The sequence below is a fragment of the Streptomyces sp. NPDC049040 genome, assembly GCF_043197715.1.
Classification (GTDB): Bacteria; Actinomycetota; Actinomycetes; order Streptomycetales; family Streptomycetaceae; genus Actinacidiphila.
Genome location: NZ_JBICTO010000008.1, coordinates 1 through 56,079, shown reverse-complemented (window position 1 = coordinate 56,079; position 56,079 = coordinate 1). Strand labels below are relative to the sequence as shown.

49 protein-coding genes (1 of these 49 only partly in view) are annotated in these 56,079 nt (G+C 73.5%); 21 read left to right on the top strand and 28 right to left on the bottom strand.

The features are described 5' to 3' along the window. Positions 1–330, top strand: the 3' end of a protein-coding gene (locus ACGFMP_RS21465; protein ID WP_393674367.1) for an ABC transporter ATP-binding protein. 549 nt of this gene lie to the left of the window's left edge; 330 of the gene's 879 nt are visible here — the last part of the coding sequence; the start codon falls outside the window, past its left edge; its stop codon occupies positions 328–330. Beyond that, entirely contained in the window at positions 330–1,976 is a 1,647-nt protein-coding gene (locus ACGFMP_RS21460) for a transporter (RefSeq protein ID WP_393674366.1), read from the top strand. The genes ACGFMP_RS21465 and ACGFMP_RS21460 overlap by 1 nt, the downstream gene beginning before the upstream one ends. 126 nt (positions 1,977–2,102) lie before the next feature. Here the strand turns inward: ACGFMP_RS21460 and ACGFMP_RS21455 are convergent, their stop codons facing one another. Then, positions 2,103–3,353, bottom strand: a complete 1,251-nt coding sequence (locus ACGFMP_RS21455) for an MFS transporter (RefSeq protein ID WP_393674365.1) — start codon at positions 3,351–3,353, stop codon at positions 2,103–2,105. Positions 3,354–3,479: 126 nt separating this feature from the next. Between ACGFMP_RS21455 and ACGFMP_RS21450 the strand changes: the two genes are divergently transcribed. Further along, complete coding sequence (locus ACGFMP_RS21450; RefSeq protein WP_393674364.1) at positions 3,480–4,067, top strand: CGNR zinc finger domain-containing protein; 588 nt, start codon at positions 3,480–3,482, stop codon at positions 4,065–4,067. 81 nt (positions 4,068–4,148) lie between these two features. Here ACGFMP_RS21450 and ACGFMP_RS21445 read toward each other — a convergent pair whose 3' ends face one another. From ACGFMP_RS21445 to ACGFMP_RS21400, 10 genes are all read right to left on the bottom strand, one after another. Further along, positions 4,149–7,100 carry a BTAD domain-containing putative transcriptional regulator gene (locus tag ACGFMP_RS21445; RefSeq protein ID WP_393674363.1) on the bottom strand — a complete coding sequence of 984 codons (2,952 nt, stop codon included), beginning with the start codon at positions 7,098–7,100 and terminating at the stop codon, positions 4,149–4,151. A gap of 137 nt (positions 7,101–7,237) precedes the next feature. Next, positions 7,238–7,702 (bottom strand): pilus assembly protein TadG-related protein, encoded by a 465-nt coding sequence (locus tag ACGFMP_RS21440; protein ID WP_393674362.1) that lies wholly within the window; start codon positions 7,700–7,702, stop codon positions 7,238–7,240. After that, positions 7,699–8,127, bottom strand: coding sequence for a TadE/TadG family type IV pilus assembly protein (locus ACGFMP_RS21435; RefSeq protein WP_393674361.1), 429 nt, complete (start codon positions 8,125–8,127; stop codon positions 7,699–7,701). Before ACGFMP_RS21435 ends, ACGFMP_RS21440 begins: the two co-directional genes overlap by 4 nt. Positions 8,128–8,260: 133 nt before the next feature. Beyond that, positions 8,261–8,728: a TadE/TadG family type IV pilus assembly protein gene (locus ACGFMP_RS21430; protein ID WP_393674360.1), complete on the bottom strand. Its 468-nt coding sequence runs from the start codon at positions 8,726–8,728 to the stop codon at positions 8,261–8,263. A gap of 51 nt (positions 8,729–8,779) precedes the next feature. Further along, on the bottom strand, positions 8,780–9,025 hold the full coding sequence (locus ACGFMP_RS21425; RefSeq protein ID WP_393674359.1) for a hypothetical protein: 246 nt from the start codon (positions 9,023–9,025) through the stop codon (positions 8,780–8,782). An 80-nt stretch (positions 9,026–9,105) separates the two neighbouring features. Beyond that, positions 9,106–10,011: a type II secretion system F family protein gene (locus tag ACGFMP_RS21420; protein WP_393674358.1), complete on the bottom strand. Its 906-nt coding sequence runs from the start codon at positions 10,009–10,011 to the stop codon at positions 9,106–9,108. Then, on the bottom strand, positions 10,008–10,913 hold the full coding sequence (locus ACGFMP_RS21415) for a type II secretion system F family protein (protein ID WP_393674625.1): 906 nt from the start codon (positions 10,911–10,913) through the stop codon (positions 10,008–10,010). Before ACGFMP_RS21415 ends, ACGFMP_RS21420 begins: the two co-directional genes overlap by 4 nt. Continuing rightward, positions 10,913–12,220 (bottom strand): CpaF family protein, encoded by a 1,308-nt coding sequence (locus ACGFMP_RS21410; RefSeq protein WP_393674357.1) that lies wholly within the window; start codon positions 12,218–12,220, stop codon positions 10,913–10,915. Before ACGFMP_RS21410 ends, ACGFMP_RS21415 begins: the two co-directional genes overlap by 1 nt. Further along, the gene (locus tag ACGFMP_RS21405) at positions 12,217–13,017 is read right to left on the bottom strand and encodes a hypothetical protein (protein WP_393674356.1); all 801 of its coding nucleotides are present in this window, start codon (positions 13,015–13,017) and stop codon (positions 12,217–12,219) included. Before ACGFMP_RS21405 ends, ACGFMP_RS21410 begins: the two co-directional genes overlap by 4 nt. A 20-nt stretch (positions 13,018–13,037) precedes the next feature. Beyond that, positions 13,038–13,733, bottom strand: a complete 696-nt coding sequence (locus tag ACGFMP_RS21400) for a hypothetical protein (protein ID WP_393674355.1) — start codon at positions 13,731–13,733, stop codon at positions 13,038–13,040. Between the two features lie 475 nt (positions 13,734–14,208). Here ACGFMP_RS21400 and ACGFMP_RS21395 point away from each other — a divergent pair, with 475 nt between their 5' ends. Further along, on the top strand, positions 14,209–18,741 hold the full coding sequence (locus ACGFMP_RS21395) for an FtsK/SpoIIIE domain-containing protein (protein WP_393674354.1): 4,533 nt from the start codon (positions 14,209–14,211) through the stop codon (positions 18,739–18,741). Positions 18,742–18,894: 153 nt separating this feature from the next. Here ACGFMP_RS21395 and ACGFMP_RS21390 read toward each other — a convergent pair whose 3' ends face one another. From ACGFMP_RS21390 to ACGFMP_RS21375, 4 genes are all read right to left on the bottom strand, one after another. Then, positions 18,895–19,161 (bottom strand): WXG100 family type VII secretion target, encoded by a 267-nt coding sequence (locus ACGFMP_RS21390; protein WP_393674353.1) that lies wholly within the window; start codon positions 19,159–19,161, stop codon positions 18,895–18,897. A gap of 179 nt (positions 19,162–19,340) precedes the next feature. Continuing rightward, positions 19,341–19,847, bottom strand: a complete 507-nt coding sequence (locus ACGFMP_RS21385; RefSeq protein ID WP_393674352.1) for a hypothetical protein — start codon at positions 19,845–19,847, stop codon at positions 19,341–19,343. A gap of 359 nt (positions 19,848–20,206) precedes the next feature. Beyond that, on the bottom strand, positions 20,207–21,145 hold the full coding sequence (locus ACGFMP_RS21380; protein ID WP_393674351.1) for an alpha/beta fold hydrolase: 939 nt from the start codon (positions 21,143–21,145) through the stop codon (positions 20,207–20,209). Positions 21,146–21,498: 353 nt separating this feature from the next. Continuing rightward, the gene (locus ACGFMP_RS21375; RefSeq protein ID WP_393674350.1) at positions 21,499–22,191 is read right to left on the bottom strand and encodes a metal-dependent transcriptional regulator; all 693 of its coding nucleotides are present in this window, start codon (positions 22,189–22,191) and stop codon (positions 21,499–21,501) included. Between the two features lie 419 nt (positions 22,192–22,610). Between ACGFMP_RS21375 and ACGFMP_RS21370 the strand changes: the two genes are divergently transcribed. Further along, complete coding sequence (locus ACGFMP_RS21370) at positions 22,611–23,372, top strand: SIS domain-containing protein (RefSeq protein ID WP_393674349.1); 762 nt, start codon at positions 22,611–22,613, stop codon at positions 23,370–23,372. 247 nt (positions 23,373–23,619) lie between these two features. On the opposite strand, the gene ACGFMP_RS21365 is transcribed toward ACGFMP_RS21370, so the two are convergent. Together ACGFMP_RS21365 and pdxH are read right to left on the bottom strand one after the other, a co-directional pair. Further along, positions 23,620–25,053 (bottom strand): PAS domain-containing protein, encoded by a 1,434-nt coding sequence (locus ACGFMP_RS21365; RefSeq protein ID WP_393674348.1) that lies wholly within the window; start codon positions 25,051–25,053, stop codon positions 23,620–23,622. Between the two features lie 373 nt (positions 25,054–25,426). Continuing rightward, a complete protein-coding gene (gene pdxH, locus ACGFMP_RS21360; RefSeq protein ID WP_393674623.1) occupies positions 25,427–26,062 on the bottom strand; it encodes a pyridoxamine 5'-phosphate oxidase in 636 nt (211 codons plus the stop codon). A 246-nt stretch (positions 26,063–26,308) separates the two neighbouring features. Between pdxH and ACGFMP_RS21355 the strand changes: the two genes are divergently transcribed. Beyond that, positions 26,309–27,409: a citrate synthase 2 gene (locus tag ACGFMP_RS21355; RefSeq protein ID WP_393674347.1), complete on the top strand. Its 1,101-nt coding sequence runs from the start codon at positions 26,309–26,311 to the stop codon at positions 27,407–27,409. 397 nt (positions 27,410–27,806) lie between these two features. Here the strand turns inward: ACGFMP_RS21355 and ACGFMP_RS21350 are convergent, their stop codons facing one another. Next, the gene (locus ACGFMP_RS21350; protein ID WP_393674346.1) at positions 27,807–30,872 is read right to left on the bottom strand and encodes an FAD-binding and (Fe-S)-binding domain-containing protein; all 3,066 of its coding nucleotides are present in this window, start codon (positions 30,870–30,872) and stop codon (positions 27,807–27,809) included. Positions 30,873–31,044: 172 nt separating this feature from the next. On the opposite strand from ACGFMP_RS21350, the gene serC reads away from it, so the two are divergent. Then, a complete protein-coding gene (gene serC, locus ACGFMP_RS21345) occupies positions 31,045–32,163 on the top strand; it encodes a phosphoserine transaminase (protein WP_393674344.1) in 1,119 nt (372 codons plus the stop codon). A gap of 42 nt (positions 32,164–32,205) precedes the next feature. Here serC and ACGFMP_RS21340 read toward each other — a convergent pair whose 3' ends face one another. Continuing rightward, complete coding sequence (locus ACGFMP_RS21340) at positions 32,206–33,252, bottom strand: hypothetical protein (RefSeq protein ID WP_393674343.1); 1,047 nt, start codon at positions 33,250–33,252, stop codon at positions 32,206–32,208. A 47-nt stretch (positions 33,253–33,299) separates the two neighbouring features. On the opposite strand from ACGFMP_RS21340, the gene ACGFMP_RS21335 reads away from it, so the two are divergent. Both ACGFMP_RS21335 and ACGFMP_RS21330 read left to right on the top strand, forming a co-directional pair. After that, on the top strand, positions 33,300–33,980 hold the full coding sequence (locus ACGFMP_RS21335) for a GDSL-type esterase/lipase family protein (RefSeq protein ID WP_393674341.1): 681 nt from the start codon (positions 33,300–33,302) through the stop codon (positions 33,978–33,980). A gap of 80 nt (positions 33,981–34,060) precedes the next feature. Continuing rightward, positions 34,061–35,056 carry an aldo/keto reductase gene (locus ACGFMP_RS21330; protein WP_393674339.1) on the top strand — a complete coding sequence of 332 codons (996 nt, stop codon included), beginning with the start codon at positions 34,061–34,063 and terminating at the stop codon, positions 35,054–35,056. Between the two features lie 269 nt (positions 35,057–35,325). Here the strand turns inward: ACGFMP_RS21330 and thpR are convergent, their stop codons facing one another. The 3 genes from thpR to ACGFMP_RS21315 are packed head-to-tail and all read right to left on the bottom strand — an operon-like array spanning position 35,326 to position 37,854. Beyond that, positions 35,326–35,940 carry an RNA 2',3'-cyclic phosphodiesterase gene (gene thpR, locus ACGFMP_RS21325; RefSeq protein WP_393674338.1) on the bottom strand — a complete coding sequence of 205 codons (615 nt, stop codon included), beginning with the start codon at positions 35,938–35,940 and terminating at the stop codon, positions 35,326–35,328. After that, positions 35,937–37,436, bottom strand: coding sequence for an MFS transporter (locus tag ACGFMP_RS21320; protein WP_393674337.1), 1,500 nt, complete (start codon positions 37,434–37,436; stop codon positions 35,937–35,939). Before ACGFMP_RS21320 ends, thpR begins: the two co-directional genes overlap by 4 nt. A gap of 40 nt (positions 37,437–37,476) precedes the next feature. Continuing rightward, the gene (locus ACGFMP_RS21315; RefSeq protein ID WP_393674621.1) at positions 37,477–37,854 is read right to left on the bottom strand and encodes a MarR family winged helix-turn-helix transcriptional regulator; all 378 of its coding nucleotides are present in this window, start codon (positions 37,852–37,854) and stop codon (positions 37,477–37,479) included. Positions 37,855–38,122: 268 nt separating this feature from the next. Here ACGFMP_RS21315 and ACGFMP_RS21310 point away from each other — a divergent pair, with 268 nt between their 5' ends. Further along, positions 38,123–38,359, top strand: coding sequence for a ribbon-helix-helix protein, CopG family (locus ACGFMP_RS21310; RefSeq protein ID WP_393674336.1), 237 nt, complete (start codon positions 38,123–38,125; stop codon positions 38,357–38,359). On the opposite strand, the gene ACGFMP_RS21305 is transcribed toward ACGFMP_RS21310, so the two are convergent. Beyond that, the gene (locus ACGFMP_RS21305) at positions 38,329–39,783 is read right to left on the bottom strand and encodes an NCS2 family permease (protein ID WP_393674335.1); all 1,455 of its coding nucleotides are present in this window, start codon (positions 39,781–39,783) and stop codon (positions 38,329–38,331) included. The two genes, ACGFMP_RS21310 and ACGFMP_RS21305, sit on opposite strands and share 31 nt — an antisense overlap. 179 nt (positions 39,784–39,962) lie before the next feature. Between ACGFMP_RS21305 and ACGFMP_RS21300 the strand changes: the two genes are divergently transcribed. Next, positions 39,963–40,244: a DUF2530 domain-containing protein gene (locus ACGFMP_RS21300; RefSeq protein WP_393674334.1), complete on the top strand. Its 282-nt coding sequence runs from the start codon at positions 39,963–39,965 to the stop codon at positions 40,242–40,244. A 102-nt stretch (positions 40,245–40,346) separates the two neighbouring features. Here ACGFMP_RS21300 and ACGFMP_RS21295 read toward each other — a convergent pair whose 3' ends face one another. Together ACGFMP_RS21295 and ACGFMP_RS21290 are read right to left on the bottom strand one after the other, a co-directional pair. Continuing rightward, positions 40,347–43,541 (bottom strand): sacsin N-terminal ATP-binding-like domain-containing protein, encoded by a 3,195-nt coding sequence (locus tag ACGFMP_RS21295; protein ID WP_393674332.1) that lies wholly within the window; start codon positions 43,539–43,541, stop codon positions 40,347–40,349. Between the two features lie 174 nt (positions 43,542–43,715). Next, positions 43,716–44,642, bottom strand: a complete 927-nt coding sequence (locus ACGFMP_RS21290) for a DUF3027 domain-containing protein (protein WP_393674330.1) — start codon at positions 44,640–44,642, stop codon at positions 43,716–43,718. 260 nt (positions 44,643–44,902) lie between these two features. On the opposite strand from ACGFMP_RS21290, the gene ACGFMP_RS21285 reads away from it, so the two are divergent. The 4 genes from ACGFMP_RS21285 (at position 44,903) to ACGFMP_RS21270 (ending at position 48,477) form a co-directional block, all read left to right on the top strand. Next, positions 44,903–46,279: an MFS transporter gene (locus tag ACGFMP_RS21285; protein ID WP_393674329.1), complete on the top strand. Its 1,377-nt coding sequence runs from the start codon at positions 44,903–44,905 to the stop codon at positions 46,277–46,279. Positions 46,280–46,405: 126 nt separating this feature from the next. Next, the gene (locus tag ACGFMP_RS21280; protein ID WP_393674328.1) at positions 46,406–46,897 is read left to right on the top strand and encodes a hypothetical protein; all 492 of its coding nucleotides are present in this window, start codon (positions 46,406–46,408) and stop codon (positions 46,895–46,897) included. 4 nt (positions 46,898–46,901) lie between these two features. After that, positions 46,902–47,597 carry a futalosine hydrolase gene (locus tag ACGFMP_RS21275; protein ID WP_393674326.1) on the top strand — a complete coding sequence of 232 codons (696 nt, stop codon included), beginning with the start codon at positions 46,902–46,904 and terminating at the stop codon, positions 47,595–47,597. Continuing rightward, complete coding sequence (locus ACGFMP_RS21270) at positions 47,584–48,477, top strand: 1,4-dihydroxy-6-naphthoate synthase (RefSeq protein ID WP_393674324.1); 894 nt, start codon at positions 47,584–47,586, stop codon at positions 48,475–48,477. The genes ACGFMP_RS21275 and ACGFMP_RS21270 overlap by 14 nt, the downstream gene beginning before the upstream one ends. An 87-nt stretch (positions 48,478–48,564) precedes the next feature. Here the strand turns inward: ACGFMP_RS21270 and ACGFMP_RS21265 are convergent, their stop codons facing one another. Next, the gene (locus ACGFMP_RS21265; protein WP_033173507.1) at positions 48,565–48,948 is read right to left on the bottom strand and encodes a cold-shock protein; all 384 of its coding nucleotides are present in this window, start codon (positions 48,946–48,948) and stop codon (positions 48,565–48,567) included. Between the two features lie 157 nt (positions 48,949–49,105). Here ACGFMP_RS21265 and ACGFMP_RS21260 point away from each other — a divergent pair, with 157 nt between their 5' ends. Next, positions 49,106–49,345: a hypothetical protein gene (locus ACGFMP_RS21260; protein ID WP_393674322.1), complete on the top strand. Its 240-nt coding sequence runs from the start codon at positions 49,106–49,108 to the stop codon at positions 49,343–49,345. Between the two features lie 9 nt (positions 49,346–49,354). Here ACGFMP_RS21260 and ACGFMP_RS21255 read toward each other — a convergent pair whose 3' ends face one another. Continuing rightward, positions 49,355–49,993 (bottom strand): HAD family hydrolase, encoded by a 639-nt coding sequence (locus tag ACGFMP_RS21255; protein ID WP_393674321.1) that lies wholly within the window; start codon positions 49,991–49,993, stop codon positions 49,355–49,357. 129 nt (positions 49,994–50,122) lie between these two features. On the opposite strand from ACGFMP_RS21255, the gene ACGFMP_RS21250 reads away from it, so the two are divergent. The 4 genes from ACGFMP_RS21250 to ACGFMP_RS21235 are packed head-to-tail and all read left to right on the top strand — an operon-like array spanning position 50,123 to position 54,171. Continuing rightward, positions 50,123–51,121 (top strand): FecCD family ABC transporter permease, encoded by a 999-nt coding sequence (locus tag ACGFMP_RS21250; RefSeq protein WP_393674319.1) that lies wholly within the window; start codon positions 50,123–50,125, stop codon positions 51,119–51,121. Beyond that, positions 51,118–52,203, top strand: coding sequence for a FecCD family ABC transporter permease (locus ACGFMP_RS21245; protein WP_393674317.1), 1,086 nt, complete (start codon positions 51,118–51,120; stop codon positions 52,201–52,203). The genes ACGFMP_RS21250 and ACGFMP_RS21245 overlap by 4 nt, the downstream gene beginning before the upstream one ends. Further along, complete coding sequence (locus ACGFMP_RS21240; protein WP_393674315.1) at positions 52,200–53,159, top strand: ABC transporter ATP-binding protein; 960 nt, start codon at positions 52,200–52,202, stop codon at positions 53,157–53,159. The genes ACGFMP_RS21245 and ACGFMP_RS21240 overlap by 4 nt, the downstream gene beginning before the upstream one ends. Positions 53,160–53,172: 13 nt before the next feature. Next, positions 53,173–54,171, top strand: a complete 999-nt coding sequence (locus ACGFMP_RS21235; RefSeq protein ID WP_393674313.1) for an ABC transporter substrate-binding protein — start codon at positions 53,173–53,175, stop codon at positions 54,169–54,171. 169 nt (positions 54,172–54,340) lie between these two features. Here the strand turns inward: ACGFMP_RS21235 and ACGFMP_RS21230 are convergent, their stop codons facing one another. After that, positions 54,341–55,306 (bottom strand): hypothetical protein, encoded by a 966-nt coding sequence (locus ACGFMP_RS21230; protein WP_393674312.1) that lies wholly within the window; start codon positions 55,304–55,306, stop codon positions 54,341–54,343. A 175-nt stretch (positions 55,307–55,481) separates the two neighbouring features. Between ACGFMP_RS21230 and ACGFMP_RS21225 the strand changes: the two genes are divergently transcribed. Then, a complete protein-coding gene (locus ACGFMP_RS21225; RefSeq protein WP_393674311.1) occupies positions 55,482–55,922 on the top strand; it encodes a hypothetical protein in 441 nt (146 codons plus the stop codon). Positions 55,923–56,079 lie beyond the last annotated feature (157 nt).

Genomic DNA, 56,079 nt, shown 5'->3' with positions numbered 1-56,079 from the left:
CTGGCGGCTGCGCTGCTGCACAATCCGGAAGTCCTCTTCCTCGACGAGCCGTTCGAGGGTGTCGACCCGGTGTCCGCGCAGGTCATCCGCGGTGTGCTGGAGCGCTATACCGCGGCGGGCGGCACGGTCGTCTTCTCCTCCCATGTGATGGAGCTGGTGGAGAGCCTGTGCGACTGGGTCGCGGTGATGGCAGGCGGCCGGATCGTGGCCCGCGGCCCGCTCGCCGAGGTCCGCGGTGACGCGCCCACCTTGCAGGACGCCTTCCTGTCCCTGGTCGGCGCCGACCGGCGCACCGGCCAGGACCTGGACTGGCTGGGCGGCGGCCGGTGATGACCGCTGCCGCACCGCCCGACACGCCGCCCGCGTCGCCGTCCGACGCGCGGGCCCCCTCCGTCACCGGCGTCTTCGTCCGGCTCAAGCTGTCGCTGCTGCGCAACGGGCTGCGGCAGTCCACCGGCCGCACCGTCGGCTGGTGCGTGGGCACCGGCGTTGCGCTGCTGTACGCGCTGGCGAACGGCGCGGGCCTGATCGCGCTGCGCCACAACCACTACGCTCCCGCGGTCTCGGTGACCACGGCGGTGGTGCTCGGCGTCGGCTGGGCGGTGATGCCGCTGTTCTTCTTCGGCGGCGACGACACCCTCGACCCGACCCGGCTGGCCATGCTGCCGCTGCGCCCGCGCCCGCTGCTGACCGCGCTGCTCACGTCGTCGCTGATCGGCGTCGGACCGCTCTTCACGCTGCTGCTCGCCACCGGTGCGGTGACCGCCGTGGCCGAAGGCCCGGCCGCGGTCGCTGTCGCGATCCTGGCCGTCGTCCTGCTGCTGGCGCTGTGCGTGGCCTTGTCCCGCGCCATGGCCGCGGCCAACACCCGGCTGCTGACCAGCCGCAAGGGGCGCGATCTGGCGCTGCTCAGCGGCCTGTTCGTCGCGGTCGGCGCCCAGCTGGTCAACCTCGGGCTCAGCTCGCTGTCCGGCACCGAGGGGCTGCACCGGGCCACGTCGGCGGCGGCCGTGCTGCGCTGGATACCCCCGGCCACCGCTGTGGACGCGGTGCGCTCCACCGGCCGGGGAGCGTACGGCCTGGCGGCCGTGCAGCTCGCCGTGACAGCCGCCGTGCTCGCCCTCGTCCTGCGCTGGTGGTATCGCAGCCTCGTCCGGCTGATGGTGTCGCCCGACGCGTCCACGATCGCCGCCGCGCCCGAGCAGTCGCGGCAGCGCGGTCCCGCGGGTGGCCGGGAGCCCTACCATCTGCTGCCCCCTGGCCGCACCGGCACGGTGATGCAGCGGCAGTTCCGCTACCTGTGGCGGGACCCGCGGGCCAAGGCGGCGCTCGCGACCGGGCTCGCGGTCGGGCTGATGCTGCCGCTGGTCGCGGTGGTCCAGCACGGCAGCGTCTACCAGTGCCTGTGGGCCGCCGGGTTGCTCGGCGTGCAGATGTACAACCAGTTCGGGCTCGACGGCTCCGCCTTCTGGACCGTGATGGCCACCATCTCCGACCGCCGCGACGCCGAGCTCGAACTGCGCGGGCGCGCGCTGACCATCGCGCTCATCGCCGTCCCGTACGTCACCGTGGTGACCGCCGGCGCGGCCGTACTGCTCGGGCGGGTGGACGCGCTGGCCGAGACGCTCGGCCTGTCCTTCGCCTTCACCGGCGCGCTGGTCGCCACCGGCGGGTTCGCCAGCGTGCGCTATCCGTACGCGGTGCCGCGGGACAATCCCTTCTCCAACGCGGCGCCCGGCCAGAGCGGGCTGGTCCTGCTCAACGTCTTCGGCGGCACGGCCGCCGGGCTGGCGCTGTGCCTGCCGGTGCTGGTCCCGGTCATCGCGCTCCACGTCACCGGCCACCACGGCCTGCTCTGGCTGGCTCTCCCCGTCGGGGCGATATACGGCGCCGCCATCGCCGCGGTCGCCCTGCGCTGGACGGCGCCCCGCCTCCTCGACCGCCTGCCGGAGATCCTGGCGACGGTCCGCGGCTGAGGGTCGCACTCGCGGGCGGCCTGGGGCGCTCACCCGCCCGGCGCGGTGCGCAGGACCGCCGCGCCGCCTGGGATGCGCGCCTTGCGGCTCGCCCCGGCCGGCGGCACCGCGCCGGAGGGGCTGGCGTCAGGTGCGGCGGGGGAAGGCGGCGGTCAGGGCCAGCAGCGGGAGGGCGGCGCCCAGCGCGGTCACCGCCGGCCAGCCGCCGAGGTGGTAGGCGGCGGAACCCGCCTGGGAGCCCACCGCGCCGCCGACGAAGAAGGTCGCCATGAAGGCGCTGTTGAGCCGCGCCCTGGCGCCGCTGTCGAGCTGGTAGACGACGTGCTGCCCGAGGATCAGCGTGGTCTGGACAGCCATGTCCAGCAGCACCGCGGCCGCGCCGAGCGCCAGCACGCTGTGCCGCCCGACCACCGCCACGCCGAAGGCGACCGCGGCGGCGGCAAGGGCGACCGCCGTCATCGGCCGGACCAGTCCGCGGTCCGCCCACCGCCCGGCCTGCGGGGCGATCAGCGCACCGCCCGCGCCCGCGAGCGCGAAGAGGCCCACCTGCCACTGGTGGTAGTGGAAGGGCGCCGAGGTGAGCACGAAGGAGATGGTCGTCCAGAAGACGCTGAACGCCCCGAACATCGCCGCCTGGTAGAGCGCCCGGCGGCGCAGCGCCGGATGGACCTTGAGCAGCCGGACCGTGGACTTCAGCAGCGCCCCGTACCGCAGTGCGGCGGCGGGCGGCCGCGCGGGGAGTGCCGAGCGCAGCACCAGCGTCAGTATGGTCATCAGCGCGGCGGAGCCGAGGTAGACCACCCGCCAGCTCGTCGCGCCCGCGACCACGCTGCCGACGGTGCGGGACAGCAGGATCCCGGTGAGCAGCCCGCTCATCACCTGCCCGACCACCCGGCCCCTGCTGGCGTCCGGTGCCAGGTCAGCGGCGAAGGGCACGAGGATCTGCGCGACGGTGAGGGTGCACCCGACGATCAGCGAGGCGACGAGCAGGACCGCGAAGTCGGGCGCCGCCCCGGCGAGGACGAGTGCCCCCACGGTGAGGGAGAGCAGCAGGGTGGCGAGCCGGCGCTTCTCGGTGACGTCGCCGAGCGGCACGAGGAGCAGCAGGCCGAGCGCGTAGCCGAGCTGGGTCGCCGTGACCAGGCTGCCGGCCGTGACGGCGCCGATGTGGAAGGAGCCCCGCAGCTCGCTGAGCAGCGGTTGGGCGTAGTAGAGGTTGGCGACGGTCAGGCCGCAGGAGACGGCGAGCAGGATGACCAGCCGCCGCGGCGGGCCGGCCTGCGGCGACTCGGGGGACGGCGGCAATGCCGCACCCTTGCCCGTCCCGGCGCCGGGGGCGGAATCGGCGAGGTCGGCGGGGCCGTTGGGCTGGGACATCGTCACCTCACTGCGCGGACGCGCGCCGAACTGCGCCGGCTTGCGCGGTCACGCACAAACGGGAACCGGTTAAAGTGGTGTACCGACCGTACCAGTCATACCGGTTCCGGCAGTACGCTGGTCCGCATGGAGGACACCGGCGCTCCCCCGCGTTTCCGGCAAGGCTCAGGCCGGTTGTGCCTGGATTACCTGCGGACCCTGCGCTACCGCGGGACCCCGCGCGTGACCGAGGAGCTGGCCGACCCCGCCGCGCTGCTCGCCTGGGTGCGGCAGTGCGGACCCGGGGTCGACGCTCCGCGCTCGGCGGCGCCGCCCACCGCTGACGACGTGCAGGCCGCGCGGGCGCTGCGGGAGGCGGCCTACGCGCTGATCACGGCGGTGATCGCCGCCGGCGGCCCCGCGGTCCCCGCCGCCGCGGCCAGGACCCGGCTCAACCGGGCGGCCGCCGAGACCGTGCCGGTGCCGTATCTCACGCCGGACGGCGAGCTGCGGCGGCGTGCCGACGACCCGGTGCGTGCCGTGCTCGCGCTGGTCGCCAGGGACGCACTCGAACTGGCCGCCGCACCTGCCCTGCTCCCCCGCCTGCACTCCTGCGCCTCGCCCGATTGCGGGGCGCTCTTCCTCGACGCTTCCCGCCCGGGGACTCGCCGCTGGTGCTCGATGGACATCTGCGGCAACCGCGCGAAGAAGTCCGCTTTCCGCTCCCGCGTCTGACCGGCGACGGGGACCACGCCCCCGGGCACGGTGGCCCAGGGGGCTCCGCCCCGGCCCGCAGGCCCTCCGTCCCCTGCGGGGTCAGTTGGCGACGCTGCCGCGCCAGGTGGGCAGGAGCTCGTCGAGAAGCGCCTCGACCCTCGGCGGCAGGCCGCGACCGGGACCGCCCAGGGTGTGCGCACGGGCGAGGAGGGAGACCGCGGCGGCCTCCACCCGGGCGGGGTCGCCGGTGGCGTGCGTGGCGCGGAGGAGTTCGAGCCAGAGCCGCTCGTCGTCCGGCGCCACGATCAGGCCCGTCTCCACCGCCGCGACGGCCGCCTTGGGCTTCGCGGCGTCGAGGTGCAGCGCGGAGAGGGCGAGAGCGATCTCCGCCACCAGCACCGGGTGCTGGGCGTCGACGATCTCGTGGGCGAGCCACCCGTAGCGCCCGATGGCGCGGTCTTCGAGCAGCCGCCCCCTGGCCAGCGACAGCGCGTCGGTGAGCAGCCGGCGGCGGGCGGCCGGATCGTCGGCCGCGGCGCCCCTGTCGGCCTCGTGGTGCAGTGTCTGAAGGACGTCCCAGTCGGAGACGACCGAGGTGGACAGGACGATGCGCCCGGTGTCGTCGAAGGACATGCGGGCCGAGCCGTCGGCGTCGGTGCCGAGCCAGTCGCGGAGCCGGTCGACGAGCGCGTCGCGCACGTCCTGCGTCACCCCGCGCGGCCACAGCGCGGCGGCCAGGACGCGCGGGTGGACCCCCTCGCGGTGCAGCAGGAGCAGCGCGAGTGCCTCGTGCAGCAGCGGGCTCCTTTCCGCGGCGGGCGCGTCCACGCCGATGAGTTCGAAGGTGCCGAGCAGCCTGGCGTAGACGCCGGGGCGGCCCTGGTCGCTGAGGTCGACGAGGAAGGGCGGTGCGCCGGGGCCGGGCTCCGGCCCGTCGTCCCCGCCGCCTGCTTCCGCGAACAGCCTGAGCAGGGCGGCGTAGTGGGCGGCGGGCAGTCGCTGCGCGACGAGGTCGAGTCCGAGCAGCGGCGCGGTGAGCCGGCCCTCGGCGCTGACGTGCAGCTCCCAGGCCGCGCCCGGCAGGGGGGCCGTGCCGCCGGCCACCAGGTAGCCGATGCCCAGCCGGCCCGCGTCCGCGGCGAGTTCGGCGAGCCGTTCGGCCTCCTCCTCGGTCGGCCGCCCGGCGATCAGCACCAGGTGCGGTGCCCACTGGGTGTGCTGGGCGCGGCCCGCCCTGCCGGTGAGGACGCTGTCCTGACCGGCGTTGCGGAGGGCGGCGAGGCGCTGCGTGGTCTCGGCCGCCATGATCTCGATGACCTCGGGCACGTCCGCGAGGTGGCGGACCCGGGCGGGCGCCAGCGCGGTCAGGTCCTCGGCGAACCCGACCAGCGTGACCGTCATCCGGTCCGACCAGCCGTTGGTGGCCAATTCCGCCGCCACCGAGGCGAGTACGGCCTCCCGGTCGGGCCTGGCGCCGCTCAGCGAGACGATGCCCGGCACGGCTTCGAGGTTGAGCAGCAGCCGCGCCTCGTCCAGGGTGCCGAGCACGGCGAGGCCCGGATAGGGCGCCGCGGCCGCGGTGTCGGCGTCGTCGGCCAGTGCGGCGCGGGCCAGCCGCCAGAAGGTCTCGTCCTGGCCGACCTGCCAGGGCGCGGGCGGCCGCCCCTCGGGCCAGGCCAGTTGGAGGTGCAGCTCGTCGGTGGTGAGCCAGGCGGCGTAGACGGTGGGGAGTTGGCGGCCCTCGGCGTCCAGCTTGGCGGACAGCGCGCGCAGGCCGCGGTCCAGGAAGGCGACGGTGTCGGGGTCGGCGCCGATCCGCAGCGCGTCGGCGGCGTCGGCCTGCGGCCCCGCGGGGGTGCGCGGGGTGCGCAGCACTCCGTCGGTGACCGACTGCCACAGTGCGGTGCGCCGCCTGCGGCCGAGCGCGGCGAGCAGTCCTGCGGCCAGCAGCGGGGCGGCGATCAGCGCCTCGGGCAGCGCGGAAAGTCCGCCGCCGTGCGCCCCGGCGCCGGTGTCGCCGGCGGTCGCGGTGGCCTGCGCCGGTGCGGGGGCGTGCACGGTGGCGTCGGCGGGGGCGGCCGGCGGGGTCCCGGCGTCGTGCCTTGCGGGGGCGGGCGCCGGGTCGGCGTGGGCTGCGGGGGCGCCCTCGGCCACCGTGTCCTTGGCGCCGCCGTGTTCCGCGTAGTGCTGGATGTCGTGGGCGACGTGGGGCGCGGGCATCTCGACGAGGTCGCCGCCGTGTGCGTCGGCCGGCATCTCCATGACCCAGCCGGGCCGGATCAGGCTGGCCTGCGACAGCCGTGAACCGTCGGGCTGCACACGGTCCTTGTTGAGTGCGTAGATCTCCTTGTAGCGGCGGCCGTCACCGAGGTGGCGTTGCGCGATGTCCCACAGCGAGTCGTGGTGGCGGCCCTCGGGCGGCTGGATCCGGTAGAACTTCGTCGCCCCCTGGGCGTGTTCGACGCTGCGTACGGCTCCCGCCCGGGCGCCGTCCTGCTGTGGCGCGACGACGGCGGTGGACTGCGCCTCGTGCGACGCACCGGGGTGCTGCTCGGCTGTCGCGGCGACGCCGGGTCTTGCCTGCTGGTGCGCCTGGTGGTGGGTGCCGATCTGCGCGAGTCCCGGGGTCAGCGTCGCGGCGCCGACGCCGAGCAGGAGCAGCGCGGCGACCAGCTGCCGGGCGAGCAGCTGGCTCGCGCCCGAGCCGGGGATGTGCTGCGGCAGGCCCACGCCTGACACCGCAGCCTTGCCCTCCACCAGGACGCACGCGGCGAACTGCGCCCAGGCCAGCCACACCACGACGGCGAGGGAGTTGACGAAGGTCTCGGTGGTGATCGGCTGCCGCAGCACGTCGGAGTCGAAGTGGTGCGGGAAGGGCGAGCCGATGAAGTACAGCAGCGATCCGGGTACGCCCACCACGAGCACGGCGAGCACCACGAACGCGGCCAGCGCGCGTACGACGTCGCCGAACGTGCGGCGCCTGCGCGGCGGGCGGCCCTGTGCCGGCCCCTGCTGCGGTTGGGTGCGTCCCGTGGCGGTCGTGCGTGCCATCGCTGCTGCCCTGCTTCCTGTGCTCCGGTGGCGTGCCTTCTCGGTCGTACGCTGTCGGTCGTACGCGGTCGGTCGTGGTCGTGGCGCGGTGCTGTCGGATGCGGCCGGTCGTGCGCGGGTCGGCCGATCGTGCGGGTTCAGCCGGTCAGTGACTGGGCGGAGGCGATCCCTTTGGCGTGCTGGTCGCCCTTGAGGAAGAAGCCGCTCATCATCGGCTCGTAGGTGAGCTGCACCTCGACGGTGACCTGGTCGGCGTCCGTCGGGGCCACGCAGTGCGAGGCGCCGACATCGTCCGTGTCGAGGCCTGCCGACACCAGGAAGGTGCGGATGTTCCGGTCGCAGTTCTGGTAGTTGATCGGTGCGGTCGGGCCGAGGTCCTTCGCGCCGCGCACCGCTTCCACGTTGATGTCCTGGGCGGCGGCGCGGGCGGCCTGTTCTGCGAGGTCCGCGGCGCGTTCGCGCTTGGCGAGGGTCATGCCGCCGTCCACCACGAAGGCGGCCAGTGCGATGAAGAGCAGCGCGAAGATGACGACCGCGATGGCGCCGGAGCCGCGGTCGCCCTCGCCGCGGGCGGCGGTGCAGCGGATCCGCAGGAGGTTCACTCGATCCTCCGGTAGTAGTCGAGCGGCGACGCGAACTGGCTGGTCATGGTGGTGGGGATGTTGAGCCCGACCACCGTGAGACCGCGCACCTTGCAGGACAGCTGGACGGCGTAACGGCCGCCGTCCGCGCTCCATACGGTGCCGGCGGTGGTCATCCGGACGGCACCGTCGCAGATCCCCTCGAGGTCGCTGGTCGCGGCGGCGAACGCGGCCCGGTCGGCGTCCTCGCGTTGGCTCTGGAGCGACCCGGCCCTGGCGGCGTCGCGTGCGGCGCCGTCCAGCGCCCCGCGCCCGTCGACCAGTTGGCCGAAGGCGACGAGGACCAGGATGAAGAGGATCAGCAGCGGTGCGAGGATCACGATCTCGACCGTCGAGATCCCGGTGTCCGCGCCGGTGCCCGCGGACGTCGGCGTTTTCGCGTTCACGGCCGCAACCGTGCCTGCGGCCACGTCCGTGTCGGCGTCCGCGCCCGCATCCGTGCACGTCGCCGCGCCCGTGCCCGTGCGAGCGGTCGGGTCCGCGTTCGTCTTCGTACCGGTCGCCTCCGCCATCCGCGTCTCAATCCCCCTGCACGAAGCGTTCGATCGGCCCCTGGGACCGTTCGTCCACGGTGATCCCGATGCCGAGGATCGACGGCACGTGCCCGACGACCTGGACGCTCACGTTGTCGCCGTCCCGCTGGACGTTGATGTCGTGCGAGGTCAGCAGGCTGCCGCCGAGCTGGTCGATGTAGCCGTTCGCCTTGAGGCGTGCCCGGTCCTCCCAGTCGTCCGGGTGCACGCTCGCCTGCGCGCGGGCTTCTCGCGCCCCGGCCCTCGCCGCGGCCTGCGCGACGTGCTCGGCGAAGTAGTACATGGCGAACTGCACGGTCAGGAAGATGATCCCGAAGACGATCGGCGTCAGGAAGACGAACTCGATCGCGGTCATGCCGCGGTCGTCCTTCCCGCGCCGGCCCACACCGCTGTCGCCTCGCGCGGCGGCCAGGCGGCCGCCCAGCGCGCGGCGGAACGCTTGCAAGCTGCTCATCCCCGTCAGCTCATCTCCTTTGAGGGCCGGGCCGGTGGTGTCCGGCCCGGATCAGCAGTCGGTGTCCTTGGATGCCTTGTCGATGCAGGTGGTGACGCTGTCGCTCTTGCTGTCCAGCGCCTTGCTGATGGCCACGCCGATACCGGCGACGAGCGCCGCCACGATGGCCGAGATGATCACCCATTCCACGGCCGAGGCGCCGACGGTGCGGCCCTCGGTCCTGGCCCAGGCGATACGGCGGCGTACGAAGGCGAGGACCGGTTCGGCCGCTCTGGCGAGGGGATTGGGACGGTTCATGGTCCTGGTCCTTTCTGGGTGCGACTACGACGGCGGGCGGGTGGCGCGCTTGCTGTGGTGCGGTTCCTGCGGTCGGGGGGTCAGGCCTGGAAGACGCGCATGGCGGCCGGGAAGATCAGGAAGACCAGGAAGCCGGCGGCAAGCATCAGCTGCGCCACGAGCATCGACTGCGAGTTCTCGCCGGCCGACCCCTCGATCTCGGCGAGTTCGCGGTGCCGCATGGTCTCCGCGCGGGAGGAGAGCGAGTCCCTGACCTTGGCCCCGTCATCGGCGACGAGGCCCAACGCGACAGACAGGTCCTGCAGTTCGTCGATGCCCAGGTCCGCGCCGAGCCTGCCGAGCGCCACCCACTGGCTGATGCCGGTGATCCGGGCGTCGGCCAGGCAGCTGCGGATACGGACCAGCGCCCAGCCGTCGCTGACCTCTGCGGCGGTCATCAGCGCCTCGGGCAGTCCGCGCCCGCCCGCCAGGTTCATCGCGACCAGGTCCAGATAGGCGCCGATCACCCGGCGCAGGTCCTTGCGCTTGTCCGCGGCGTCGCGGCGCACCTCGACGTCGGGCAGGAAGAAGAAGAGCGCGGCGCAGGCCAGGGCGAGCCAGACGGGCACGATCGGGCTGACGCCGAAGCCCAGTTGCCACACGATGGCGAACAGGAAGGGGCCGAAGACCAGCCCGGCGGCGGCGAGCAGGATCTTGGTGGCCAGGAATGCCTCCCAGCTGCGGTCGAGTACGGCCAGGTCGGCGCGCAGCGAGCGCATCTCCCAGCCCTGCTCGCGATAGAACGCGGCGAGCCGCTGCCCGAGCCGGCCGCGCACGTCGCCCGCCCGCGGGGCGGGCCCGGAGGCGGGTCCCGCGGCGCGCAGCGCGTCGATCTCGGCGATGGTGGCCGCGGCGCTGCGGCGGCGCGGTGCGAGTGCCCTGATCAGGGCGAAGACACCGAGTCCTGTGACCGCGCCGAGCAGTGCCGCGAGGGCTATGACGTTCATCGGTGGCCCACCTCCTGCCGCTGGTTGTACGGGTCGGGCGCGTGGACCAGGAAGCGGGCCGGCGTCTCGACCTTCGACAGGCTCCGCAGCCACCAGAAGCCGCCGGCGAAGAGCGCGCAGACGATGGCCAGTACGAGCTGCCCGACCAGCGTCCCGTACGGCTTGACGAAGCCGCGGTTGAAGATCGCCAGGGCGAGGACGACGACGACCGAGACGATGACGACGATCTGCACGCTGCGCCGGGTGCTGGCCCGCTGCGCCATCACCCGCTGCCGCATGTCCACCTCCTCGCGTGCCGACTTGGCCAGGGCACCCAGCACGTCGCGCAGACCCGGGCCGCGCAGCCGGGAGTTGAGGATCAGCGCGGCGATGATGATGTCGGCGGAGGCGTCGTTGATCTCGTCGGCGAGGTGCTGGAGCGCGTCCGGCAGCGGGGTGCGCGAGCGCAACCGGTCGACCAGCGACTCCAGGTGGGAGCGGAGGGCCGGTGCGGCGGCGCGGGCGGAGGCGGGGATGGCCTGTTCCAGGCCGACGGCTCCCGCGATGGTGTCGCGCAGGGACTCGGTCCAGGAGGCCAGCGCCTCGACGCGCTTCATCGCGGCGCGCTCCTCGGCGGCGCCGCCGAAGAGCTTGTCCCAGGTGAAGACCAGCAGCGCGGTGGCGACCCCGAGCACCGCCCAGCGGGTCAGGCCCAGTACGGCGATCCCGGCCACGGCGGCGACGGAGCCGCGCTGCGACAGGAAGCGCACGAGTTCGGAGGCGCGGTCGGCGGACGTCTGGCCCGCCACACCGGGTTTGGGCGCCCAGCCGCGGATCGCGACCACGAGAAGTGCGACACCGCCGCCGGCCAGCGCTCCGGCGAGAAGTCCGTACATCACGGACAAGGAGAAGACCCCGGTCATCACCGCCACACCCCCGTGGGCTGGTAGCCGCATGCGAGCAGTTCGTCGAGGCAGGAGAGCGGTGCGTGCGGGACCGCCGCGCCGTCCCTGCCTTCTGCGAAGACCTCGCTGGAAAGGACCCTGCCGTCCACGCCGTTGACCTCGCGGACCGAGGTGACGACGCGGCGCAGGGTGCCGCCGTGCTGGTAGTCGTTGCGGCGCTGGACGAAGACCACGAAGTCGATGGCGCCCGCGACCAGCATCTGCGAGGCCTCGACCGGCAGCCGCTCGCGGGCCTGGAGGGCGTAGGTGGAGATGCGGTTGAAGACCTCGGCCGAGCTGTTGGCGTGGATGGTGGACAGCGAGCCGTCGTTGCCCTGCGACATGGCGTTGAGCATGGTGACGATCTCGTCGCCGAGCACCTCGCCGACGATGACGCGGGAGGGGTTCATCCGCAGCGAGCGTCGGACCAGTTCGGCCATCGAGATGGTGCCCTGGCCCTCGGAGTTGGGCAGTCGCTCCTCGAACGCCACTACGTTGGGGTGCAGTTCGGGGAACTGGTCGAGGCCGAGCTCCAGGGCCCGTTCGACGGTGATCAGGCGTTCGTGCGACGGGATGACGTTGGCCAGCGCCCGCAGCAGCGTGGTCTTGCCCGCGTTGGTGGCGCCGGCGATCATCACGTTCTTGCGGGCCAGCACCGCGGCGGACAGGAAGCTGCCCAGCTCGGGGGTCAGCGTGTGGTTGCCGACCAGGTCGGCGAGGAAGACCTTGCCGAGCCTGGCGCGCCGGATGGACAGCGCGGGCCGCCGTGTCACGTCCATCACGGCGGAGAGCCGCGACCCGTCCGGCAGCCGCAGGTCGAGCTGCGGGTTCGCGGAGTCGAAGGGGCGCGACGACAGCCCGGAGTAGGCGCCGAGCACCTGGATCAGCTCGACGAGTTCCTCGTCGCTCTCGGCGACCGGTTCGACCTGGACCTCGCGGCCGTCGGCGTAACCGACGAAGACCTGGTCGCACCCGTTGATGTCGATGTTCTCCACTTCCGGGTCGTCCAGCAGCGGTTGCAGCCGGCCGACGCCGAAGAGCGCGGCGTGCACCGCTGCCGCGTAGGCCTCCTCGGCCAGTGCGTCGGGCGGGGTGCGGCCGACGGTGATCTCGGCGCGAGCGTAGTCCTCCAGGATCTGCGCGATGATCGCCCGCGCGAACTGCCGCTCGTCCTCGGCGGACATGGCGATCTCACCGGCCACCTGGTCCAGCCGGCGCTGCTCGGCGATGCGGTCGCCGGCGTCCTGCCGGAACCGCTTGACCAGCTGGTGGTCGATCTCGCTCATCGGAAGACTCCGTACCGCTGCGGTACGTCGGCGGCGACCTGCCGGGCGGAACGGATCAGCAGGGACTTGTCGAGCCGGCCTCGGCGGCGGCCGGCCAGCATCTCCGCGCCCGCCGGGTCGTGGGCGAGGGTGCCGACGACGCGGGCGGCGATGTGCGAGGCGACCAGCATCTCGTTGGCCTGCGCGGCGATCCTGGCGCTGTGCGCCGGCTCGGCGATCAGCACGATGCCGATCGGCGGGTAGCCGAGGGCGCCCGCGCCGCGCTGCGCGCCGTGCAGCTTCGCGGACAGCGCTCCTGCCCGGTCCCTGACCCGCGCCAGGTGCTCCGCCTCGGTCCTGGCCACCAGCAGCACCAGGGAGGCGTGCGCGAACAGCCCGAGTGCCGGTGTGTCGCCGCCGATCCGGCCGCAGTCGGCGATGACGTCGGCGGCGCCGTTGGGCGACTCGGCGAGGGTGGCGAAGGCCTCGCCGAGGATCGGCCACAGACCGGCCAGACCGGCGGCCTGTTCGGCGCTGCCGATGCCGACGATCACGTCGAGTCCGCCGCTGAGCGGCTGCGCGTGGTCCCACAACTGCTCTGCGGCCAGGCCGCGTCGGGCGGTCGCGGCGAGCGAGAGCAGTCCCGCGTTGGGGTCGAGGATGCCGCCGTGCGCGGCGCGCGAGCGGTAGACGAGGTCGCCGCCCGCGGGGTCGGTCTCGGCGAGCAGCGCTCGGCGCGGCCACACCGCGGCGAGCGCGAGCGCGGTCGTGGTGACGCCGGGCGACCCCTTGTCGGCGGCGAGGGCGATCAGTGCCATGACGTGGTCCGCCCGCTCGCTCAGTTACCGCCGGTGGGCGGTATGCGGACCAGGGCGACGTTGCTGGCGGAGGCGGCGATGGTCAGCGGGCCGACGTCCGCGGTGTCGGCGATCACGGTGACGTTGGTGTCGCCGCTGCCGAGGCCCGACGCGTCGGAGTCGATCGACTTGACGATCAGGTGGTTGCTGATGAGCGTGTTCTGCGGGGCGGTGCCGCCGGTGCTGCCGGAAGTCCCGGCGTCCGCGGTGCCGTTCTGGCTCTTCGCCGCGTCGTTGCCGACCACCCAGGCGGCCACGGTGTCGCCGACGCTGATGCCGCCCTTGGGGAACTGGCCGTCCTTCAGGGACAGTCCGACCAGCGACTTGCCCGCGGTGAGGACGTTGTCCTTCGTCGTGATCATCTTGTTCGTCAGGATCGAGCCGGGTACGAGCGTGACCGCGGCCCGGTAGTTCTTGACGAGGTCGCCGCGCTGCTGCCAGCGGATCAGTTCGAGCCCGGAGTCGTCGGAGAGCATGACCTCGCGTATCGCGGCCGCCGGTATCTGGTCGCCGGGCGCGATCGGCTGGGTGACCTCGACGTACGACACCTTGTTGCCCGCCCTGACGACCATCAGGGTCGCGCCGAGCGCTCCCAGCACGATCAGCAGGACGGCGAGGGCGGCCAGCGCGGGCTTGCGCTCCCGCGGTGCCACCGGCAGGCGCTCGCCACCTGGCACGCCGAGTGCCGGAGCGGGTACGCCCGCCGGGCGGCCGGCGCCACCGCCTCCGCTGGAACGATCCCTGGTCCTCACGTGACTGCCCCCGTCGGCCGGCTTCTTCGAAATCGCTGCGTCAGGGGTGGTGTTCGCCGCAAATGGCCTGCGGCGCCGCCCCGTTGCCGATGTCAAGTCACGGCACGCTATCAGCGGCGGATAAACCCCCTCAAGGAGTGTTGCGCGACAAGCCAGGCACAGAGCTGCAACAGTTCCGCACAGCCGCCGCTCCGGGAACCGCGCCGGCCGGCACCTCGGACTGCGACGGATGCGGACGGTTTCCCCGATTCGTTCACCGATTGCGCACACCGGCCCCGCCGCAAAGGGGGTTACGTGATGTTTCGGGGGGCGGATAGCCTCCAGGGACAGGTGCGCGGACTCGGGCAGGGCCGGGGTATGGGGCTCGGCGGACCGGCCGCGACGGGGGAGGGAACGTCCCATGCGGGTGACCGTGACGGTCGTACAGCAGGGTCTGGACGGGCAGGACGTCGTCATCACGGCCGACGAGGGCGCGGTGGCCGCCGATGTCGCCGCGGCACTGGCGCAGGCCACCGGCGGCGGACAGCAGCCGGACCCGCGGCAGGCGGGCGGCGGCACGGTGGTCGCCTTCCCCGGCGCGCGCGGACAGCGCGACGACGCACCGCGGTTGTGGGCCGACGGCGTCGGATGCGACCCGCAGGCACCCGCCGCCGCGGTGCTGCGCGACGGCATGCGCGTCACCGTCGACGACTCGATCGGGCCCTTCATGCGGGCCGGAGAACCCTCGGGGCGCTACGAGTTGCGAGTGTGCGCGGGTCCAGGCGCCGGCCGGGTGGCCAGGCTCGGCCTCGGTACGGCGACCGTCGGCTCGGGACAGCGCTGCACCGTCTCGGTGCCGGACGACGCGCTCGCCCCGCTGGCCGCCCGTGTCTCGGTGGGCGCGGACGGCAAGGTGACGCTGGCCGCGGAGCCCGGTTCCGAACTGACGCTGGAAGGCGTGCCGCTCGGCGGCCAGAAGCGCGAGTGGTCAACGGGCGCGCAGGTCAGGGCCGGTGACACCGTGCTGGTGCTGGACGTGCCGAGCGAGCCCGACGCGCATCTGTCGCCCATGGGCGAGGGCGGCCTGGCCTACAACCGGCCGCCGCGGCTCAGATCGCTGCCGCCGCGGCCGCGGCTGTATGTGCCGCAACCGCCGGGAAAGGGCGAGACGGCCAGATTCCAGATGATCGCCGCGCTGGTGCCCCTGTTTTTCGGCCTGGCGATGTATTTCATGGTGCACCAGGTGTACATGCTGCTCTTCTGCGTGATGAGTCCGGTGATGCTGCTCGGGCAGTGGATGAGCGAATCGCGTGAAGGAAAGAAGCGGAACCGGAATACCGCAAAGCAGTACAAGGCAGAACTCGCCGCCCATGAAATCGCCTTGGAGGGAGCCCGGTTGACCGACCGGGCGGAGCGGCGGGCCGCATTCCCCGACGCCGCGGAAATCCTGCTGTTCGCGACCGGGCCGCGCCGGCGGCTGTGGGAGCGCCGGATCACCGACCCCGACGCGCTGCGGTTGCGCATCGGCGTCGCGGACCTGCCCGCCGACATCGAGCTGCTGCCCGCGGGGCATCTGCCGGAGGGCGCGGCACAGCCCGTACCGCCGCAGGTCAACGACGTGCCGGTGCCGCTGCCGCTGCCCGAGCTCGGGGTGGTCGGCGTGGCGGGGGTACGCGACAGGGCGCTGGCCACCGCACGCTGGCTGGTCGCGCAGGCCGCCGTACTGCACAGCCCCCGCGACCTGTCGATGGTGCTGCTGTCGTCGGAGCACGACGCCGACCAGGCGTGGGGCTGGGCGCACTGGCTGCCGCACATGGCGCCGCAGCAGGGCCAGGACTGCGTCGCGCTGATCGGCACCGACGGCGAGGCGACCGGCCGCCGGATCACCGAACTGCTCCAGGAACTGGAGCGGCGCAAGGCCGACGCCCTCGCGGCGGGAGGCGGCGGCCGGATGCGGCCCGACCCCTACGTCCTGGTGGTCCTGGACGGTGCCCGGCTGCTGCGCCGCACCCCCGGGGTGCCGCAACTGCTCCAGGAGGGGCCGCGGTTCGGCATCTTCGCGCTGTGCCTCGACGAGGACGAACGGCTGCTGCCCGAGGAGGTGCGGGCGGCGGTGTGCTGGTCGCCGCAGGATCGCGGCCGGGTGCACCTGCGGGGTGCGGGCCTCGAAGCGCTCGGCGACGTCCTGGCCGACCAGGTCGGCGGTGACTGGTGCCAGCTGGTGGCGCGCTCGCTCGCACCCGTGCGCGATGTCAGCCGCGACGACGCGGACAGCGCGCTGCCCACCTCCGCCCGGCTGCTCGATCTGCTCGGGATGCCCGACCCGACCGGGCAGGACGTCGCCGCCGTCTGGCAGCGCGGCGGGTCCAGCACCGCCGCGCCCATCGGCATCGGCGCCGACGGCACCTTCGTCCTGGACATCCGCAGGGACGGCCCGCACGCGCTGGTCGCGGGCACCACAGGCGCGGGCAAGTCGGAACTCCTCCAGACGGTCATCACCTCGCTGGCCGTCGTCAACCGGCCCGACGCGCTGAACTTCGTGCTCATCGACTACAAGGGCGGCAGCGCCTTCCAGGACTGCGCACGGCTGCCCCACACCGTCGGGATGGTCTCCGACCTCGACGCGCACCTGACCGAGCGGGCCCTTGCCTCGCTGGCCGCAGAACTGCACCACCGCGAGACGATCCTGTTCTCCGCGAGCACCAAGGACATCGAGGACTACAGCGACGCGCGCCGGCTGCGTCCCGAACTCGAACCCATGCCGCGACTCGTCCTGATCATCGACGAGTTCGCCTCGCTGGTCGCGGAACTCCCCGACTTCGTCGCCGGGCTGGTCGACATCGCCCGCCGTGGCCGATCCCTGGGCGTGCACCTGGTGCTCGCCACGCAGCGGCCGGCCGGTGTGGTCAGCGCCGACATCCGCGCCAACACCAACCTGCGCATCGCGCTGCGGGTCACCGACGCCGACGAGTCGCGCGACGTCATCGACGCCCCCGACTCGGGCGCCATCGCCAAGTCCACACCGGGGCGCGCCTATGTGCGCTCCGGCGCCCAGTCACTGGTCGGCGTGCAATCGGCGCGGATCGGCGGGCGCCGGCCCGCGCGCGGGCAGCAGCGCGCCAAAGCCGGTGTGCAGGCGCTGCGCTGGTCGGCGCTGGGCCGCCCCATGCCGGCCGGAGCGGGCGAGGACGCGGACGACGGCACCATGGTCACCGACCTTGCGGTGCTGGTGGACGCGATACGGGACGCGGCCGGGCTGCTGGGGCTGCCGGCGCCGCGCAAGCCGTGGCTGGACCCGCTGCCCGAGCAGGTGACGGTGGACGAGCTGGTGGGGGCGGGTGCGGTCGGCTCGGGCGGTTCCGGGGGCGCGGGTGCCGGGGGCACGGGTGCCGGGGGCGCCGGCGGTGCGGGTTCCGGCGCGGGCTGGCGGGACGTGCCGCCGGTCGCGTACGGGCTCACCGACCTGCCCGCACGGCAGGCCAGGGCGCCGCTGGCGGTGGACGTGGTCCACGGCGAGCATGTGCTGATCGTCGGCGGCCCGCGCTCCGGCCGGTCCACCGCGCTGCGCACGTTCGCCGGTTCGCTGGCCCGCGACGCCTCGCCGCAGGACGTCCACCTCTACGGCATCGACTGCGGCGCCAACGCGCTGCTCCCGCTGGTGGGGCTGCCGCACTGCGGCGCCATCGTCACCCGGGACCAGCCGGAGCGGCTGTCGCGGCTGCTGGACCGGCTGTCGGGAGAGGTGTCCAGGCGGCAGCAACTCCTCGCCATGCGCGGGGCGTCCAGCGCCGCCGAGCAGCGGGCGATGGCGGCGACGCCGGAGGAGCGGCTGCCCTGGATGGTGCTGCTGCTCGACGGCTGGGAGGGCTACACCTCCACCTTCGAGGCCTACAACTACGGCAAGCTGATCGAAGGGGCGAACCGGCTGTTCCGGGAGGGCGCCGCCGCGGGTCTCAAGGTCGTGATGACCGCGGACCGCTCGGGATTCAACGGGCAGATCTCGTCGGTCTTCGCCGACAAGCTGATCCTGCGGATGGCCGACACCAACGACTACACGACCGGCGGTCTCGCGGCGCGCGAGGTGCCCAAGGCCATGCCGTCGGGGCGGGCGCTGCGGCCCACCGACCGCGGGGTGCAGGAGAGCCAGATCGCCCTGCTCGCCCCGGAACCCGCCGGCCAGGCGCAGGTGGAGGCGCTGCAACGGATCGGCCGCGAGGCCGCCGAGAGATACGGCCGGCTGCCGCGGCGGGCCAGGCCGATGCGGGTGGACCCGCTGCCGCCGCGCATCACGGTGTCCGAGGCGATGGCGCTGGAGCCGGACTTCGCACCGCCGTCCCCGCTGTGGGCGCTGCTGGGGGTGGGCGGCGACGAACTCCAGCCGCTGGGCGTGGACCTGCGCGAATCGGGTCCCGGCTTCGTGATCGCGGGCCCGCAGAAGTCGGGCCGGTCCACGACGCTGATCGCGGCGGCCCGCTCGATCACGGGCAACGGCGTGCCGGTGGTCTTGGTCACCCCGCGGCGCTCACCACTGCGTGATCTCGCCGGTGAGCCTGGGGTGTTGGGCATGCTGGGCGCCGACGCAGGCCAGGACGACCTCAAGGAGCTGACGGCCAAAGCGGCCGGCGGCCCGTACGTGGTCGTGGTCGACGACGGCGAGCTGATCTACGACACCCCGCTGGACGCCGCGCTCGAGGGCGTCGTGAAGTCCGGCCTCGACGGGGACCACGCGCTCATCGCCGCGGGGTCCGCCGACCAGATGGGCTCGCAGTACCGCGGCTTCCTGGTCGAGGCGCGGCGCTCGCGCAACGGCCTGCTGCTGGCCCCGCAGGGTGCGACGGAGGGCGACCTGTTCAACGTACGGCTGCCGCGCGATGTCGGCGGCGGCCCGACCGGCCGCGGACTGCTCGTGCGGGGCGGCGAGTTGGTGCAGATCCAGGCCGTGGGCCTGGACTGACCCGGGGCCGGCCCCGGTCATGTACCCGGACCACGCCGGAAGCCGGGGCCGGGCGCATGGCAGAGGGGCCGGAGCTCCGGGGGTGTTCCCGGGTCCGGCCCCTTGCCCACCCCACGCGCGTGGGCGGGCACATTGCCGCGAACGCAACGGCGCTCAGCGGGTGGCGGCCTCGATGTTGTCGGCGTTGGTGTTGGCCGACTTCTGCGCGTCGTGGAGAGTGGCGACGAACTTGTCGAAGGTGGGCTTCAGCTGCGCCCACTCGCTCCGGAATCGCTCCGCGGCCGGACCCTTCCAGTAGCTCTCGCTGCTGCTCGTCGCGGTCTGGAGGTGCCCGATCAGCGTGCCGAGATTGCCCGCCTCCGTGCTGAACTTGCCTGACAGGTCGCGCAGTTGCTGAATATCAGCACCATGGATGGACATATCTAGCCTCCCCGTTTTCTCAGGACTTCCGCGGACCCCTCGTCCGCCCGAGGGACGCTAGCGCACCCGCGCCGCGATTGCAGTAGTAGCTTCGCAAGCCCCGCCACCGCTACACACTTGTTGCGCGGCGATGACACGATCGGAACGCCCCGGGCCCGTTCGGCGCCACCCACACGGGGTCAGCTGCTGGGCAGTCCGGTGCGCGCGAAGACGTCGGTCGGGCCGTTGTCCCACCGCACCGTGAGCGTCTTCCCGTCGGCGGCGAGCACACCTCGGCCGACAGTGCGTTCGGTGTCGCCGTCCATACAGGTCAGGTTGAGCCCGACGCCGTCCTGGTCGGTGTAGCCCCCGCCGCACAGGTGCGTGCTCGTCAGAGCGGCCTTGCCCTGGCCGAGTACGAGCTGCACCTTGGTCGTGCCCTGGGTCGCGAGCCACACGCCTTCCACGGTCTGCGTCGGGTCGCTGCCCGCCGACTCCGCCGGCCCCGTCGTCGTGGCCGTGGGCTCCGGGGTCGCCGTGGCGGGCGGGGACGCGGACGGCGAGACCGGTTGCCCCGTCACGCTCGCGGTGCTGCTGACCGTCGGCTGCTTCTCCCCGTCCTTGTCGCCACTGCTGCAACTGCTCAGCGCCAGCACGGCGGCCACCGCCACCGCGGCGATTCCCGCTCTCGTGAACGCAAGACGCACTGTGCTCCCCCATGACGCGATACGAATCCAGCGACGGCAAGCTACCAGCAGGCCAGGACACCGCGTACGCGACGGCCGCGCCCACCTGCGGCGCGCCCCCTCACGGCACTCGCCCAGCCCCCGGGCCCCCGGCACGCTCGACGGTCCCTCGGCGCACGGGCGCCGCATCGCCAATGGGCGCCACCATTTATCACCGAGCCCTCACCGTACCCTCACGCCACTTCCGTACCTCCGCCGTCTCCGTCGACCCCCTCGCCCTCGCACCGCACCCGGCATCGCCGTCCGGCGTACGGTCATCCCGGCCTGACGTCACCCGGCCTGACGTCCCCGCCGTCGCCCGACCGCCGTCCGCCGTCGCGTCACGCGGGTGTCGCGCTCTGCGGCTCCCGCACCACCTCGCGCAGGAACCGCTCCACGGTGTCGCACCACGCATCGGGCTGGTCCCACGGGACCAGGTGGCCGGCGTCCGGTATCTCGGCGTAGTGGCCGCGGGGCAGCACCCGGACCATCTCCTGGGCTTCGGCCCGCCCCAGCTCCCCGCCGAGTCCGCGCACGACCAGGGTGGGGCAGCCGACGCCGGCCAGCTCGTCCCAGTGCGCGTCCCTTATCCAGGGGTCACGGGAACGCAGCAGGTGTCGCGGCGCGTACTGCGGGCGCCAGCCGTCGTCGCCCTCGGACATGACCTCGGCGAAGAAGTCGCCCCGCACCGGATTGGGCGGATCCGCCCAGGGGTCCTGCTCGCCGAACCAGCGGCGGGCGTCCCCGAGGGTGGCGAAGGGCAGCGGCCAGGACCGCGTCCAGTCCTCCCACTCGCGCTGTCCGGCCTCGCCGAGTGCCGCGGCCCGCATGTCGCAGATGACGACGGCGGCGACCAGATCGGGACGGTGGGCCGCCAACTGCCAGGCGGTGAGGGCGCCCATGGAGTGGCCGATCACGGTGACCGGGGCAAGACCCAGCTGCTCGACGGCGGCGACGGCGTCGGAGAGATACGCCTCGGTCGAATACGGCCCTTCCGGCCGCTCGCTCCTGCCGTGCCCGCGCTGGTCGAGTGCGAGCGCCCGATAGCGCGGAGCGAGCCGGCGCGCGGTCGCCGCCCAGTGCGAGGCGCGGCCGAGCAGTCCGTGCAGCAGCAGGACACCGGGCCGGTCGTCGCCCCCGGGGCCGCTGCCCCGCGGAGGCTCCGCCGCGGCGTCCGCGATGCCTGCCGCCGCAGCGTAGTCCCACGCCGCGAGGCGGATACCGCCCTCTCCCGTGACCCCGTATCGCCGGGTCGTGTGCTGGTCCACGTGCTGCTTCATGTGCCGCACCCCCTTCCTTCCGGTCGTCGTCCGCCCTGCTGGCTGCTCCTTGCGTCTTCTCGATCCACGCTATCGAACTTTTATTCGAACACGGGCCTCACGCCTCCAACACCGCTCGTTCGAGTGACAACGCTCAAGGATTGACGACCCGGGCCGAGGGGAGATTTTCAGCGGGGCGCGGCGCGAAGGGGAAGCGGGTCGCGGGGAGGTACCGGGAAGCTCGGGGTCCCGGCTCCTCCGTGGGGGTCCCCATGGGGAGGGACAAGGGGGAGGGGAAAGGCCGCCCCGGCGCCGTCGTCTCGGCGCCGGGGCGGCCCCTCGTCCACTGGGTGGCCGATCACCGGCCGGGGGTCCTACCGCCTGGCGACGAAGACGTGCGAAGCGACTTCCGCGTCGAGCTCGGCGGCCTCGCCACCGCTCCCGACCAGGACGCCCCCGGGTGAGGTGGTCACGCTCACGACGGCGCCCGGCTGCACACCGGCCCGGCGCAGGGTGTACATCACCTGGGCGTCGGTCTGGATCGGCTCGCCGATCCTGCGGACGACCACGCTGGCCGCGACCGCACCGGGCTTGAGGTCGCTGAGGCTGACCATGCCGTCCTCGAGGAAGGCGTCGACCTCCCCCTTCTCGCCCAGCTCTTCGAGACCCGGAATCGGATTGCCGTACGGCGACTCCGTGGGGTGCCGCAGCAGCTCGAGGACCTTCCGCTCCACCGCCTCGCTCATCACGTGCTCCCAGCGGCAGGCCTCGGCGTGCACCTGCTCCCACTCCAGGCCGATCACGTCGACCAGCAGGCACTCCGCGATGCGGTGCTTGCGCATCACGCGGGTGGCCGTGCGGCGGCCTTCGTCGCTCAATTCCAGATGGCGGTCGCCTGCCACGTGCAGCAGCCCGTCCCGCTCCATCCGCGCCACCGTCTGGGAGACAGTCGGGCCGCTCTGGTCCAGCCGCTCGGCGATTCGGGCGCGCATGGGGACCACACCCTCCTCCTCCAACTCCAGGATGGTGCGGAGATACATCTCCGTCGTGTCGATCAGTCCGGACATGCGCGCCCCTCGTTAACTCGTGCGTGGCCCTGAGGACAATTCTGACGCATAGCACCGACAACCGGCCCCGCCGTGAGTCCCCCACCCCTCGCGGATCCGCCGATCCAGCCCGCGAACGGGCAGGGAAAGCCGGAAAACAGGCCCTTTATCAACCCTGACGAGGCGCAAAGCCGCCGTATCCTGCGCCGGGCATCCCGGCAGCGACCTTCGTCACCAGCCACCCGTTGTCCACATCGCGGACGATCCGATGGCCCCGGGCCCGACCCTGACGACGGGCCCGACCACAAGCCCGCCCGTGAACCCCCATGTGGAACCGGACGTGAACCCGGCGATGGACCCGTGCGTGACGCAGCGCGAATACCGCCTCCCCCATGCCGGATTCTTGACACCGGCCGCGCCCTGGCCCCACGGTGATCCGCATGACTGAGCCCCCCGAGGACCTGGCCGACCGGTATTTCGACGCCGCGATCGGCTTGCTGCGCCGGGTGCGCGACGAGGAGGCGGCCGGCATCAAGGCGGCCGCGACCGCCGTCTCCGACGCCATCGCCTCCGGCGGGCGGGTCTTCGTCTTCGGCGCGGGCCACTCCTCGCTGCCGGCCCAGGACGTCGTCTACCGCGCGGGCGGACTCGCCCTGATCAACCTGCTGTCCGTGCCGGGTGTCGTCGGCGTGGACGTCATGCCGGCGACCCTGGGCAGCGCCCTCGAACGGGTGGACGGCCTCGCGGGCGTCGTCCTGGACACCAGCCCCGTCAAGCGCGACGACGTGCTGTTCGTGATCTCGCTGTCCGGCCGCAACGCCCTGCCGGTCGAGATGGCGCAGAACGCGCGTGCGCTCGGCCTGACCGTCATCGGAGTCACCTCGGTCGCCTACGCCGAGCAGACCAGCTCACGGCACGTGTCCGGCACCTTCCTGAAGGACCACTGCCACATCGTGCTCGACTCCAAGATCGCCGTCGGCGACGCCGAGCTGTCCGACGACGCCATCCCTGCGCCTTTCGGTCCGGCCTCCACCGTGGTCACCAGCGCCCTGATGCAGGCCGTCGTCGCCACCGCGGCCACCGACCTGGCGGAGCGCGGTATCACCCCGCCCATGCTGCGCTCGGGCAACGTGGACGGCGGCCACGACTGGAACGGCCGGATCTTCGAGCAGTACCGCGACCGGATCTTCTTCCGCCACTGAGCCGACGCTGAGCTGCACCGAGCCGCCACTGACCTGCCGCTGACCCGCCGCCGGTCCGGGGCTGGCCCGCCGCCGGTCCGGGGCTGGCCCGCCGCCGGTCCGGGGCTGGCCCGCCGCCGGTCCGGGGCTGGCCCGGCACGGGCCGGGAGCCGGCCCCGGAGCGGGCCTGCCGCCGACCCTCCACCGGCCCGGCATCAGGGCGGCCCCCGTCCCCACCCGCGCCGGCAGGCCGCCGTCCGCGGCCCGGTCAGCGCTCCCCGGCCAGACCTGCCAGGTCCAGCGCCATCGCGACCCGCGCGGCCACGTCCTCCGCGTAGGCCGCGTCGGGCCGGTCGAAGAGCCGGCGCCCCGAGCCGCGCAGGAAGGTCAGCGCCCCGACCGTACGGCCGCGGCTGCGCAGCACCGCGACCAGGCCGTGCACGGTGCCGGGCGGCCAGCGCCTGGCCGCGGCCCATTCGTCGACCCGCGCCTCCGCGGCACTTTCCGCCCCGGTCGGCGGCCCGAAACTGGTCCTCACGGTGCCGATCCGCTCCAGCGCCTGGAGCGCCGGGTGGGCGAGCGGGTAGCCCACCGGGATGCCGCTGTCGGCCGCGCCCGGCGTCAACTCGCACGGGCCGGGCTCACCCGTGGGGGTGGCCGCGATCCGTATCAGGCGTCCGGCGTCGTCGGCGAGGTCGAGCAGCGCGTGGTCGGCGAAGCCCGCCAGCGCGAAGTCCAGCTGCAGCGCCGCCGCTTCCAGCGCCGTGCCGCACTCGGCGGCGGCCCGGTCGGCGCGGTGGAGCTGCTGGTAGCGGAAGCGGACCTGCGCGCCGTCCGTTTCGGTCGCCTTCTGCCGGGTGATGTCGATGAACAGCCAGCCGACTCCGAGCGGCACCGGTTCCTCGCCCAGCGGTGAGCCGAGCCGGACGAATCCGCTGCGCCAGCAGCGGCGCCTGCTCTCCTGGTCCGCGCTCAGTGCCAGCCACAGGTCGGTGGTGGCCGGCGGGGCGCCTTCCGCGAGCACGTGCTGGAGCGCGTTCTCCAGCTCCTCCACGCCCTGGGTCAGCAGGTCGCCCAGCGGACGCCCCAGCACTTCCTCCCGGCCGGTCTGGAGCAGCCGGGAGGCCTTCGCGTTGACGACGGCCGGCCGCAGATCGGCGTCTATCAGCACCACGCCCCAGGAAGCGTCCGTGAACAGCGCCTCGCTGAGCGCGATGGAACGCTCCAGGTCGATCTGCACGTGCACCTCGGAAAAGGCGCAGTACACCCCGGCGGGCCTGCCGTCGGTGCCCTGCACCGCCGCTGACTGGGTACGCACCAGCACCCGGCGGCCGTCCTTCGTCAGCAGGGCGAATTCGTGCACCTGGCGGCCGGCGGAATCCATCGCCCCCAGCAGCCTTTCCTCCGCCTCGGCCGCGTCCGGGGAACGCGCGGCCCACCCGGCGAAGCCGCGCCGACCGACGGCGTCGTCCGCGGTCCAGCCGAGAATCCTGGTGGCCTCGGCATTCCAGTGGGTTATCACGCCGGTGCGGTCGAAAGCGCACAGGCCCGCCTCCATGCCGTCGAGCAGTGCCGCAAGCAGCTGCTCGTCGCCCTCGTGCCCCTCGGTGGCCGCCGGGGCCGTAAGCCCCGCAGAGCCGCCGGTGTCGTCATCGCCGCTGCCGTCGCCCAGCGGTTTCGGTTGCGCATCGAAAGGCTGCACGTCACCAGATTCAACCCCCGTGTGGGCTGCGTCACACACCTTTTACATAAATCGGTTGTGCGTCACGTCCGTGGCTTCCTACTCTTGCGGCACACACGAAGGGAGGTGGTCTGAAGCATGATTTGCAGTCGGACACGTGAGGTGACTGCGGGCTAGCTCCGCGCACTAGGCGTGCGCGATGCGCGCCAATCCCACGCAGTTACCCGACCCGCGGGCTCGTCGGACTTGTCCGGCCGGTGCCCGGAGCCGCAAGGCTCCGGGGGGCAGCCCGCGGGTCGTTCGCGTTCCCGGACCCCGGACGCGCGGCAATGTGCCGCGCCGCAGTCCGTGAAGCCCGGCTACGGCTACGGCTATCGCTGTGGCACCGGCACCGCTACGGTGCCAGCCGTTCGAGCGACCAGCCGCCGGCCCCGCGTACGTAGCGCAACCGGTCGTGCAGCCGGTTGTCCCGCCCCTGCCAGAATTCGACGGAGACCGCCTCGACCCGGAAACCGCCCCAGAAGGGCGGCACGGGCACCCGGGTGCCCTCGGGCCAGCGCGCGGCAAGTTCCGCGTAGCGCTCCTCCAGCACCTTGCGCGACCCGACGACGCTGGACTGCTCGCTCGACCACGCGCCGATCTGCGATCCGTACGGGCGGCTGTGGAAATAGGCGGCGGTCTCCTCCGGCGACACCTTGGTGACGTCTCCGCCGACGATGACCTGGCGGGCGATCGCGTGCCACGGGAACAGCAGCGAGGCCCGCGGGTTGGCGTCAAGCGCGCGGCCCTTGCGGGACTCATAATTGCTGAAAAAGACGAATCCGCGTGGGTCGTACCCCTTGAGCAGGACGGTACGCGAGCCGGGCAGACCCTCGGCGTCCGCGGTCGACAGCACCATGGCGTTGGGTTCGGCGATGGCGCCCGCCTCCGCGGCGGCAACGGCGTCGGCGAACCAGCGCGTGAACTGGGTGTACGGCTCGGCCGCCACGTCGTCCATGGTGATGCCCTGGGTGCGGTAGCGCTCGCGCATGGCGGCCGGGTCGGGCGCGTACGGCTGGTCGTCATGTGGTTCTGGCACCCGCACATCCTCGCAGTGCCGGGCGGGTGCGTGACGGCGCACTGGTCGCGGACGGTGTGCGCCATCTCACTCACCCTGTCATGTCCGCGTACCGCGAGAATGACTGGTCCGAATGGAGCAGGGTGCGCACTCCTGTGACGGGGCATGACCGGAGAGCCGTACCGCCACGAGCAACGACAGCATCAGAGGAGCCGCCTCATGTCCGACTTCGTACCCGGGCTCGAAGGAGTCGTCGCGTTCGAGACAGAGATCGCCGAACCCGACAGGGAGGGCGGCTCGCTGCGCTATCGCGGGGTCGACATCGAAGAGCTGGTCGGGCATGTGAGCTTCGGCAACGTGTGGGGCCTGCTGGTCGACGGGCGGTTCGACCCGGGACTGCCCCCCGCCGAGCCCTTCCCCATCCCCGTGCACTCCGGTGACATCCGGGTGGACGTGCAGTCCGCGCTGGCCATGCTCGCCCCGGTGTGGGGCCTGCGCCCGCTGCTGGACATCGACGTCGAGGAGGCCCGCGACGACCTCGCGCGTGCCGCGGTCATGGCGCTGTCGTACGTCGCCCAGTCCGCGCGCGGGCAGGGGCTGCCCATGGTGCCGCAGAAGGAGATCGACAAGGCGCAGTCCATTGCCGAGCGCTTCATGATCCGCTGGCGTGGGGAGCCGGACCCGCGCCATGTCGCCGCGGTGGACGCCTACTGGACGTCCGCGGCCGAGCACGGCATGAACGCCTCCACCTTCACCGCCCGCGTCATCGCCTCCACCGGCGCCGATGTGGCCGCCGCGCTTTCCGGCGCGGTCGGCGCCATGTCGGGGCCGCTGCACGGCGGAGCCCCGTCCCGCGTCCTCAGCATGATCGAGGAGATCGAGCGCACGGGCGACGCCGAGGCGTACGTGAAGGCCGCCCTCGACAGGGGCGAGCGCCTGATGGGCTTCGGGCACCGCGTCTACCGCGCCGAGGACCCGCGGGCCCGCGTCCTGCGCCGCACGGCCCGCGAGCTGGGCGCACCGCGCTTCGAGGTGGCGGAGGCGCTGGAGAAGGCGGCACTCGCCGAGCTGCACGCGCGGCGCCCCGACCGCGTCCTGGCCACGAACGTGGAGTTCTGGGCCGCGATCATGCTGGACTTCGCACAGGTGCCGGCACACATGTTCACCTCGATGTTCACCTGCGCCCGTACGGCCGGCTGGTCCGCGCACATCCTGGAGCAGAAGCGCACGGGCCGCCTGGTACGCCCCTCCGCCCGCTACATCGGCCCAGGCACCCGCAGCCTGCACGACATCGAGGGCGACCCGACGACCACGTCCTGACCCGCCCCCTCCCCTGCACGACCCGGCCCGGTCCCGGCGACCCCTCGCCGGCCCCGGGCCGCGGTGCGAGCCACCCGGTGCGACCTCGTCTCATACGCACGGGCCCCAGCACCGACCGGCCCCGCCCGCGCGGGCCACGCCGGGACGAGGGCCGGTGCGAGCCAGCCGGTGCGACCTCGTCACGTCCGTCACGGGCCCCAGCACCGACCGGCCCCGCCCGCGCGGGCCACGCGTCGTCCAGGGCGTCTTCGACGGCGCCTTGGCGCGACCGTCCCCGCCCGCGCGGGCCACGCCGGTGCGAGCGAGCCGGTGCGACCTCGTCTCGTATACCGCCGGCCCCCGATGCCGGACAGGCGTCATCCGCACGGGCCGCGCCCGGTGGCGCATCCGGCGCGGACTACCCGTTGGGGGCGGAGGCCACCGCATCGTCGTCCAGCGCGTCCGCGAGGACCTCCGCGAGATGCCGGGCGGGCGGCCCGTCGCCGAGATGGGCGATCTGCGTGCGGCAGGAGAAGCCGTCGGCCAGCACCGCCGCGTCGGGCCCGGCCGCGCGCAGTGCGGGCAGCAGCGCCTCCTGCGCGCAGGCCGCCGAGACCTCGTAGTGCCCGGCCTCGAAGCCGAAGTTGCCGGCGAGCCCGCAGCAGCCGCCGGTGAGCTCGCCGGTCAGGCCCGCGCGCTCGCGCAGCCGCCGGTCGGCGGCGTCGCCGAGCACCGCTTGCTGGTGGCAGTGGGTCTGGCCGACGGCCGTGCGGTCCAGCCGCGGCGGGTCCCAGCCGGGCGCGTATTCCTCCAGCGCCTCGGCGAAGGTCCTGACCGACGCGGCGAGTACGGCTGCCCGCGGGTCGCGGGGGCCGAGGAGTTCCGGGAGGTCGGTGCGCAGGGCCGCGGCGCAGCTCGGTTCGAGCACGACCAGCGGCAGGCCGGCGTCCAGGACCGGCGCGAGCCGGTCGAGGGTGCGCAGCATCACGGTCCTCGCGCGGTCGAGTTGGCCGGTGGACACCCAGGTCAGGCCGCAGCAGACCGCAGCGGGCGGGAGGGTGACGCGCAGTCCGGCCGCCCGCAGCACCCGCACCGCGGCCTTGCCGACCTCCGGCGAGAGGTGCTCGGTGAAGGTGTCGGGCCACAGAACGACCGTGCGGCCACCGACCTCTGAGGCGCCGTCGACTGCCGCGACGCCAGGTGAGGAAGCACCCGGTGACGCAACACCCGACGACCCGGCGCCCCTCGATCCGGCGCCCGACGACCCGGCGCCCGACGACCCGGCGCCCGACGACCCGGCGCCCCTCGATCCGGCACCCGACGACCCGGCGTCGCTCGATGCACCGACCGACACCCGGCTTCCCCCATTCGTGTCATCGGTGTCCCACCATCGAGTGAATGTCTCGGCTGCCAGTTCGGGCAATTCGCGCTGGTTGGCGATTCCGGCGATACGTTTCACCACCCAGGCGGTTGACCGGACTCGGCCAAGGAAATTGAGCGGCCGGGCGACCCGTTGGGCGATTTTCAGCCACACCGGGAGCCAGCCCATCGAGTAGTGCGCGCGCGGCCGCAGCCGCCTGCGGTAATGGTGGTGGAGGAATTCCGCCTTGTACGTCGCCATGTCCACCTCCACCGGGCAGTCCGACCGGCAGCCCTTGCAGGACAGGCACAGATCCAAGGCCTCCTTGACCTCCGGCGACCTCCAGCCGTCGGTGACGACCTCGCCTGCGAGCATCTCGTGCAGCAGTCTGGCCCGGCCCCGGGTGGAGTGCCGCTCTTCCCCGGTGACCCGGAAAGACGGGCACATGACAGCCGACCCACCGTCACCGACGGCCGCCGAGGTACGACATTTGGCCACTCCCACGCAGCGGCGGACGGCGGCAACGAAATCGCCGCCGTCACCCGGATAAGTGAATTCCACGTCGACCGGTCCGGAGCCGGCGGACGGCAGCGCGGCGAAGCGCAGGTTGCTATCAATGGAGTCGGGACGAACAAGCGTTCCCGGGTTCATCCGGCCGTCGGGATCCCAGAGGTCCTTGAAATCTGAAAAGAGTGCGATCACATCCGGGCCGTACATCTTCGGCAGCAGCTCGGCGCGCGCCCGGCCGTCGCCGTGCTCGCCGGAGAGCGAGCCGCCGTGCGACACCACCAGGTCCGCGGCGGCCTCGGAGAAGCGGCGGAAGCGTGCGACGCCGGCCGGGTCGACGAGGTCGAAGTCGATCCGGACATGCACGCAGCCGTCGCCGAAGTGGCCGTAGGGCGCGCCGCGCAGCCCGTGCCCGGCCAGCAGGGCCCGGAAATCCCGCAGGTAGGCGCCCAGTCGGGCGGGAGGGACCGCGCAGTCCTCCCAGCCCGGCCATGCCTCGGTGCCGTCGGGCATGCGGGTGGCGGTGCCGGCGGCGTCCTCCCGGATCCGCCACAGGGCACGCTGCCCCGCGGGGTCGGCGACGACGGCGTGACCGGTCACGCCGTCGGCCGTCCGGCAGATCTCCCGCGCCCGGGCCAGGGCCTCGGCGGGACCGTCGCCACCGGTCTCCACGAACAGCCAGGCCCCTCCGCGCGGCAGCCCGGCCGCCGCGGCCTCCCCCACCAGGTCGGCGGCCATCCCCTCCACCGTCAACGGCCGCCAGGGCAGCAGCAGGTGCGCGGCCTGCGCAGCCGCGCTCTCGTCGGCGTAGCCGAGGACCGCAAGCGCCCGCGCGGCCGGGGCCGGCACCAGTGCGACGGTCGCCTCGGTGAGCAGGCCGAGTGTCCCCTCGCTGCCGGTGAAGGCCCGCGCCACGTCCCTGCCGTGCTCGGGCAGCAGCCGGTCGAGGGCGTATCCGGAGATGCGGCGGGGCAGTTGCGGGAAGCCGGTGCGCAGCAGCGCCAGGTTGCCGTCCACCAGCCGGGCGAGCCCGTCCCGCAGCCGGTCGGGCATCGCAGGGGACGCGCCGGCGGGGCCGCCGAGCCTGACGGCCTCGCCCCGGTAGGTGAGCACGTCGAGTGCGCGTACGTTGTCGGCGGTGGTGCCCCAGGCCACCGAATGGGAGCCGCACGCGTTGTTGCCGATCATGCCGCCGAGGGTGCAGCGGCTGTGGGTGGAGGGGTCAGGTCCGAAGGTCAGGCCGTGCGGGGCGGCGGCCCGCCGCAGTTCGTCGAGTACGAGACCGGGCTGCACCCGGGCGGTCCGCGCTCCCGGGTCGATGTCCAGCAGGCGGTTCATGTGCCGGGTGAAGTCCATGACGACGCCGGTGCCGAGGGCCTGTCCGGCGATGGAGGTCCCGCCGCCCCGCGCGGTCACCGGCACACCGTTCTCGCGGCACACCTCCAATGCCGCCGCCACGTCCTCGGCGTCCAGCGGCGCCACCACCGCCCGCGGCACCGTGCGGTAGTTGGACGCGTCCATCGTCATCACCGCCCGCGCCCCCGCGTCCCACTCCACCTGGCCCCGCACGACCCCGCGCAGTGCCCGCTCCAGCTCGCCGACCCGACCACCCGTCATGCCCTCCACCTTGCCCGACCTCCCGCGTCGCGACAGGTCGAGGCGCCGCGTGCCGGAGGCGGCGCCGCGGTCGGCAACGCGGCCTCCAGCGCCCGGACCAGCACCGCGGACCGGCCGTCTCACCGGATGGAACGCCCGCGGAAACCGCCCCGTAACGGGCTACGCTGCGCTCGTGGCCGATATCCAGATTCCCGCTGACATCAAGCCCGCCGACGGTCGATTCGGGTCGGGCCCCTCCAAGGTGCGGACGCAGGCGCTCGACGCGCTGGCCGCCACCGGGACCTCCCTGCTCGGCACCTCCCACCGGCAGGCGCCGGTGAAGAACCTGGTGGGGCAGGTGCGCGACGGCGTCAAGCAGCTGTTCTCCCTTCCCGACGGCTACGAGGTGGTGCTCGGGAACGGCGGATCCACCGCGTTCTGGGACATCGCCACCCACGGCCTGATCGGCACCAAGTCCCAGCACCTGTCCTTCGGCGAGTTCTCGTCGAAGTTCGCGAAGGCGGCCCAGCTCGCCCCGTGGCTGGAAGAGCCGACGATCGTCAAGTCCGAGCCCGGCACCCACCCCGAGCCGGTCGCGGAAGCGGGCGTGGACGTCTACGGCCTGACGCACAACGAGACCTCGACGGGCGTCGCCGCACCGATCCGCCGGGTCGCGGGCGCGGACGCCGGCGCGCTGGTCCTGGTGGACGCCACCTCGGGTGCGGGCGGCCTGCCCGTCGACATCGCGGAGACGGACGTCTACTACTTCGCGCCGCAGAAGTCCTTCGCGGCCGACGGCGGCCTGTGGGTCGCCGTGTTCTCCCCGGCCGCCCTGGAGCGCGCCGCCACGATCGCCGCGTCCGGACGGCACATCCCGGCGTTCTTCGACCTGCCGACCGCGATCGACAACTCGCAGAAGAACCAGACGTACAACACGCCCGCGCTGTCCACCCTCTTCCTGCTCAAGGAGCAGCTGGAGTGGATCAACGGGCAGGGCGGCCTGAGCTGGGCCACCGAGCGCACCGCGGACTCGTCGTCGCGGCTGTACGGCTGGGCGGAGAAGGCGTCCTACGCGACGCCGTTCGTGACGGACCCGGCGCAGCGTTCGCAGGTCGTCGGCACCATCGACTTCGAGGACGGGATCGACGCCGCGGCCGTGGCGAAGGTGCTGCGGGCCAACGGCATCGTGGACACCGAGCCCTACCGCAAGCTGGGCCGCAACCAGCTGCGGGTGGCGATGTTCCCGGCCGTCGAACCGGCTGACGTCGAGGCACTGACCGCCTGCATCGACTACGTCATCGGTCAGCTCTGACCGGCTGACGCCATCGCGGTACCTCGCGTCCCGCCGCCGGGCTCAGGCCCGGCGGCGGCGCAGCGCCCGGCGCAGGCCGAGCCCCAGCGCGCCGACGGCGACCAGCACCCCGAGGCCCAGTGCCTTGTCACCGCTGCCTCCTGACGACTTCGGCGAGTCCTCGGCGGCCGCGTCCGTCCCGCCCTGGTCCGTGGCACGGTCGCCGGCGCCCCCGCCACCCTTCGTGGCGCCGGGTGAGCCCGTGGGGACGCTGTCGGGCAGTTCCGCCGCGGACAGCGGTGCGCGCCACACCTCGCTGTTCTTGCCCTCGCTGCCGTACATCAGTGCCTTGCCGTCCGTCGTGAAGGTCACTCCCTCGCCTTGCGGCTGCATGGGCACCTCGAGGTCGGTGAGCTTTTGCGGGGCGCCGTCGACCCAGCGGTATTCGGCGGCCCAGAAGTAGCCGCGCAGCACCAGCCGGCTGCCGTCGGGCGAGAAGGCCCCGTCGGTCACCCAGGGCACGTCGGCGATCCGGCGGAAGACGTTGGTGCCGTGGGCGCTGAGTCGGGCAGGGCCGCGGTAGAGGCCGCCGCCGTCCTCGTTCTTGCTGGCGATGTAGACCCGGCCGGTCTTCGGCTGCACCATCAGCGCCTCGGCGTTGCGGGGCCCGGCGTCGTAGCGGACGGTGTAACGGGTGACGTCGACGGTCTGGTCGCGCAGCTTCGCGGGCTCGTGGAAGCGGTAGATCCACACCTCGGACCAGGCGCCGCCGAGGTTGTCGCCGATGTCGCCGACGTAGAGGTCGCCGTCGGGGCCCATCGAGATCGCTTCCACGTCCCGGGGGTGGACGCCGCGCATCGTCACCCTGGCCACGGTCTTGCCGGTGGCGGAGTCGACGGCGTAGACGTAGGGGCCGTCGCTGCTGTCGTTGTGCGTCCAGTACACCCCGGGGTGCAGGCGGCTGGCGGCCAGGCCGCTCGCCTCCGTGATGCGGGGGTCGGTGATCGTGAAGGCGGTGGACGGCCCGGCGTCCGCGGCGGCGGGTGCCGCGCAGGCCCAGGCGAGGGCGAGGGCGGCACAGGCGGCGGCCGTCGGTATGTACGCGCGCATGGACCCCAGTGTCCCTGGTCGGCGGGCGGTCGGGGATGATGCCCGGCATGCGTTACCTCTTCGTCGGCGACTCCATGACCGTTGGCGCCGCCGGCGACTACACCTGGCGCTACCGGATGTGGCGGCACCTGAGCGCGGTGGGCGATCGCTTCTCCGTGGTCGGGCCGCGCGACGGCCTGTACGACAGGGCGGCGGACGCCGCGGTCTCGCCCGACTACGCCGACCCGTCGTTCCCGCAGCACGCCAGGCGCCATCTGGCCGGCTGGGGCGAGGGCTGGCTGCACCTGGCGCCGGTGATCGGCGATGTGGTCCGCGAGCACCGGCCGGACGTGCTGCTGGTGTCGCTGGGCCTGATCGACCTCGGCTTCTACACCGACGCGGGGCAGACCGCGCAGAACGTGGAGCGCTTCATCGCCGGGGCCCGTGAGGCGGCGCCGCGGCTGCGCATGGTGCTGCTGCCGGTGATCCCGAACACCCGCGCCGACCTGGACCCGGGCTTCGCCGACCAGTGCGCGGAGCTGAACACCCTGATGGCCAAGGCGGTCGCGGACCACGACACGCCCGCGTCGCCCCTGCTGCTCGCCTCGCGCCCCGAGGGCTACGACATCCTGCTCGACACGTATGACGGGACCCATCCCAACGCGGCCGGGGAGCACAAGCTGGCCGCTGCGTTCGCCGATGCCATGTACCAGGCCTGGGGCGTCGGGGAGCCGTACGCGGAGCAGTGAGCCGGGCGCCGGGGGGTTTCGCCGTCCACCGCGGCGAGGGCCTCTTGATTCGAGCGCACTCCAAGAGCTTGGCTGAGGCCATGGAGTACACACAGCTCGGACGTACGGGTCTCAAGGTCAGCCGTCTGGTGCTCGGCACCATGAACTTCGGCCCGCAGACCGACGAGGCGGACAGCCACGCGATCATGGACGCGGCGCTCGCCGCCGGCGTCAACTTCTTCGACACGGCCAACGTCTACGGCTGGGGCGAGAACAAGGGCCGGACCGAGGAGATCGTCGGCAGCTGGTTCGCGAAGGGCGACGGCCGCCGCGACAAGACCGTGCTGGCCACCAAGGTCTACGGCAACATGGCCGCTGACGGCGAGGCATGGCCCAACCACGACAAGCTCTCGGCGCTGAACATACGCCGTGCGGTGGACGCGAGCCTCAAGCGGCTCGGCACCGACTACATCGACATCTACCAGTTCCACCACGTCGACCGGGACACCCCCTGGGACGAGATCTGGCAGGCCATCGACGTCCTGGTCGCCCAGGGCAAGATCCTCTACGCCGGGTCGAGCAACTTCGCCGGCTGGCACATCGCGCAGGCCAACGAGGCCGCCAGGCGCCGCGGTTCGCTCGGGCTGACCTCCGAGCAGTGCCTCTACAACCTGGCGGAGCGGCGTGCGGAGATGGAGGTGATCCCGGCGGCGCAGGCGTACGGCCTCGGCGTGATCCCCTGGTCGCCGCTGAACGGCGGTCTGCTGGGCGGGGTGCTGCGCAAGCAGCGCGACGGCGGAGCGTCCCGCTCGACCGGCGGCCGGGCGGCGGAGGCGCTGGCCGATCCGGCGCAGCGCGCCCAGATCCAGGCCTACGAGGACCTGTGCGACAAGCACGGGCTGGAGCCGGGCGACGTGGGCCTCGCCTGGTTGCTCACCCGCCCCGGGGTGACCGGGCCGATCGTCGGCCCGCGCACGGCGGAGCAGCTGGAGTCGGCTCTGCGGGCGGTGGAACTCGAGCTGTCGGAGGAGGTCCTGGCGGGCCTCGACGAGATCTTCCCCGGCACGGGCCCGTCCCCCGAGGCCTTCGCCTGGTAGGGGCCCGCGACCGGCCGGACCTCCTGAGGCGTGGCCCCCCCCGGGCCCCCCCCCCCCCGGGGGCCGCCCCCCCCCCCCCCCCCCAGCGCCCCCCCCCGCGCCCCCCCCCCGCCGGGGGCGGGGGGGGGGGCCCCCCGCCCGCCCCCCCCCCGGGGGGCGCGCCCCCCCCCCGCCCCCCCCCCGCCGCCCCCCACGGCCACCACCACGAGCATCAGGACGAAGGCGGCGGTCATCACACGGGTACGGGTCTTGGGGTCCACCCCCCGAGGTTAACCGGCGGCGCGCGGTGCTCCGCGATCGGGCGGCGGCGCCGCGGACCCGCCCAGCGGCCAGGTGCCGACCGTGGTGTAGACGGGCTGCTCGCCGGGGACCCCCGAGTGCGGCAGCGTGCTGGCGACCAGGCTGAGGGTGTCGGCGGTCCACCATGTGCCGCGGAAGTCGGTGAGCGCGGCGGCGAAGGGGCGCAGGTCGGCGGGCGCGTTCTTCGAGGTGCGGGCCAGCGTCAGGTGGGGCCGGAAGCCGTGCTGCTCGTCACAGGGGGCGCCCGCCCGGCGGGCCGCGGCCCGCACGGTGTCGGCGAGGGCCGCCAGCGGCCGCAGGTCGCCCTCCGCGCCGGTCCACAGCGCCCGGTCGCCGAAGCGCCCGCCGCCGGCCGTACGCAGCGCACAGGGCCCGTGGCGGTGGGCGGCACGGGCGAGCCGCTCGTCGAGGTCCTGGCGTACCGCGTCGGGCACCTCGCCGAGGAAGGCGAGGGTGTAGTGCCATCCGGCGGGCGGTGTCCAGCGCAGGGTGCGGGCGCCGGGCAGCGCGTGCAGCGGGTCGAGCGCCGCGGCCAGCGAGCTGACCGCGGCGGGCGGCGGGAGCACCGCCACGAACAGCCTCATACGGCCGGGGTCAGCTGCGGGGTGGTCCCGCCGCTGCCGGAGCCGGCGCCGGGGCCGCTGCCGCCGTCCCGGGGCCCGTTGTCGTCGTCGTCCGACGCGCCGGTGTGCGCGCCGGTGTCCGCGCCGGTGTGCGTGTCGGCGGCCGCGGTGCCGGCGTCGGCGTCACCGGCCGGGGCCGGGTTGCGGGGGACGAAGGTGACCAGCGGCCTGCCCTTGCCCGGCCTGCGGTCGAACCGGGGCCGCAGTCCTGCCGCCCTGGCCAGCACGAGGCCGACCGAGACGGCGGCCGCGGCGCAGATCAGGCCGCCGGACAGGAAGCCGACCCGGGCGCCGTAGGTGTCGGTGACCCAGCCCATGACGGGTCCGCCGACGGGGGTGCCGCCGACGAAGACCATCATGTAGAGGCTCATCACCCGGCCGCGCATGACGGGCTCGGTGGCGAGCTGGACGGTGGCGTTCGCGGTGGTGTTGAAGGTCAGCCCGAAGATGCCGATCGGCACCAGCAGGGCGGCGAACAGCCAGAAGACGGGCGCCAGGGCCGCCGCGCCCTCCAGCAGGCCGAAGACCGCTGCGGCGGCCACCAGCATGCGCAGCCGGGTGCGGGTGCGCCGGGCGGCGAGCAGCGCGCCGAGCAGGGAGCCGGCGGCCATCAGGGAGTTGAGCAGGCCGTAGGTGCCGGCGCCGCTGTCGAAGACCTTGTTGGCGAAGGCGGACAGCCAGATCGGGAAGTTGAAGCCGAAGGTGCCGATGAAGCCGACCATCACGATCGGCCAGATCAGTTCCGGCTTGCCCGCGACGTAGTGGAGGCCCTCGCGGAGCTGGCCCTTGCCGCGCGGGGCCCGCTCGATCTTGTGCAGCTCCGCGGTGCGCATCAGCAGCAGGCCGGTCAGCGGGGCGAGGAAGGACAGGCCGTTGATCAGGAAGGCCCATCCGCTGCCCACGGCGGTGATCAGCACACCGGCGACTGCGGGGCCGACCAGCCGGGCGGCCTGGAAGTTGGCGGCGTTCAGCGAGACGGCGTTGCGCATCACCGAGGGGCCGACCATCTCGACCACGAAGGTCTGCCTGGTGGGGTTGTCCACGACGGTGACCACGCCGAGCAGGAAGGCGATGGTGTAGACGTGCCAGACCTGGACGACACCTCCGAGGGTGAGTCCGGCCAGCAGGAGTCCCAGCGCGCCGAGGGCGGCCTGGGTGCAGAGCAGGATCTGCCGCTTGGGGTAGCGGTCGGCGATCACGCCGCCCCAGAGGCCGAAGAGCAGCATCGGCAGGAACTGGAGTGCGGTGGTGATGCCCACCGCGAAGGAGGAGCCGGTGATGCTGAGCACCAGCCAGTCCTGGGCGATCCGCGACATCCAGGTGCCGGTGTTGGACACCACGGCGCCGGTCGCGAAGAGCCGGTAGTTGCGGATCTTGAGGGAGCTGAATGTCCCTGTCTTCGTGTTCGCGGGACGGTCAGGTTCGGTTGCGGTGTCTGGTCCGGCTGCCGAACTCAATCGGTACTCGCCTCCCCCTCGTCGGGTCCTTCGGGTCGGGTCACAGGTGAGCGAGCTTTTCGAGGACGGGGGCCGCCTCGCGCATCACTGCCAGTTCCTCCTCCGTGAGGCCCTCGGCGAGCTTCGACAGCCAGGCGTTCCGCTTGGTGCGGCTCTCGGCGAGCATCGCGGCGGCCTGTTCCGTGCTGCTCACCACGACCTGGCGGCGGTCGTCGGGGTGCGGTTCCCTGCGGACCAGCCCCTTGGCCTCCAGCATCGCCACGATGCGGGTCATCGACGGGGGCTGCACATGCTCCTTGCGGGCCAGCTCCCCCGGTGTGGCGGAGCCGCAGCGGGCAAGCGTGCCCAGCACCGACATCTCGGTGGGGCTGAGCGTCTCGTCGACGCGCTGGTGGCGCAGCCGGCGGGAGAGCCGCATCACGGCGCCCCGCAGCTCGTTGACTGCGGCGCGGTCGTCCTCGGACAGTTCGGTCACGTTGTTTAGCCTAGCTCATTAGTTAACCTAAGTACACTCTGCACGCAACACTCCGGCCTCCACCGCACCAGTGGACCCGCCCGACCGGTACGCGCCCACCCGCCCGGCCGGTACGCGCGTTCAACCACCACGGGCCCACATCTCACCCGAACGGGTGAGATGGCATGCGAAAGCGACACGCATCGCCGCTCCCGCCCGCGACCGTGGGCACATGGCATCGAGAGTGCTCAGCCTGCGCGTGGACGCAGACCTGTGGGACAGGATTCGCGAACGTGCCGCCAAACGCGGGATGACCGCCCAGGACTACGTCGTCACGGCACTGGTCCGTGACGACTTCGACGAGCGTTTCAAGGCGGCGGTCGAGGAGACCGAGCGCTTCTACGGCCCCCGGCAGGACCGGACCGCCCCGGTCCCGCCCTACAGCAGTCCGAGCGCCGGCATCAGGTAGTAGAAGGCGAAGACGGCGCCGACCGCGTACAGCGCGACCGGGACCTCCTTGCCGCGCCCTGCCACCAGCCGCAGCACGCAGAAGCTGATGAAGCCGATGCCGATGCCGTTGGTGATCGAGTACGTGAACGGCATCATCACCATCGTCAGGAAGGCCGGGATGGCGATGGTGAAGTCGCTCCAGTCGATCTCCCGGATCGACCCGGCCAGGATCAGGAAGCCGACCGCGACCAGCGCGGGGGTGGCGGCCTGCGCCGGGACCATGGTGGCCAGCGGCGTGAGGAAGAGCGCGAAGACGAACATCAGCCCGGTGACGACGCTGGCGAGCCCGGTCCGCGCGCCCTCGCCGACACCGGCGGTGGACTCCACGAAGCAGGTGTTCGCGGACGACGAGGTCGCGCCGCCGACCGCGGTGGCGACACCGTCGATCATCAGCACCTTGTTGATGCCCGGCAGGTCGCCCTTGGCATCGAGCAGTCCGGCCTCGTCGCTGACGCCGAGGATCGTGCCCATCGCGTCGAAGAAGCACGACAGCAGCACGGTGAAGACGAACAGCACACCGGTCAGGACTCCGACCTCGTGGAAGCCGCCGAAGAGGCTGACCTTGCCGATCAGGCCGAAGTCGGGGGTGGCGACCGGGTTGCCCGGCCACGTGGGTACCGTCAGGCCCCACTTGGCGGCGGGGATGTCGGCGACCGCGTTCACGATCAGCGCCAGCACGGTCATGCTGACGATGGAGATCAGGATGGCGCCCGCGACCTTGCGGATGATCAGGCCCAGGGTGAGCAGCGTGCCGAGGATGAAGATCAGCACGGGCCAGCCGTTGAGGTGGCCGTCGGCGCCGAGCTGGACCGGCACGGTGGTGTGCGCGGCGTCCGGGATTCGGGTGACGAAGCCCGAGTCGACCAGGCCGATCAGCAGGATGAACAGGCCGATGCCGATGGCGATGCCCTTGCGCAGGCCGAGCGGCACCGCGGTCATCACCCGCTCCCGCAGCCCGGTGGCCACCATGAGCATGATCGCGATGCCGGCGAGCACCACCATGCCCATCGCGTCCGGCCAGCTCATCCGGGGGGCGAGCTGGAGCGCCACCACGGTGTTGACGCCGAGCCCGGCGGCGAGCGCGACGGGCACATTGCCGATGACGCCCATGAGCAGCGTGGTGAAGGCCGCGGTGATCACGGTGGCGGTGACCAGCTGGCCACCATTCAGGTGGTGGCCGAATTTGTCGACCGCCGAGCCCAGGATGATCGGGTTCAGCACGATGATGTACGCCATCGCGAAGAAGGTGGCCAGGCCGCCGCGGATCTCCCGCGGGATCGTGGAGCCGCGTTCCGAGATGCGGAAATAGCGGTCCAGCAGGTTGGCGGGCGGGCGGCCTGACGACCGCCCCATGTCGACCGGAGCGGGGGCCGAGGTGGGCATGTGATTCCTCAAGGGGGAGCGCGATTTCGCCCACTCTTGGGCGATCGTACGAATGTTTTCAGTCAGCGCTGACCGGTTTCAGTATGAATAGCCAACTGGTCAAACACCATCTCCGCGCGTAGACCCCGGTCATTCGGCCTCACGTCCGCCCCGGCGGAACCGCCGCATACGATGGCGGCATGAGCAAGCAGCGGAGTCCACTGCGCGAGGCCCCCGAGCCGCTGGAGGCCAACGACGTCGCCACCGTCACGGTCGGCACGATCATCTGGTTCGCGCTCTTCGTGGTGCAGCTGCCCTTCTACGGCTGGTACTCCGACCACGGCCACACCTGGTTCATCTGGACCTGCGCGGCCGGCGGCGGCCTCGGCCTGATCGGCCTGATGTACGTGCGGGCGCGCCGCGACGCCATCGCACGGGCCGCGGCCGCCCGCGACGGGCAGGCACCGCCCCAGGGCGCGTAGCACTCCAGGAACGGGCGGAAGCCGCCGCCCGACGGCCTTCCGGCACTGATCGGCGCCGCGGCGGACACGGCGCCCGGCGGGCTTCAGTCGAACCAGCGGGCGTCAGTCGAACCAGCGGTCGCGGGCCAGCTCCTCGGTGCGGGAGGGGTCCTCCAGCAGGGCGGCGAGTTCGAAGCGCCGCTCCCAGTGGCCGGCGGCCCAGGCCAGCCCCGCCGCGACGCCCTCGACGGTGGCGGCGTGCAGCGTGCCGCCCGTCCAGCGCCAGTCGACCTCGACGCCGCCGGTGAGCAGCAGCTCCTCGTGCTCGACATACGAGGCGGGGGCGCCCGGGAGCAGGTCGTGGACGGCGGACAGCACCTCGTGCGGCTCGCCCTGCGAGATCACGGCGGCCTCCACGGACTCGCTGAGCCGGCGGACCTGGAAGAGCTCGGCCAGCTCGGCCGCCAGCCGCGGCGGCACCGGCAGCAGGGCGCGGCCGCCGGACAGCGGCAGCAGGTCGGGGGCGTCGGCGACCAGCGCGTCCGCGGCGTCCACCACGACGGTCCGGCCGTCCAGCACGGCCCGCAGCTCGTCGGGGAGGGTGACCTGGTCGGGGTCGAGTTCGGCCAGGGCCGCGTAGAGGCGGTGCAGCTGGGCCGCGGCGACCTCCCGCTGCGGCTCGGCGAGCCGGGCGAGCAGTTCCGCGGCGCCGCCCGGTTCGGCCAGCAGCGCGGCCACCGTGGTGCGTACGCCGAGGGCGCGCAGCACCTGCTCGTCGACGGCGTTGTCGGTCTCGGCCTCCTCATAGAGCCCGGCGAGCAGCCGGTCGCCGCCCGCCGCGCGCAGGCCGACCGGGTGGCGGCCGTCGAGCACCGGGTGGTCGCGCAGCCACCAGGCGGCGTACGGGCGTACCGATTCGGTGGTGCCGTCGGGGAGCAGCACGCGGACCGGGGCGGTGACGGCGTCCCGCAGCGGCGGCCGGGAGAGCAGCGCGAGGGCCTGCGGCCAGGCGTCGTCGTCGACCAGGTCGAGGTCCCGGACGCCGATGATCTCGGTGGCCACCGGCGGCACGTCGGTCTCCGGCAGCTGGTCGAGCACGTCCTCGCACCACACGTCCACGACGTCGAGCAGGCCGACGTCGTCGGGCTCTGCCCAGTCGCTGTCGCGGGGTTCGAGGTCGTCGGGGTCCAGGACGACGTCGGCCGCGCGGACCAGGGCGAAGGTGGCGAGCACCCCGACCGCGGTGAGCGGCTGCTCGCCCCAGCGCTCGGCGAGGTCGGCGTCGAGGGTGCCGAGTTCGCCGGCCCGCAGGACGGCTTCCAACGGGCTTCCGGGCAGCAGGAGTTCACCGGCGGGTGCCAGTTCGCCGTCCTCGTCGGGCAGCGCGAGCGCCGCGAGCCAGGGTTCGTCACCGGGGGCGAGACCGGCGGCGCGGGCCAGCGAGAGGACGGTGTCGGCGAGCTCGTCGGCGTCCAGGCCGGTCTCTTCCTGGTCCCAGGCGGTCTCGTCGTCGAGCGAGGCGGCGACCGCGGCCCGCACCTGCGGGGTGGTCAGGACCGCCCGTGGGGTGGCGGGGGCGGCGCCCAGCTTCTCCAGCAGCGGGTGGGCGGCGTCGGGGTGTGCGACGCGCAGCCCGAGCCTGGCCAGCAGGGCCGGGTCCACGGTGTCCTGGTCCTCGCCCGGCACCGGCAGCAGCACCTGCCGCGGCCCGATCACCGTACGGCCGTCGGCGAGCGGCACGGGCAGCCCGCTGAGGACGTCGGCGTCGGTGCCGGCGAGGGCGTCGTAGAGCCGCCACCACCATTCGGCGGGGCGCTCGGCGCCGGACAACCGGTCGACGGCGTCGGCAAGCGAGAGCCGGGCGACGCCCAACTGGCGCAGGGCGGGGCGCCGTTCGAGGGCGGACGGTACGAGGGTCGGCAGCACCTCGGCCAGCACGCGTACCGCCTCGGCGGTGGCGCCCTCGACGACCTCGGCTTCGACGGGCCGCAGCGCGTGGCCCTCACCGGCGAGCGGGCCGCCGCCGTCCCAGCCGTCGGCGTCGGCGGAGGTCACGGGGGTGCCGGCGGGGACCTCGCCCGCGCGTGGCAGGAAGGGGGTGCGGGGCAGCAGGGCCAGGATGCGGCGGCGCAGTTCGGCGTCGAGCACGCCGGTGCCGAGCGGCCCGGGCACCAGGTCGACCACGCCGGCGCCCGAGGGGCGCCAGGCGGCGAGCAGCCGCACGTACGCGTCGGCGGCGCGCTCGATCAGGAAGTCGGTGAGCGGCCCGGGGGCGGCGTGCCTGCGGGTCGGGTCGAGCGGGAGCGAGGCCAGCAGCAGGGCGGGCAGCCCGAGCGGTTCGTCGGTCGGCGTCGGGGCGTGCACGACGGCGGCGGTGCGGGGCGCGGCGGGGGCCCCGTCGTCGGCGACGGGCACGGCCCAGGTCACCGCCCAGGCCGGGCGCAGGCGTTCCTCGACCGGGCGGTCGGCGAGCAGGTCGGCGGTCAGCGCCCCGCCGTCGGTGACGACCCGCCAGCGGGTGGCGGCGGGGGCGTCGGAGTCCTCGACCAGGACGTCGCCGTCCTCGGCCTGGCGGCGGGTCAGGGTCCGCACCCCCGCAGGGGTGTCGACGACGACCTCGGTCAGGCCGGGCATGGCCAGCAGCAGGGCGTCGTCCACGGCGGCCAGCAGCCGGCCTGCCAGGTCCTCGGCGGCGCCGTCCCGCAGCGGCAGGACGACGACGGTGTCGTAGGTGTCGGGCGCGCTGCCCTCGGCGGGCAGCGGCAGCCGCAGCAGCGGGACATGGCCGTCCCTGCGCCGCAACTCGTCGTCCAGGCCGGGGACTTCGGCGGCAAGTCCGCGCGCCTCGGTCAGCGACCAGCGCACACCGCCGCTGCGGCCGACCACCGCGGGTTCGTCGCTGACCGCGAGGACGGCGGCGAAGCCGACGCCGAAGCGGCCGATGGCGGCGGGGCCCTCGTCGCGCTTCGCGGACGCGCGCAGCGTGGAAAGCGACTCGACGGCGACGGCGTCGAGCGGTGCGCCGGTGTTCGCGGCGGCGAGCAGCGCGGGGGCCTCGGGGGTGGCCTCGTGGTAGGTCAGCCGGAGGCGGCCGGCGACGCCGGCACGGGTGGCGGCGTCGGCGGCGTTCTGGGCCAGCTCGATGATCAGCCGGTCGCGGTGGCCGCCGAGCGCGAGGTCCTCCTCGGCGTTGGCGTCCTCCCGGAAACGGGCCGCCGACGCGGACCAGGCGGTGAGGACCGCCTGGCGCAGGTCCGCGGTGCGGAAGGGGTCGGGGTGGCCTTCCGGGAGCGGCCGGATTACGCCTGCGCGGGTCACGTACGGTCCTTCGCTCGCCGGATGCGCCCCTGGCGGGGCTGTGCACGGTGACCGTACCGCCATTCGGCGTGCCCTTCATCCCGCGGCCCTGGCCGCGGACGGCTCCCCCGGGACGACGCTGCCGCCGGGGGCCGCGAAGGGCCAGGGAGGGGCCAGGGAGGCCCCCGGGGGCCGTCAGGAGCGGTCCTGGCCCGCTTCCCCTGGGGTGCCGGTATCGCCGCTGCCCGCGCCGCCGTCGCCGCTCGGATCGCCGCCGTCCGCCGCCGCGGCCCCGTCGGTCCCGTCCGCCGCCTGGCCCGGGTGCAGCGAGAGCGGGTCGGTGTCGTGGAGCTCGTCGAGGACCATCGGCGCGGGCTGCGGCGGCCGCGGCATGACGGCGGCCTCCGAGTGGCCGCCGCAGCCGTAGCCGAGCGAGACCAGGCGGCCGTCGGCCGGCGAGAACTCGTTGGCGCAGAGGCCGAAGGCCTGGCTGAGCGAGCCGGCGATCGGCACCAGGAAGCCGCAGCTGACGCAGTTGGCGGGTGCTGCCTGCGCCATCGGCGTCTTCGGGCCGAACTGCTCGTCCCAGCGGTCCGCGGCGGCGTGCAGGCCGTAGCGGGACAGCACCCGGGGCCTGCCCATGCCGAGCTGCCCGGCGATCGAGCCGATGGTCGCCACCGACGGCACCACCATGTCCGCGCCGTCCTCGACGTCCGCGCCGGGCTCCCCGGCCGGCGGCTCGTCGTCACCTGTCCAGCCCGGTTCGAGGCGCAGGTCGTCCGCCTCGGTCGGCAGCAGGTCGCCGGGGCCCATGTCGCCCGGGCGCAGCCGCTCGCTCCACGGCACCCACTCGGGGGCGAGGACGGCGTCGGATCCGGGCAGCAGCACCGTTTCGTCGATCGTCACGTTCTTGGCACGCGACGCCCTGGTCAGCGTGGTGGCCCAGCGCCAACCCCGGTAGGCGGGCTCGGTGCAGGCGAAGAAATGGGTGACGACCCGGTCACCCTCCGCGGCTACGCCCAGGTGCTCCCCCACCGACTGCGGCCCCGCCGCCTCCAGCGTGACCGTCCTGGCCACATCGACGGCCTCGGCGCACAGGCGGTCAGGGGTACGGCTTCGCATCGCTGCACTCACAGAAATCGTTTCTCTCTCTACGCCGTCTCACGTGTGCGCTCGCGGGCGGAAGGACCCGACGCGGAGAGTTGAGGCGGAGCGGACCTGAGGACCGCTTCGACGCCTACGTTCCCTGCCTCATCCGGTCCTGCCCGAGCGTCCTCGGGCGCACCTGTTGCCACCCATTCTGCGTGATCGCACGGTACCTGTGCGCACCACGCCCGCAAAGGAGGGGGTGAGCTCTCTTCCGATTGGGGCAGGATTGCGTCATGGCACGAACCGTGACCGCAGGGCGAGGGCCTGTGCGCAGTGTGGGACGCGCCCTCGCACGAGGCGTGGGCGCCCCCGCCGGTGCGCTGGGTCGGCGTATCCGGCGTACGACACATGCCGGAGGCGCGGGCGAGTCGGGTCTGTCCAAGCTGATCGAGCTGCACGCGGTCAATTCCGCGGGCGACATGATGATCACCGTCGCGCTCGCCAGCACCGTCTTCTTCTCGGTGCCGAGCGGCGAGGCCCGCGGCCGGGTGGCGCTCTACCTGCTGGTGACGATGGCGCCCTTCGCGCTGCTCGCCCCGGTGGTCGGCCCGCTGCTCGACCGGTTTCAGCACGGCCGCAGGGCCGCGATGGCGACGGCGATGATCGCCAGGGCGGTGCTTGCCTGGACGATGGCCGGGGTGATCTCGACCGCGGGCCTCGGCCTGTATCCGGCGGCGCTCGGCGTCCTGGTGGCGTCGAAGGCCTACGGCGTGGTGCGCAGCGCGGTGGTGCCACGGCTCTTGCCGGGGCGTACGACGCTGGTGAAGGCCAACTCCAGGGTCACCTTGTCGGGCCTGCTGGCCACCGCGGTGGCGGCGCCGGTGGCCGCCGGGCTGAACGTGATCGGGCCGCAGTGGCCGCTCTACGGCGCTTTCGTGGTCTTCATCGGCGGCGCCCTGCTGTCGATGTCGCTGCCGGGCAAGGTCGACTCGGCCCGCGGCGAGCAGAAGGTGCGGCTGTCGGCGGACGAGGAGGCGCCGCCGGAGCCGTCCGGCATCCCGGGCCGCAAGCCGGGGCTGCTGGGCGTGGGGTCCTCGGTCCTGCACGCCCTCCAGGGCAACAGCGGGCTGCGGGCGCTGTCGGGCTTCCTGACGATGTTCCTGGCCTTCATGATGCGCGAGCACCCCCTCGGCGGTCTCACGCCCGCGGTGTCGCTGGGCGTGGTCGCCGTGGCCGCGGGTGTCGGGAATGCGTTCGGCACGGCGCTGGGCGCGTGGCTCAAGGCGCGCGGCCCTGAGGTGATCATCGCCACGGCCCTGGTCTGCGCGCTGAGCACGGCGACGATAGCGGCCGGCTGGTACAGCCTGGTCACCGTCGCCGCGCTGACCGCGGTGGCCGGTATCTCGCAGGCGCTGTCGAAGCTGTCGCTCGACGCGCTGATCCAGCGCGATGTGCCGGAGCTGGTGCGGACCTCTGCCTTCGCCCGCTCCGAGACCGCGCTCCAGCTCTCCTGGGTGGTGGGCGGCGGGCTGGGCATAATCCTGCCGCTGAACGGGCCGCTGGGCATGGCGTGCGCGGCGGGTCTCGTCCTGGTGGCGTTCCTGACCTCGGTACGCGGCCTGGTCGGTGCCGCGCGCCGCGGCAGTACGGCCCGCGCCCGGGTGGCGTAGCCGGGGCCCGGCGCCCTGGGGCCCGTCATCCGTACGGGTCTGCCGCCGCCCGCCGGTGCGGGCCCCCACCTGGGGACACGCGCACCCCCGCGCGGACTGGGGGCAACCGCCCGGTAGCCTCCTGCCATGAGCATTCGCCGCGCTGCCGCCACCATCGGTGCCCTTTCTCTCGGGCTCGTCGCCCTGACCGCCTGCGACAAGCCGACCGCCATGGCGACGGTGACCGTGGGCAGCAAGACCGTGCAGTCGGAGGCCGCGGACAAGTGCTACGACGGCGGCAAGAAGCTGTCGCAGGAGTTCTTCCTGGCCTGTCTCCAGACCACCCCGAAGCACCACATCACGGTGCCGGTCGGCGACACGGTGCGGATCGGCGTGGACCCGTCGATCGCGAAGAAGGGCTGGCTCATCGCCCAGGGCACCACGCTGGTGACGCCGGAGCCGCTCAAGGACAAGACGTACTGGACGGTGGACAGCGAGACGCTGTTCAACGCGCAGGACCAGCAGACCGGCGGGACCACCACCGCCAAGCAGGTGACGCTGAACATCGTGGAGTCGGCCGACACCACCGGCCAGGCCTCCTTCCGCGTCATCCAGTTCAACCTGATCAGGGGTCAGTAGCGCCGTGCGGGCCCGCCGCAGGCGTGTCCTGGTGCTCACCGCGGTGGACGCCGAGCGGGACGCCGTCATGGCGGGCCTGTCGGCGGCGGGGCGGGTCGCGGGCGGGTTCGAGGTGGTCACGGTGGGTGCGGGGCCCGCGGCTGCGGCCGCGGGTGCGATGTACGCGCTGATGAACGCCCTCGCGGTGGATCACGTACGGCCCGACCTGGTGGTGTCGGCGGGGATCGGCGGCGGTTTCGCGCCCGCGGCGCCGGTCGGCTCGCTCGCGGTGGCCGAGTCGATCGTGGCCGCGGATCTGGGGGCGCAGACCGCGGAGGGCTTCGCCTCCGTGGCGGAACTGGGCTTCGGCCGCTCCGAGCACCGCCCGCCGGCCCGGTTGAGCCGCGCGGTGGCCGACGGGCTCGCCGCCGCGTACGGCCCGGTGCTGACCGTCGGCACGGTCACCGGCACCGCGTCCCGCGCCACCGAACTCGCCGACCGGCACCCCGGCGCGGTGGCGGAGTCGATGGAGGGCTTCGGGGTCGCGGAGGCGGCGGCGCTGGTCGCCCTGCCGGTGCTGGAGATCCGCGCGATCTCCAACGCGGTCGGCCCCCGGGACCGCGCGGCCTGGCGGATCGGGGAGGCACTCGCGGCACTGACGGCGGCGTTCGGGAAGCTCCCGGCCGTATTGGAGGTTGAGGCAGCACATGACGGCACATGAGAGCACCGGCGGCACCGGCGGTACGAGCAGCGGCGGCGGTGCGGACGCGCTGCGGATCGCGTACTCCCCCTGCCCCAACGACACCTTCGTCTTCCACGCCTGGGCGCACGGCCTGGTGCCGGACGCGCCGCCGCTGGACGTGACGTTCGCCGACATCGACATCACCAACGGGATGGCAGAGCGCGGCGAGTTCGACGTGCTCAAGGTGTCCTACGCGGTGCTGCCGTGGGTGCTCGACGACTGGGCCCTGCTGCCCTGCGGCGGGGCGCTGGGGCGCGGCTGCGGGCCGCTGGTGCTGACCCGGGAGCCGGGCTTGGACCTGGCCGGGCGGACGGTGGCGGTGCCGAGCGAGCGCTCGACGGCCTATCTGCTCTTCCGGCTGTGGGCGGCGTCCGAGGTCGAGGGCGGCGTCGGCGAGATCGTGGTGATGCCCTTCCACGAGATCATGCCCGCGGTGCGGGACGGCCGGGTGGACGCGGGCCTGGTGATCCACGAGGCGCGCTTCACCTACCGGAACTACGGCCTGCACAAGCTCGCGGACATGGGCGAGCACTGGGAAGCCACGACGGGCCTGCCCATCCCGCTCGGCGCCATCATCGCCCGCCGCTCGCTGGGCAAGGAGCGGCTGCACGCCCTCGCGGACGCGGCCCGCACCTCGGTGCGCATGGCGTGGGACGACCCGACGGCCTCCCGTGACTACGTGCTCGCGCATTCCCAGGAGATGGATCCGGCGGTCGCCGACCAGCACATCGGCCTGTACGTGAACGAATTCACGGCGGATCTCGGCACCGACGGATACGCCGCCGTACGCGGGCTGCTCACCCGGGCCGCGGCCGAAGGCCTGGTGCCCGCGCTCGGCGCTGACGCGCTCGCTTTCTGAAATATTGCCCCGGCATTCGGGCCGCCCGGCAAAAGCCGGGCGGCCCTTTACCGGAAGCCCATGGTCCGGTAAAGAGCCGCCGGTGGATTAAACGTCGAGCTGGTCGGCGACGACGCGCAGCACGGAAGCGATCTTGTGCCCGTGCGCCTTGTCGGGATACCGGCCTCGCTGGAGCGACCTGGCGACGTCTTCGAGCAGTGTGGTGAGGTCCTGGACGATGGGCAGCAGCTCGTCGGGCTTGCGGCGCTGGGCTGCGGCGACCGAGGGGGCGGGGTCCAGCAGTGTCACGGAAAGCGCCTGGTCACCGCGCTGGCCCGCGACGACACCGAATTCCACACGCTGGCCGGGCTTGAGCGCGGCGACCCCGTCAGGCAGCACAGAGGAGTGCACGAAGACGTCGCCGCCGTCGTCGCGGGAGAGAAAGCCGAAGCCCTTCTCACTGTTGAACCACTTGACCTTGCCGGTAGGCACGTCCGACCTCGTCCTCATTGCTCGAAACCGCTCTGAATAAGACAGCAGCGGGTCCATCGGAGACCCGCCGACACCAAGGCTAATGGCCAGGTGCTGTGTGACAAGACGGCGAGGTCCCGTTCCCTCGCGCCGCACAGCACGGACCTACCCTTGTCCGGTGAGCAAACAAACCATGGGCGCCGGTGACCTGCTCGTCAGGATCGGCGCGATCGTCTTCATCGTCGGGGCGGTCGGCACGCTGGCCACGGTGGCGCCGCTGCTGCTCGGCACCCACCGGCTGCCGACTCCGGCGTATTTCGTGTCGATGCTGATGGGTGTCGGGCTGGCGCTCGCGCTGCTCGGCCTGCTGCGCTCGGCACTGGCGCAGCGGCGGCCCGAGGGTCACCCACAGGCGTGAAATCCGAGGTCAGGCGAGTGCCGAGGTGTGGGTGGCGAGCCAGCCGGGAAATTCACTGAGGTCGGCAAGTACGACATCGGCCCCCGCCGCCCGCAGCTCCGCCGCGCTGCACGGCCCGGTGGCCACCGCCACGGAAAGGGCGCCCGCCTTGCGCGCGCCCCGCACATCCCCGGTGTGATCGCCGACGTAGACGGTCGCACCCCACTCGATCAGCGCCTCGGCCTTGGCCTCAGCCCAGAGCCAGCCGCGCAGCTCCGCCTCGATGCCGACGTGGGCGAGGTGCAGTTCGGCGTTGGGGCCGTATTTCGCGGTGACGACGACCGGGCGGCCGCCTGCCGCGCGGACGGCCGCCACCGCCTCGGGGGCGCCGGGCATCGCGGGCGTCGGAATGATGGCGTGGTCCGGGTAGAGCGTGCGGTAGCGCTCCGCCATCTCCGGGATCAGCTCCCGGGGGTACCAGTTCAGCAACTCTTCGTCGAGCGGCGGGCCGAGCCGGGTGACGGCCAGGTCGGAGTCGATGAAGACGCCGGTCTCCGCCGCGAGCCGGTCGTACACGGCCTTGATCCCGGGCCGGGAGTCGATCAGGGTCATGTCGAGGTCGAAGCCCACCGTGAGGGCCGGCGGAACGGAGGAGAAGTCGTTGGTCACGCCACCCATTGTCACCTGTACGGTCAACCTCTCCCCATTGGTCCCGTCGACACCCCGTATAGTTAGCGCAGCCTAAGCTAAGCCCTGCCCGGCGCCAGACGGTCGCCGCCTCCCGGAGGACCGACCGACATGCTCCTGCGCCGCCGCACCGGCTGGATCGCCGCGGCGACGGTGGCACTGCTGCTCGCGGTGCTGCTCAGCCTGGCGGTCGGCAGCCGCGAGATCCCGCCGTCCCAGGTGTTCGACGCGCTGCTGCACGGCGGCAGCAGCAAGAACGCCGAGGTCGTCCGCAGCCTGCGGGTGCCGCGCACGGTGATCGGCGTCATGGTCGGCGCCGCCCTGGCCGTGGCCGGTGTGGTGATGCAGGGCGTCACCCGCAATCCCATCGCGGAGCCCGGCATCCTCGGCGTGAGCCAGGGCGCCTCCCTCGGCGTGGTGTGCGCCATCGCGTACGCCGGGGTGGGCACGCTCAGCGGCTACGTCTGGTTCGCCTTCGCGGGCGCCGGGGCCGCCGCCGTCGCGGTCTACGCGGTCGCGGCCCGCGGCAGGGGCGGCGCCTCACCGGTCAAGCTCGCGCTGGCGGGGGCGGCCATGAACGCCTTCCTGACCTCGATCGTGTCCGGGGTGCTGACCACCGACGCGCAGACGCTGGACACCTACCGCTTCTGGCAGGTCGGTTCGCTGTCCGGCCGCGACACCCACATCATCGGGATGATCTGGCCCTTCCTGCTGGTGGGCCTGCTGCTGGTGCTGGCGATGGCCCGCGGCCTCGACGCGCTCGCGCTCGGCGAGGACGTCGCCAAGGGCCTCGGGCAGAACGTGGCGGTGCTGCGGCTGACCGGTGCGCTCGGCGCGACCGTGCTGACCGGCGCCGCGGTGGCAGCCGCGGGCCCGATCGCCTTCGTCGGCCTGGCCGTCCCGCACCTGGCCCGCGCCCTGGTCGGCACCGCCCACCGCTGGGTGCTGCCGATGGCCGCGCTGCTCGGGCCGGTGATGATCCTGGTCTCCGACGTCGTCGGCCGCATCGTCTTCCCCCCCTCTGAGGTGCCGGTCGCGGTGATGACCGCGCTGATCGGTGTGCCCTTCCTGGTGGCGCTGGTCCGGCGCAGGTCGGTGGTGGCGGCATGACCGGGGTACGCACACCCGCCACGACGCGGGAGCGGGTACGGCCCGCGGGCTACACCGTCGTACGCCCCGGCGGCCGCGGGTCCTTCCTGGTGCACCGGCGCTCGCTCACCGTCACCTGCGTGCTGGCCGCGCTGCTGGCGGCGGTCTGCGTGGCGTATCTCTGCGTCGGGGAGTCCTTCGTGGCGCCCGGCGAGGTGGTGAAGGTGGTCTTCGGGCGGCCGAGCCCGGACGAGCTGGTGGTCGGCGAGCTGCGTGAGCCGCGGCTCGTGCTCGGACTGCTGGTCGGTGTGGCCTTCGGCATGTCCGGCGCGCTGATCCAGACCGTCGCCCGCAATCCGCTGGCCAGCCCGGACGTGATCGGCGTGACCCATGGCGCGGGGGCGCTGACGGTGGCCGCGATGACGTACGGGGTGACCTCCTACACCGCGCTGCCCTACCTCTCGATCGTCGGCGGCCTGACCGCCGCCGGCCTGGTCTACGTCTTCGCGTGGCGGCGCGGGCTGCACGCGGCCCGCTTCGTGCTCATCGGGATCGGCTTCTCGGTGGCGCTGTCGTCGGTGACGCAGCTCTTCCTCACCAAGGGCGACTACCTGGTCGCCCAGCAGGCGAAGGTCTGGCTGACCGGTTCGCTCAACGGCCGCGGCTACGCGGAGGCGCGCCCGCTGGAGGTCGTCCTGCTGCTCGCGGTGCCGTGCGCGCTGTGGGCGGCGCGGGCGCAGCGCACGGTGTCCTTCGACGACGACACCGCCACGGCGCTGGGCGTCAGGCTCGGGCGGATCAGGTTCGGCCTGGTCGCGCTCGGCGTCGTGCTGGCCTCGGTCGCCACCGGGGCGGCAGGGCCGGTGGACTTCGTGGCGCTGCTGGCCCCGCAGATCGCCCGCCGGCTGACCAGGACCGCGCAGATCCCGCTGCTGGCCTCCGCGCTGACCGGCGCGCTGGTCGTGGTCTTCGCCGACCTGCTGGCCCGCAAGCTGTTCTCGCCGACCGAGCTGCCGGTCGGCGTGATGACCGCCGCCGTCGGCGCGCCCTACCTGATGTGGCTGATCGTCCGCAGCCGCAGCCGTTCCGGAGAGCCGTCATGACGACCCCAGAGCCCGCACCCGCACCCGCACCCGCACCGGCGAAGGCGGCCGAGCAGCCCGCGCCCGCGCGCAAGCCCGCCGCCCCCGGTGCGGCCGCGACCGCCCCGCCACCGGGGAAGGGTAAGGGGAATCGCCTCGCCGCCCGCGAGCTCACCCTCGCCTACGAGGACCGGGTCGTGGTCGACGGGCTCGACCTGGAGATCCCCGACGGCCGCGTCACGGTCATCGTCGGCCCCAACGCCTGCGGCAAGTCCACCCTGCTGCGCGCCCTGGGCCGGCTGCTCAAGCCGCAGCACGGCTCGGTGCTGCTGGACGGCGCCGAGCTCTCCCGGGTCCCCACCCGGCAGATCGCCCGCACCCTCGGCCTGCTGCCGCAGTCGCCGGTGCCGCCCGAGGGCATCACGGTCGCCGACCTGGTCTCGCGGGGCCGCCAGCCGCACCAGAAGTGGTGGCAGCAGTGGTCGGAGTCCGACGAGCGGCTGGTCGCCGAGGCCATGGAGCGTACGGCGACCAGCGACCTGGCCGGCCGGCTGGTCGACGAGCTGTCCGGCGGCCAGCGGCAGCGGGCCTGGATCGCGATGGCGCTGGCCCAGGACACCGACCTGCTGCTGCTCGACGAGCCGACGACGTTCCTCGACATCGCCCACCAGGTCGAGGTGCTGGACCTGGTGCGCCGTTTGAACCGCGAGCGCGGGCGGACCGTCGTCGCCGTGCTGCACGACCTCAACCAGGCCGCCCGCTACGCCGACCACCTGATCGCCATGAAGGCGGGCCGGATCGTGGCCGAGGGCCCGCCGGGCGAGGTCGTCACCGCGGACCTGGTCCGTGAGGTGTTCGGCCTGGCGTCGGTCGTGGTGCCCGACCCGGTGACCGGCAGCCCCCTGGTGGTACCGGGCGCGCCCTGGCAGCCGTCCGGCGAAACCCCGCACGAGACCGCCGCAACTCCGCATCCCTGAACGGAGAACCGCCATGTCCCGTACCAGCAGCGCCCGTTCGACCCGCGTCCCCGCACTTCCCGCCGTCGCCGCCGCGTTGCTGTGCACGGCGCTCGCCGCGACCGCGTGCGGCTCATCGTCGTCCTCGTCGTCCGGCACGCCCGCGAAGTCCGGGGCTCGGGGCGGTACGCACAGCGTGGACACGGCCATGGGCCCGGTGACGGTGCCCGACCATCCGCGGCGGGTCGTCGTCCTGGACACCGCGGAGCTCGACTCGGCGATCACCCTCGGCGTCAAGCCGGTCGGCGCCACCAGCGCGGGCACCAGCTCCGGTTTCCTCGACTACCTGCCGCAGGACGAGGTGGCCGGGATCAAGAACGTCGGCGGGATCGCCAGTCCCGACCTGGAGGCGGTCGCCGCGCTCGATCCGGACCTGATCCTCAGCAGCAAAGTGCGGGACGGCGCCCACTACGACGCCCTGTCCAAGATCGCGCCGACCGTGCTCACCGAGACCACCGGCGCACCCTGGAAGGCCGACTTCCAGCTGCACGCCGCCGCGTTGGGCCGCACCGAGCAGGCCGCGCGGGCGGTGGCCGCCTATCAGGACCACGTCGCGAAGGTGACCGCCGCGCTCGGCGGCGCCGAGAAGGCGGCCGCGCTGAAGGTGAGCATGGTGCGCTTCGTGGAGGGCGCCGACATCCGGCTCTACGGCAACGCCAGTTACATCGGCACCGTCCTCAAGGACGTGGGCCTGGGCCGGCCTTCCGTGCAGGACGTCGACAAGCTCAACGTCGACGTCAGCCCCGAGCAGATCGACAAGGCCGACGGCGACGCGCTCTTCTACGCCACCTACGGCGACCCGAAGGCCGCCAAGGAGACGCAGGTGACCGGGAGTTCGCTGTGGAAGCAGCTCACCGCGGTCGGCGCGGGCCATGCGCACCGGGTGGACGACCAGCTCTGGTACCAGGGCATCGGCTACACCGCCGCCGGCAAGGTCCTCGACCAGCTGGAGCAGGACCTCACCGCGAAGTGACCCCGCCACGCCGGGAGTCGGCCGCCGGGCCCGAACACCGGGCCCTTGGCCTCGACCCGGGCCTGGGTCCGGACCTGGGCCTGGGGTCAGCGATCGGCCGCCGCCCGCCGGACCTGGGCCTGGGCCTGGGCCGAGGGTCAGCGATCGGCGGCGCCCGGCGCCCGGCGGCTCACGCCGACCGCCGGTTCCGCCACAGCAGATACAGCGCGGTGCCGACGGCGGCCAGCCGGATGGCCGGCGGGTAGGCGTCCTGGAACGCCTGCCCCATCTGGCCCTGGGCGATGGGGTCACCCCACTTGCCGACGTCACGGCCCCAGACCCATACCAGCAGCCCGGCCGCGAAGGCGCCGGGGATGAACAGCACCGCGAACTTGGCCTGCGGCCTGCTGAGCCGCCGCGACAGGTAGGCGGTCAGCCAGCCGAGGCCGAGCGGGATCAGCGAGCCGATCGCGGCGCCCACGACCAGCAGTGCCGCGGCGAGCAGCAGCACCGGGCTGCCCCAGTTGCGGCGGCCCTCCGTGCGCGGTGCGCGCCGCAGCAGGCGGCGGCGCCTCGGAGCCGCGGCGGGTTCCGCGGCCTCGCCCTCGGCCGCCGCCTCGTCCTCGGCCGCCGCGCCCCCACCCTTGCCAGGGGGCAGGTCGTCCGCGCCCAACTCCTCGTCGTCGAAGGGGATGAAGACCCCGCCGGTCATCCCCGGAAGTCCGGCCAGCTCGTCCCCGGGCCGCGGGCGGCCGCCGTGACCGTCCCCCTGCCACCACTCGCGCTCGGCGCCGTCGCCGTCCCGGCCGGGCCTCGGCACCCGGGAGTCGCCTGCCGTCCTCGGCACCTGCGGGCCCGGCCTCTTGGCGTACGGGCCGTAGGACCCCGCCGGCGGCTCCTCCGCGGGCGGCGGTGCCGTACGGCGCCCGGAACCGGAGCTGCCGGCGGCGGCCTCCACCACCTCGTCCGGGCTGCCCATCCGCCCCAGGATGCGCCGCACCGCGACCTCGGAATCGGCTCCGCGCCGCTCCCGGTCGATGTCGTTGCGCAGCTGCGCGACCAGCTGCATCCGCTCGGCGGCGGGCATCGCGGTCTGCGCCAGATCCCCGACCCGGCTCAGATAGTCGAACACCAGCCGGTCACTCTCGACCCCCACCGCCCAAACCCCCTCACCTCGCCACGACTTCACCTCCGCCGACCGTACCCGTCCCCCGGTGCGCCTGTCCTCGCGGACACCGCGGACACCGCGTCCTGTTGCGGATCGGCCACCCGTAGGTCGCGGTTTGCGAACGGGCCGCCTGCGGCGGGCGGCAGGTGAGCACCATGCGGGTATGGACATCGGGGCGGGCCTGAAGCACCTGGCGGGGATGTTCGTGCTGATCGTGCTGGGGTCGATCGCCGCGACGATCTGCCTGGTCGCCATGGCGCTCGCGCTGATCGCCCTCGCGGGCCGCATGATCCGCGAGGTCCGCCGCAGCCGGCTCCCGGAACCGCCCGACCCCTGCGTGACCGCGGACCGGGCCGCGGACATGCGCGGGAAGCCCGACCCGAACGGAATCGGCGACCACACCCCCGGCCCGCCCACGGACCACAACCCGAGCCCGCCCGCAAACCACACCCCCGGCCCGCCCACGGACCGCGACCCGAGCCCGCCCGCAAACCACACCCCCGGCCCGCCCACGGACCGCGACCCGAGCCCGCCCGCGGACCGCGACCCGAGCCGGCCCGCAAACCACGCCCCAGGGCGGCCCACGGACCGCGACCCGGGATGAGCCCCGCACCGCAAACCCGGACGAGCCGGGGGCCGCAGGACGGCCGCAGGCCGGGAGCGGGGCGGCCGCAGGCCGGGAGCGGGGCGGCCGCAGGCCGGGAGCGGGGCGGCCGCAGGCCGGGAGCGGGGCGGCCGCAGGCCGGGAGCGGGGCGGCCGC

Excerpts from the sequence above, each read along its gene's own strand:
- ACGFMP_RS21305 (WP_393674335.1), bottom strand. The coding sequence starts at position 39,783 with ATGCCCACCTCGGCCCCCGCTCCGGTCGACATGGGGCGGTCGTCAGGC.
- ACGFMP_RS21310 (WP_393674336.1), top strand. The coding sequence starts at position 38,123 with ATGGCATCGAGAGTGCTCAGCCTGCGCGTGGACGCAGACCTGTGGGAC.
- ACGFMP_RS21335 (WP_393674341.1), top strand. The coding sequence starts at position 33,300 with ATGCGTTACCTCTTCGTCGGCGACTCCATGACCGTTGGCGCCGCCGGC.
- ACGFMP_RS21390 (WP_393674353.1), bottom strand. The coding sequence starts at position 19,161 with ATGTCCATCCATGGTGCTGATATTCAGCAACTGCGCGACCTGTCAGGC.
- thpR (WP_393674338.1), bottom strand. The coding sequence starts at position 35,940 with ATGAGGCTGTTCGTGGCGGTGCTCCCGCCGCCCGCCGCGGTCAGCTCG.
- ACGFMP_RS21380 (WP_393674351.1), bottom strand. The coding sequence starts at position 21,145 with ATGAAGCAGCACGTGGACCAGCACACGACCCGGCGATACGGGGTCACG.
- pdxH (WP_393674623.1), bottom strand. The coding sequence starts at position 26,062 with ATGCGCGAGCGCTACCGCACCCAGGGCATCACCATGGACGACGTGGCG.
- ACGFMP_RS21280 (WP_393674328.1), top strand. The coding sequence starts at position 46,406 with ATGAGCATTCGCCGCGCTGCCGCCACCATCGGTGCCCTTTCTCTCGGG.
- ACGFMP_RS21350 (WP_393674346.1), bottom strand. The coding sequence starts at position 30,872 with ATGACGGGTGGTCGGGTCGGCGAGCTGGAGCGGGCACTGCGCGGGGTC.
- ACGFMP_RS21445 (WP_393674363.1), bottom strand. The coding sequence starts at position 7,100 with ATGGCACGCACGACCGCCACGGGACGCACCCAACCGCAGCAGGGGCCG.
- ACGFMP_RS21455 (WP_393674365.1), bottom strand. The coding sequence starts at position 3,353 with ATGTCCCAGCCCAACGGCCCCGCCGACCTCGCCGATTCCGCCCCCGGC.
- ACGFMP_RS21270 (WP_393674324.1), top strand. The coding sequence starts at position 47,584 with ATGACGGCACATGAGAGCACCGGCGGCACCGGCGGTACGAGCAGCGGC.
- ACGFMP_RS21245 (WP_393674317.1), top strand. The coding sequence starts at position 51,118 with ATGACCGGGGTACGCACACCCGCCACGACGCGGGAGCGGGTACGGCCC.
- ACGFMP_RS21250 (WP_393674319.1), top strand. The coding sequence starts at position 50,123 with ATGCTCCTGCGCCGCCGCACCGGCTGGATCGCCGCGGCGACGGTGGCA.
- ACGFMP_RS21410 (WP_393674357.1), bottom strand. The coding sequence starts at position 12,220 with ATGAGCGAGATCGACCACCAGCTGGTCAAGCGGTTCCGGCAGGACGCC.
- ACGFMP_RS21225 (WP_393674311.1), top strand. The coding sequence starts at position 55,482 with ATGGACATCGGGGCGGGCCTGAAGCACCTGGCGGGGATGTTCGTGCTG.
- ACGFMP_RS21375 (WP_393674350.1), bottom strand. The coding sequence starts at position 22,191 with ATGTCCGGACTGATCGACACGACGGAGATGTATCTCCGCACCATCCTG.
- ACGFMP_RS21315 (WP_393674621.1), bottom strand. The coding sequence starts at position 37,854 with ATGCGGCTCTCCCGCCGGCTGCGCCACCAGCGCGTCGACGAGACGCTC.
- ACGFMP_RS21415 (WP_393674625.1), bottom strand. The coding sequence starts at position 10,913 with ATGACCGGGGTCTTCTCCTTGTCCGTGATGTACGGACTTCTCGCCGGA.
- ACGFMP_RS21450 (WP_393674364.1), top strand. The coding sequence starts at position 3,480 with ATGGAGGACACCGGCGCTCCCCCGCGTTTCCGGCAAGGCTCAGGCCGG.
- ACGFMP_RS21235 (WP_393674313.1), top strand. The coding sequence starts at position 53,173 with ATGTCCCGTACCAGCAGCGCCCGTTCGACCCGCGTCCCCGCACTTCCC.
- ACGFMP_RS21285 (WP_393674329.1), top strand. The coding sequence starts at position 44,903 with ATGGCACGAACCGTGACCGCAGGGCGAGGGCCTGTGCGCAGTGTGGGA.
- ACGFMP_RS21355 (WP_393674347.1), top strand. The coding sequence starts at position 26,309 with ATGTCCGACTTCGTACCCGGGCTCGAAGGAGTCGTCGCGTTCGAGACA.
- ACGFMP_RS21430 (WP_393674360.1), bottom strand. The coding sequence starts at position 8,728 with ATGAGCAGCTTGCAAGCGTTCCGCCGCGCGCTGGGCGGCCGCCTGGCC.
- ACGFMP_RS21395 (WP_393674354.1), top strand. The coding sequence starts at position 14,209 with ATGCGGGTGACCGTGACGGTCGTACAGCAGGGTCTGGACGGGCAGGAC.
- ACGFMP_RS21425 (WP_393674359.1), bottom strand. The coding sequence starts at position 9,025 with ATGAACCGTCCCAATCCCCTCGCCAGAGCGGCCGAACCGGTCCTCGCC.
- ACGFMP_RS21330 (WP_393674339.1), top strand. The coding sequence starts at position 34,061 with ATGGAGTACACACAGCTCGGACGTACGGGTCTCAAGGTCAGCCGTCTG.
- ACGFMP_RS21290 (WP_393674330.1), bottom strand. The coding sequence starts at position 44,642 with ATGCGAAGCCGTACCCCTGACCGCCTGTGCGCCGAGGCCGTCGATGTG.
- ACGFMP_RS21405 (WP_393674356.1), bottom strand. The coding sequence starts at position 13,017 with ATGGCACTGATCGCCCTCGCCGCCGACAAGGGGTCGCCCGGCGTCACC.
- ACGFMP_RS21370 (WP_393674349.1), top strand. The coding sequence starts at position 22,611 with ATGACTGAGCCCCCCGAGGACCTGGCCGACCGGTATTTCGACGCCGCG.
- ACGFMP_RS21340 (WP_393674343.1), bottom strand. The coding sequence starts at position 33,252 with ATGCGCGCGTACATACCGACGGCCGCCGCCTGTGCCGCCCTCGCCCTC.
- ACGFMP_RS21460 (WP_393674366.1), top strand. The coding sequence starts at position 330 with ATGACCGCTGCCGCACCGCCCGACACGCCGCCCGCGTCGCCGTCCGAC.
- ACGFMP_RS21300 (WP_393674334.1), top strand. The coding sequence starts at position 39,963 with ATGAGCAAGCAGCGGAGTCCACTGCGCGAGGCCCCCGAGCCGCTGGAG.
- ACGFMP_RS21420 (WP_393674358.1), bottom strand. The coding sequence starts at position 10,011 with ATGAACGTCATAGCCCTCGCGGCACTGCTCGGCGCGGTCACAGGACTC.
- ACGFMP_RS21240 (WP_393674315.1), top strand. The coding sequence starts at position 52,200 with ATGACGACCCCAGAGCCCGCACCCGCACCCGCACCCGCACCGGCGAAG.